Raw genomic sequence first — 57671 nt, 5'->3', positions numbered from 1 at the left:
ATGCAATTTGCGCAGATAAGCAAAACAGCAAAGGGATAAAATACCTGCCAGCCACGGGCCAGTTCCAATCAAAACCTCAGAGGTGGCTACCAGCATGCGGGTAAACCAGGGTAACTGCGCATCGAAGGATGCGTAGATTTTGGCAAACTCTGGCAGAACCATCGTCAGCATCAGCAGCGTCACCAGGGTGGCGATAACGCTGACAATCAGCGGATAGCGCAATGCTTTTTTCACCTTCGCCTTCAGTTCCGCTTGCTGCTCCTGCTGGGCTGCCAGTTGTAAACAACACTGATCCAGTTGTCCTGTGAGCTCACCAATGGAGATTATCTGCCGGTAGATATCCGGGAAGACGTCCGGATACGCATTGAGCATTTCCGATAAAGGTTTACCTTCGCGTACCCCTTTGGCGATATTGTGCAGGACGCACTGCCATGCTGGTTTCGGATGTTCACCGGCCAGCAGCGTAAGGCTGTTAACCAGCGGCAGCCCCGCCTGCAACAATGTAGCGAGCTGCCTGATTATCGATACCCGCTCCTGATTCTTCCAGAAACGCCGGTGCAGGCTCTGCTTCATGTGAATCTTTAGCGGCTGCAAACCAGCAGCGAAAAGCTGCTGGTAAATGCCCTCTTTACTGACCTCAATGCTGTCGCCATCCTGGATACTTCCCTGGCTATCGATAGCCTGCCAGTGATAGAGCTTCCACGTTTGATGAAGCACTGACAAATCACTCATGCACCGGTTCCCTCGCCGGTGACGCGATAGAGTTCCTCAAGCGAGGTAATACCTTGTTCCACCAGCAGCATCCCGGCTTCCTGTAAGGTGATCTGCCCCTGCTCGCGGGCGATTTTGATAAGTTCGTTCACGGTGGCTTCTGCAACCAGCGCCTGTTGTAAACGGGGCGTGATGTTCAGCGTTTCATAAATACCTGTCCGTCCGTAATAGCCTGAAAAACACTGATGACATCCGGCTGCCTGCCAGAGCGGTACTTGTCTTCCTTGTCCGTTTTCGCCATTCCCGACAAATGACATGTGCGCCTTACGGCAATGCGGACAGAGTTTTCGCACCAGCCGTTGGGCAATCACCAGCCGCAAACTGGCGGCAATGTGAAAGCCTTCGATGCCCATCTGACGCAGGCGGGTCAGGGTTTCGCAGGTAGAATTGGTGTGCAGCGTTGAAAGCACCAGGTGACCGGTTTGCGCTGCTTTTACCGCGATCTCAGCCGTTTCTTTATCACGGATCTCACCGACCATGATGACATCAGGATCCTGACGCAGTAACGCCCGTAAAACACTGGCAAAGCTGAGATCTGTTTTGCTGTTAATCTGCGTTTGATTAATACCGCTGACGGGAATTTCGATCGGATCTTCCACGCTGCAAATATTGCGTGAGATGGCATTCAGTTCACGCAAGCCGCTGTAGAGCGTCACGGTCTTGCCACTGCCGGTCGGGCCGGTGACCAGAATCAGCCCCTGCGGATGTTTCAGTGCCGCCTTGAAATATCCCAGATCTCTCAGGGTGAGTCCCAGCTGCGACATCGCCAGATCTTGCTGGGTCATGTGCAGAATACGCAGCACGATTTTCTCGCCATGCAGCGTCGGCAAAGAGGAAACGCGCATCGAGTAGCGCTGATTTTGCAGCACCACCGACAGCTGTCCGTCCTGTGGTAAACGACGTTCAGCGACGTTCAGTTGTCCCATGATTTTGAGCCTTGCACAGACGCTGGCCGCCATCGAAAATTCAGGGCCGGGGATCTCCTGCAACACGCCGTCAATGCGTACACGGACACGGAAGCAGTTTTCATAAGGTTCGAAATGAACATCCGATGCCCGGCGGGTAATCGCTTGTCTCAGGATCTGATTAAGAACATTAATCACCGGCGCGTCACTCTGGTCATTCAGTTCGTTGGCTTCTGGCCTTTTAGAATCCCCATTCCCTGCTTCTTGTGGTGATTCCGCGCCGTCTTTTTCCATCATTTGTTCCAGCCTTGCCTGCGGCCAGCGCTCCAGCTGAACTTTCAGTCCGCTGGCAAAACGCAAAACATTGCCTAACGTCTCGGCATCGGGTTCCGCCTCATGGCAGGCGACGCGCAAGGTTTGATCGTCGCGGTGCAGTATCACCGCTTTATAACGCTGACAAAGTGCATCAAGCGACGCCTCGCTTTGCAGGCGATCACTGTCAGGCGGGGAAACGGGACGCAGTGGCATATCGGTCATCATGGCGCTCCTGTGGTATCAAAGCGGAATACGCTTTCGCATGCTTCCACCATCGACGAACTCTCGGCATTGGTGCAGCTTCTGCTCCAGACAATACCGCCTGCCTGGATATCCGGGGCGGGAGTCATCACAACGCTCAGGCCTTTAAGCGCCTGCTGGCCTGTCAGTGAAATCACCCCCGCGTTCACCTGTATCTGGCTGACGTAACGGCTGGTGGCCGTCGCAGGGATCCCCTGCGTGCCTGCGTTGCAGCTCGTCAGCGCACCTGCATCTATCACGCACAGCTCGACGCCGGTTTTATAGGGCACCATGGTTTGCAGCATGTCAGTCAGGGCTGCTTTCTGGATGTAACTTTGGTAGGCGGGAATGCCGATGGCGCTCAGGATCGCAATAATTGCGATGACCACCATCAGTTCTATAAGGGTAAATCCTTGTTGCCGGTGCATGGCTTTCTCCGTTTTGTGTAACTGCATGGATGTTGCTCAGGCAGCAAACTAAACGGAGAGAAATTCTGATTCCAGCGTCATTTATGGCTTCTCCGCGATGCCTTCCAGGATAACTATGCAAGGGAAAAAGGCTGTCAAAACTTTTGCGCGGCGTCTCGCAATAATGATGCGGCGTTCAAAAAGAGGGTTGGCAGCGTGCAGGGGAGAATGAGAGGGTAATGCAGCAAGTACGAAATAGTCCGAAGAAGTCGTATTGCCCCGGAAAGGATATCCGGGGCAATAGCGCATCGGTTAATCAGTTGAAACGCATCGAAAGATCCATCGCGCGGACATGTTTGGTCAGTGCGCCAACAGAAATGTAATCCACGCCTGTTTCAGCGAATTCGCGCAGTGTTTTTTCGGTGACGTTGCCAGACACTTCCAGCAATGCGCGGCCAGCAGTCAGGGTGACGCCTTCGCGCATCATCGGCACGGTGAAGTTATCCAGCATGATGATGTCAGCACCGGCATCCAGCGCCTGCTGAAGTTCGTCGAGTGACTCGACCTCTACTTCAACCGGCACATCCGCGTGGATCCACAGCGCACGTTCGACGGCGGCTTTGATCGAGCCACAGGCAATAATATGGTTTTCTTTGATCAGAAACGCGTCGGCGAGGCCCAGACGGTGATTGCTACCGCCGCCGCACAGTACGGCATATTTCAGCGCAGTACGCAGGCCGGGCAAGGTTTTACGCGTATCCAGCAGTTGGGTTTTAGTGCCTGCAAGCAGTTTCACATAGTGGCTGACTTCGGTGGCTACGCCAGAGAGCGTCTGGACAAAATTGAGCGCAGTACGTTCGCCGGTCAGCAGCATGCGGGCAGATCCGGATAGCTCGCATAATGTCTGGTTTTCAGACAGGGTATCGCCGTCTTTGACATGCCATTTGACGGTAATTTTATCGCCTGCCAGCTGGGTGAACACTTCATCCAGCCAGCGCTGGCCACAAAAAACACCGGCTTCACGGGTGATAATTGTCGCGCTTGCACTCTTGTCTTGCGGCAACAATTGCGCAGTTAAGTCATTGTTGGCATTGGCTTCGCCGCCAAGGTCTTCACCTAAAGCCTGAGTCACAAGTAAGGGGATATCATTCTGAATACGTTCGAGTAACTGTGCGCGGCGACTTTCAGGGCTGTAGCTGCGGGTAGACATACAAATACTCCGAAATGGCGGATAAGAAGGACAAAAAAACATGCTACCCTGTTGCTGTGATAAGTACCACCCAAGCACATCATTGAGGTCATTGATGCACTTAGAACATGGCTGGATTGCCGGGGCCCGGCAGGTAGTTTCTCCCCATTCTGATCTCCGTCCTGAAGACGAAATCCCCTCGCTGTTAGTGATCCATAACATCAGTTTGCCGCCCGGAAAATTTGGTGGCCCTCATATTGACCAGCTGTTTACCGGCACGCTGAATCCGCAGGATGATCCTTATTTCGAAGGGATCCACCAGTTGCGCGTTGCCGCGCATTGCCTGATCCGGCGTGACGGCGAAATCGTCCAATATGTGCCTTTTGATAAACGTGCCTGGCATGCGGGCGTTTCAAGCTGGCAGGGGCGGGAGCGATGTAATGATTTTTCTATCGGTATTGAGATGGAGGGCACTGATTTCGAGCCTTTCACCGAGGCGCAATATCGCAGCCTCGCAAGCGTTACCGAGTTGTTAATTAAGCACTATCCGATTAGTCTGGATGCCATTACCGGACACAGTGACATCGCGCCAGGGCGTAAAACGGATCCTGGTCCTGAGTTTGACTGGGCATTTTATCGCAAGCTGTTAACACCCATCGCAGGGCAAAATGTCTCTGCTGACTCGTGAATGAACGCGGGTTCGGGATTCTGTTTTCTGCGAGTGATGTGTTGAGAGAGAGTGAGAATCGATGACGTTATTTACTTTATTGCTGGTGCTGGCTTGGGAACGGTTGTTCAAACTGGGTGAACACTGGCAGTTGGATCATCGGTTTGAGGTGATTTTCAACCGTGGACGGCAGACGTCTCTGGCGAAAACGCTGGCGATAACCGTGGTCTGGATGGCGGTCATTTGGGCGATTTTGCGTGCAGTGCAGGGCCTGTTCTTCGGTGTTCCTTCACTGGTGTTATGGGTGATTATCTGTCTGTTGTGCATTGGTGCTGGCGTTAAACGCAAACACTATCGCGCCTATCTCAAATCAGCCCGTCAGGGCAATATTGATGCCACGAAAGAAATGGCGGAAGAGCTGGCGTTGATTCACGGGCTGCCTGCGGACTGCAGTGAAGAGGCTCGTTTGCGGGAGCTGCAAAATGCGCTGCTGTGGATTAACTTCCGTTATTATCTGGGGCCGCTATTTTGGTTCGTGGTCTGCGGGCCTTACGGGCCTGTTGCACTGGGTGGGTATGCCGTATTACGTGGCTATCAGACCTGGCTGGCGCGCCACATGATGCCGCTTAAACGTGCTCAGTCCGGTGTCGATAGCCTGTTGCATATTCTGGACTGGATCCCGGTGCGGCTGGCGGGCGCGGCGTATGCCCTGCTCGGGCACGGTGAAAAAGCGTTGCCGGCGTGGTTCGCCTCGCTGGGAGATATTCATTCTTCGCAATATCACGTTCTGACCCGCCTGGCGCAGTTCTCACTGGCACGCGATCCCCATACGGATCCGGTTCAGACGCCGCGTGCAGCCGTCGGGCTGGCGCGAAAGGTCACTATGATTATTCTGGTCGTGGTTGCGCTGTTAACGATTTATGGTGCGTTGATTTAACGGCAAAAGTACCGCCTGTCTGCGCTATATAAAATCTGCATAAAAAAGCCCGGCACATTCACATGGCCGGGCTTTTTGCATGTTATTCAGGACTTAAAGGGTTGTTGCAGCGTCAGCGGGCGGTTATCTGCGGCGGGTTCACCGAAGTCCGGCAGTCCGTTCTCATCCCAGCGGAAGGTTTTGATACGGGTATGGCGGTTTGGATCGTACAACGGGTCACCTTCAATCTCAGTGTAATTGCGCGCGTGATAAACCAGCACATCCTCACCTTGCTCGTTGCGGGTGAAGCTGTTGTGGCCGGGCCCGAACTGTCTGTTGCCCGCGTGAGTGGTGAATACCGGACGGTCAGATTTACGCCACGCTTTAGCGTCCAGCAGATTGCTGTTGATATCCGCCGTCAGTAAACCGATGCAGTAATTTTCATCAGTGGCGCTGGCGGAATAGGTGATGAAAATCTTATCACCATGCTTAATCACTGCCGGGCCTTCGTTTACCCAAAAACCGATGATTTCCCAGTCCAGCTCAGGTTTGCTGAGCATGACGGGGGGCGATTTCAGTGTCCACGGGTTTTCCATTTCGGCCAGATACAGGTTGGAGTTGCCCTGAATAGCCGGATCTTTCTGCGCCCACAGGTAATAATTTTTCCCCTGGTGCTCAAAATGCGTGGCGTCAAGCGAGAAGCTGTCGAGAGGGGTCTGGATCCGGCCTTTCTCCTGCCAGACTCCGCTGAGCGGGTCAGCATCTTCGCAAACCAGCGCATACATACGGTGCTGGAATAATCCGTCCACAATCTCCTGCGAAGGCGCTGCGGCATAATAAATCACCCATTTCCCGTCGATGAAGTGCAGCTCCGGCGCCCAGATAAGTGCGCTCATCGGGCCGGTATCCGGTTTATGCCAGATGATTTTTGCAGGCGCATCAGCAAGGCCGGCCAGCGTTTCAGAACGACGGATTTCCAGCCGGTCATATTCCGGCACTGAGGCGATGAAGTAATAATTGCCATCGTTGTGCAGCCAGATATGCGGGTCGGCACGTTGCTCGATAAGAGGATTTGGATAATTACTCATGTTTAAGCTCCTTGCTGTGCAGCGGAACAGAACCTGCGTCCGGTGCATTTTTCGTGTCGTGATATTCATTCAGCTCGCGATAATTACGGCGGCGTATTTCAAGATCAGACTGAATGGTGCGCATCATCTCGCGGTCAACTTTCAGTAAACGCACTACGCCTGCAGTGATCAGATAGCCAATGCCTGGGATCACCGTGAACAGCAGCACGATACCGTTGATTGCGTGATCGCTTTGACGGGCAGCCCCTGCATCGTATCCATAACCAGAGAGCAGGAAGCCGACCATTGCCCCGGCCACGGCCAGGCCGCATTTCAGGAAGAACAGGTTACCGGAGAAGCTGATGCCGGTGATACGTTTGCCGGTTTTCCATTCGCCGTAGTCATCCACGTCTGCCATCAGTGACCAGTGCAGCGGGGAAGGGAGCTGGTGCATGATGTTCAGGATGAAGTAGGCCACCAAAATCAGCGTTGTCGCGTGCGGATCGAGGAAATAGAAGCCGCAGGAGAAAATGGTCAGAATGATGTTTGCCCAGAAGAATACTTTCAGTTTGCAGTATTTATCCGTCAGCGGTTTCGCCAGCGCGCTGCCAATCATCATGCCAACCACGCCGAGGCTGATAAACATACTGGCGAACGAGGTGGATTTCTCCATCACCCAGGTAACGTAATACATGGTCGCTGCCATACGGATAAAGCCCGGACACACGTTGCAGAAGGTGAGCAGCAGAATGCGCACCCACTGGTCGTTTTTCCAGATGTCTTTCAGGTCAGATTTGAGCGCATGTTTGGCAGGCACCGCCGGCTGGATACGTTCTTTCACAAAGCTGAAGCAGAACAGGAACATAAACAGCGCGATGATCGCCATGACACCCATCGACATCTGATAGCCCTTCGCTTTGTCTGCGCCACCGAACCAGTCGGCCATCGGCAGTAATGTTGAAGACAAAATCAGCGTGGCAATCCCTACCATAAAGAAGCGGTATGACTGGCAGGCAACGCGCTCATGAGGGTCGGCCGTGATCACACCGCCGAGCGAGCAGTAAGGGATGTTGATGGCCGTATAGGTCAGCGACATCAGGAAGTAGGTGACAAATGCATAGATTACTTTGCTGTTGTAGGACCAGTCTGGCGTGGTAAACATCAGCACGCTGAACAGGACATAAGGCACACATATCCATAACAGATAAGGACGGAACCGGCCCCAGCGGGTTGTGGTACGGTCGGCGATAGCCCCCATGATCGGGTCGGTGACGGCATCAATGACGCGTACCGAAAGCAGTAATATGCCCACCAAAGCCGGAGCCAGACCGAAGACGTCCGTATAAAAATAATTAAGAAACAGCATGATGGCGCCGCCAATCATGTTGCACCCTGCGTCCCCCATGCCGTACGCCACTTTCTCTCTAAATGACAGCGCGCCTTCCTTCATGGATGTAGTCTCCGGCTAGTAGTTAATAAGTGAGTTGTTAAGAAACTGTTTGATAGCCAAGAGTATTGGCGCGGGAGGGGCTGAGGAGTCAGGAGGTAAGAGTCGTGAAGATGGACGATTTGGTCATGCTGGGTAAAGTGTGACACAGATAACAAAGCGCCCCGGCCAGTGAAACCGGACCGGGGCGCGCGTGATTTTTTTGAAACCGGTGGTGTTTAAACGATTCGCTGTTTAAACCCCTCCGTCATGTCAGACAACCTTTCAGGGTCAGACTTTAACGGACTTACCGCTCTGCTGATTCTTGAACCAGTAACCGAGGCCGAGGATCACCAGCCACACAGGGATCAACCAGACGGAAATCGCCATGCCCGGCGTGATCGCCATGATCACCAGAATCCCGGCCATGAACAGCAGGCAGATGTAGTTACCCAGCGGATAAAGCAGCGCTTTGAACTTGGTTTCCACACCTTCACGGCGCATTGCCTGACGGAATTTAATGTGTGCAAGGCTGATCATGGCCCAGTTGATAACCAGTGCAGAAACCACCAGTGCCATCAGCAGACCAAATGCTTCGCCCGGCATCAGGTAGTTAATCAGTACGCAAAGTGCCGTAGTGGCCGCAGATACCATGATAGAAGCGACAGGTACGCCACGTTTATCGACGTTCAGCAGTGCTTTCGGTGCATTACCTTGCTGAGCCAGGCCGAACAGCATACGGCTGTTGCAATATACGCAGCTGTTGTAGACCGACAGCGCGGCGGTGAGGATGACCACGTTGAGGGCATTTGCCACCAGTGCATCGCCCAGATCATGGAAGATAAGGACGAACGGGCTGGTGTCGGGCCCGACGCGGGTCCACGGCATCAGGGAAAGCAGAACGGCCAGTGAGCCCACATAGAAAATCAGAATGCGGTAGATAACCTGATTGGTAGCTTTTGGAATGCTGACTTCAGGATTATCGGCTTCAGCAGCCGTGATACCGACCAGCTCCAGACCACCAAACGAGAACATGATGATCGCCATCATCATCACCAGCCCGGTCATGCCGTGCGGCAGGAATCCTCCTTGTTCCCAGAGGTTACGCACCGTGGCCTGCGGCCCTGCGGTATCGCTGAACAACAACCAGCCACCGAACAGGATCATCGCGACCACTGCGACCACTTTGATTATGGCAAACCAGAACTCCATCTCACCAAACACTTTCACGTTGGTCAGGTTGATGGCGTTGATCAGCACGAAGAAGACAGCCGCAGAAGCCCATGTCGGGATTTCCGGCCACCAGAATTGAATATATTTACCGACGGCGGTCAGTTCTGCCATCGCCACCAGCACGTACAGAACCCAGTAGTTCCAGCCTGAAGCGAAACCGGCAAAACCACCCCAGTATTTGTAGGCAAAATGGCTGAAAGAACCGGCGACCGGCTCTGCCACGACCATTTCACCCAACTGACGCATAATCAGAAAAGCGATAAAACCCGCGATAGCGTAGCCGAGAATAATCCCCGGTCCCGCCGACTGGATAACGGAGGCGCTGCCCAGAAACAGGCCCGTTCCGACTGCCCCACCTAACGCAATCAACTGAATGTGACGGTTTTTAAGGCCGCGCTTCAGCTCATCGCCATGTTGTTGATCAACCATTTACCTGTCCTCTGTCATTGGGGCAAAACCCATAGCATTCTGCGTGTTAGAAAGAATGTAAGGCGATAATTACACTTTTTGTATTTAATTATTTACGGCTGGATTGTGCCTAAAAAGCAGCATCATCTACCGTTCGGGCAAGAATAGTGTTATGCGAAAAAGTTTGCACCTGATTTATGCATCATCTGCATAACAAATAACCAAATTAACGCTAAATTTGCTCAGGATCGTAAAAATGTGATCTTAAAGGCAGAAAAAAAGAGAAATGATAAAAAGTTGTTAAATTGTGCGAGGTCGACGCATTTACTGGGTAGCCATATGGACACAAGGTGAATACTTTGTTACTTTACGGCCACGTTTTTTAAATTGGTATTACCAATTGACTCCGGCAACTTACAGAGTCGCTACTCGCAGAGAACCGCACATATATGGCTTACAGCAAAATTCGACAGCCTAAGTTATCCGATGTGATCGAGCAGCAACTTGAGTTCCTGATCCTCGAAGGCACTTTAAGACCCGGGGAAAAGCTTCCGCCAGAACGTGAACTGGCCAAACAGTTTGATGTTTCACGACCTTCTCTGCGAGAGGCAATCCAAAGCCTTGAAGGGAAGGGACTGCTCCTGCGCCGTCAGGGTGGTGGCACTTTCGTGCAAAGTAACCTGTGGCAAAGCGTGAGCGATCCGCTGGCCGAGTTACTGGCTGACCATCCTGAATCACAATTCGATCTCCTTGAAACACGCCATGCCCTTGAAGGGATTGCTGCCTATTATGCGGCGCTCAGAGGCACTGAGGATGATTTGGCGCGCATTCGCGATTGTCACGTGGGTATTCAGACCGCCCAGGACAGCGGGGATCTGGACGCAGAAGCTGATGCGGTTATGCAGTATCAGGTTGCTGTAACAGAAGCCGCGCATAATGTTGTTCTGCTGCATCTGGTTCGCTGTATGGGGCCGATGCTTGAGAAGAACGTTCGACAGAACTTTGAATTGCTGTACTCACGCCGGGAAATGCTGGCAACGGTAAGCAACCACCGCGCCAGTATTTTCGAGGCGATTGTTGCACGTGAACCAGAAATGGCACGCGCCGCATCTCACCGTCACCTGGCGTTCATTGAAGAAGTTTTGCTGGATCTCAGCAGGGAACACACCCGGCGGGATCGGTCATTACGACGGCTCCAGCAACGAAAAGATGAAAGTTAACCTTCGGGATTAATTTTTAGAGCCTTCCTTTGAGGGCTCACGGCAACTACATGACGGGCCTGTCTTCGTGCGTTTTGTTGAGAGCGAAGACTGTCACTAAGAGCGCAGGAAGACAGGCTCCAGATAAACCAACGTATTAGATACAGATAAGGAAAAGCACCATGTCAGAACGTGTAAATAATGACGTGGATCCGATCGAAACTCGCGACTGGCTACAAGCGATCGAATCGGTCATCCGTGAAGAGGGTGTTGAGCGTGCGCAGTTCCTGATTGATCAGGTTCTGAGTGAAGCACGTAAAGGCGGCGTGAGCGTCGCAGCTGGCGCGGCCAGCCGTAATTATGTCAACACCATCGCTGTTGAAGACGAACCTGAGTATCCGGGTAACCTGGAGCTGGAACGCAACATTCGTACCGCAATCCGCTGGAACGCGATCATGACCGTTCTGCGTGCGTCGAAGAAAGATCTGGATCTGGGCGGCCACATGTCATCCTTCCAGTCTTCTGCTGCTATTTATGAAGTGTGCTTCAACCACTTCTTCCGTGCTCGCAACGAGAATGACGGCGGCGATCTGGTGTACTTCCAGGGCCACATCTCTCCGGGCGTGTACGCGCGTGCTTTCCTTGAAGGCCGCCTGACCGAAGACCAGATGAACAATTTCCGTCAGGAAGTTCACGGTAAAGGTCTGTCATCTTACCCGCACCCTAAACTGATGCCTGAATTCTGGCAGTTCCCGACCGTTTCTATGGGTCTGGGTCCAATCGGTGCTATCTACCAGGCTAAATTCCTGAAATATCTTGATCACCGCGGTCTGAAAGACACCACGGCGCAGCGTGTTTACGCGTTCCTGGGCGACGGCGAAATGGATGAGCCAGAATCCAAAGGTGCGATCACTATCGCCACCCGTGAGAAACTGGACAACCTGTGCTTCATCATCAACTGTAACTTACAGCGTCTTGATGGCCCGGTAACCGGTAACGGCAAAATCATTAACGAACTGGAAGGCATCTTTGCAGGCGCCGGCTGGAACGTGATCAAAGTGATTTGGGGCAACCGTTGGGACGAACTGCTGCGTAAAGACACCAGCGGCAAACTGATCCAGCTGATGAACGAAACCGTGGACGGCGACTACCAGACCTTCAAGTCCCGCGACGGTAAATACGTTCGTGAACACTTCTTCGGCCGTTATCCGGAAACCGCTGCGCTGGTCAAAGACATGACCGACGACGAAATCTGGGCGCTGAACCGTGGTGGTCATGATCCGAAGAAAGTCTTCGCTGCACTGAACAAAGCTCAAAACACCAAAGGTCAGCCGACCGTTATCCTTGCGCATACCATCAAAGGTTATGGCATGGGCGAAGCGGCCGAAGGCAAGAACATTGCTCACCAGGTGAAGAAAATGAACATGGATGGCGTGCGCTATATCCGTGATCGTTTCAGCGTGCCAGTGACCGATGAAAATCTGGAAAAACTGCCGTACATCACTCTGGAAAAAGACTCTGCAGAATACAAATACCTGCATGAACGTCGTGCTGCGCTGAAAGGCTACCTGCCGACTCGTCTGCCAAACTTCACTCAGAAGCTGGAAATGCCGAAACTGGAAGACTTCTCACAACTGCTGGAAGAGCAGAAGAAAGAGATCTCTACCACTATCGCCTTCGTCCGTGCCCTAAACGTGATGCTGAAAAACGACTCCATTAAAGACCGTCTGGTACCGATCATCGCCGATGAAGCGCGTACTTTCGGTATGGAAGGTCTGTTCCGTCAGATTGGTATTTACAGCCCGAACGGTCAGCAATATACCCCGCAGGACCGTGAGCAGGTTGCTTACTATAAAGAAGACGAGAAAGGTCAGATCCTGCAGGAAGGGATCAACGAACTGGGCGCCGCATCTTCATGGCTGGCCGCAGCGACTTCCTACAGCACCAACGATCTGCCAATGATCCCGTTCTACATCTACTACTCCATGTTCGGTTTCCAGCGTATCGGCGACCTGTGCTGGGCAGCGGGTGACCAACAGGCTCGCGGCTTCCTGGTCGGCGGCACTTCCGGTCGTACCACCCTGAACGGTGAAGGCCTGCAGCACGAAGATGGTCACAGCCACATTCAGTCTCTGACTATCCCGAACTGTATTTCTTACGATCCGGCGTATGCCTACGAAGTGGCAGTCATCATGCATGACGGTCTGGTTCGTATGTACGGCGAAGCGCAGGAAAATATCTATTACTACATCACGACGCTGAACGAAAACTACCACATGCCAGCCATGCCGGAAGGCGCGGAAGAAGGCATCCGTAAAGGTATCTACAAGTTAGAAACCCTGGAAGGTAGCAAAGGTAAAGTACAGCTGATGAGCTCCGGTTCTATCCTGCGTCACGTACGTGAAGCGGCTCAGATCCTGTCCAAAGACTACGGCGTCGCTTCAGACGTTTACAGCGTGACCTCGTTCACTGAACTGGCCCGTGACGGTCAGGACTGCGAGCGCTGGAACATGCTGCATCCGACTGAAACTCCACGCGTACCTTACGTGGCTCAGGTGATGAACGATGCGCCGGTTGTTGCTTCAACCGACTACATGAAGCTGTTCGCAGAGCAGATCCGTAACTTCGTTCCTGCCAGCGATTTCCGCGTACTGGGCACCGACGGCTTCGGTCGTTCTGACAGCCGCGAAAACCTGCGTCACCACTTCGAAATTGATGCTTCCTACGTTGTGGTTGCTGCGCTGGGCGAACTGGCCAAACGTGGCGAGATCGATGTGAAAGTAGTGGCTGAAGCCATTACCAAGTTCGGCATCGATGCTGACAAAGTTAACCCGCGTCTGGCATAAGAGGTAAAGACAGATGGCTATTGAAATTAACGTACCGGATATCGGTGCAGATGCAGTGGAAGTCACCGAAATCATGGTGAAGGTGGGCGATACCGTTTCCGTTGAACAATCGCTGATCACCGTTGAAGGCGACAAAGCTTCTATGGAAGTGCCTTCTCCACAAGCTGGCGTGGTCAAAGAAATTAAAGTTGCGGTCGGCGATACCGTCGAAACCGGCAAACTGATTATGGTCTTTGAAGCCGCTGACGGTGCTGCTGATGCCGCACCGGCGAAACAGGAAGCCAAAGCAGAAGCGAATGTTCAAGAGAACGCTACTGCTACCGCTGCGCCTGCTTCCAGCGAAAGCAAAGAAGTGAACGTGCCTGATATCGGTGGCGACGAAGTTGAAGTCACTGAAATTATGGTCAAAGTGGGCGACAAAGTGGAAGCGGAACAATCGCTTATCACCGTGGAAGGCGATAAAGCCTCTATGGAAGTCCCTGCACCGTTCGCCGGTACTGTAAAAGAAATCAAAATCGCTGCGGGCGACAAAGTCAGCACCGGTTCTCTGATCATGGTCTTCGAAATCGCCGGTTCCGGTTCTGCCGCACCAGCGAAAGAAGAAGCTAAATCAGACGCGGCACCTGCCGCTGCCGCACAAACCGGCAGCAAAGAAGTGAACGTACCTGATATCGGCGGCGACGAAGTAGAAGTCACTGAAATCATGGTTAAAGTGGGTGATAAAGTCAGTGCTGAACAGTCACTGATCACCGTTGAAGGCGACAAAGCCTCAATGGAAGTCCCTGCGCCGTTCGCCGGTACCGTGAAAGAAATTAAAATCGCTGCGGGCGACAAAGTCAGCACCGGCTCTCTGATCATGGTCTTCGAAGTTGAAGGCGCTGCGCCTGCTCCGGCGGCGAAGAAAGAAGAAGCGGCTGCTGCTCCTGCGAAACAGGAACAGAAAGCGGCTGCCCCTGCGGCTAAAGCAGAGAGCAAAGGCGAATTCGCTGAGAACGATGCTTACGTTCACGCCACGCCGGTTATCCGTCGTCTGGCCCGTGAATTCGGCGTGAATCTGGCGAAAGTCAAAGGGACGGGCCGTAAGGGTCGTATCCTGCGTGAAGACGTGCAGACTTACGTGAAAGACGCAGTCAAACGTGCTGAAGCCGCGCCGGCAGCAGCAACGGGTGGCGGTCTGCCAGGCATGCTGCCTTGGCCGAAAGTGGACTTCAGCAAGTTCGGTGAGATTGAAGAAGTCGAACTGGGCCGTATCCAGAAAATCTCTGGTGCGAACCTGAGCCGTAACTGGGTGATGATCCCGCACGTTACGCACTTCGACAAAACCGATATCACTGAGCTGGAAGCGTTCCGTAAACAGCAAAATGATGAAGCGGCTAAACGTAAACTGGACGTGAAATTCACCCCAGTGGTCTTCATCATGAAAGCCGTTGCTGCTGCGCTTGAGCAGATGCCACGCTTCAACAGTTCACTGTCTGAAGATGGTCAGAAACTGACGCTGAAAAAATACATCAACATCGGTGTGGCGGTTGATACGCCAAACGGTCTGGTTGTTCCGGTCTTCAAAGACGTGAACAAGAAAGGCATCGCCGAGTTGTCCCGTGAGCTGATGGCTATCTCCAAGAAAGCCCGTGACGGTAAGCTGACTGCTGGCGAAATGCAGGGCGGTTGCTTCACCATCTCCAGCCTCGGTGGTATCGGGACGACCCACTTCGCGCCAATCGTCAATGCGCCGGAAGTGGCTATCCTCGGTGTGTCCAAGTCTGCTATCGAGCCAGTCTGGAACGGTAAAGAGTTCACTCCGCGCCTGATGATGCCAATGTCGCTCTCCTTCGACCACCGTGTGATTGACGGTGCCGATGGTGCGCGCTTCATTACCATCATCAACAACGTGTTGTCTGACATTCGCCGTCTGGTGATGTAAGCGAAAAAGCCGGCCAAACGGCCGGCTTTTTTCTGATAATCTCTTCATGCTGTTTGAGATTTTTCGGGGCTAAGCACAAATCGTATGCCGTTTGTTGTTTCAAATTTGTTAACAATTTTGTAAACTGCGGGCGGATAGAACGACCCGGTGGATGATGGGCGTTGCGACATAAAAATGACGTCAGACCCGCCGGACATAAATTAAGAGGTCATGATGAGTACTGAAATTAAAACTCAGGTCGTGGTACTTGGGGCGGGCCCTGCGGGCTATTCTGCTGCTTTCCGTTGCGCTGATTTAGGTCTTGAAACTGTTCTGGTTGAGCGTTACTCCACTCTCGGGGGCGTGTGCCTGAACGTAGGTTGTATCCCTTCTAAAGCTCTGCTGCATGTCGCGAAAGTGATCTCTGAAGCAAAAGCACTGGCCGAGCACGGCATCGTTTTCGGTGAGCCGAAAACTGACATCGACAAAGTGCGTGTCTGGAAAGAAAAAGTCATCAACCAGCTGACCGGTGGTCTGGCAGGGATGGCGAAAGGCCGTAAAGTCAAAGTCGTCAACGGCTTGGGCAAATTTACTGGCGCGAATACTCTGGTTGTTGAAGGCGAAAATGGTCCAACGACCATCACTTTCGACAATGCCATTATTGCGGCGGGTTCCCGTCCAATCAAACTGCCATTCATTCCACATGATGATCCACGCGTCTGGGATTCCACTGATGCACTGGAACTGAAAACCGTCCCTGAGCGTCTGCTCGTGATGGGCGGCGGTATCATCGGTCTGGAAATGGGCACCGTTTACCACGCGCTGGGTTCTCAGATTGACGTGGTAGAAATGTTCGATCAGGTGATCCCTGCGGCTGACAAAGACGTGGTGAAAGTCTTCACCAAGAAAATCAGCAAGCAATTCAACCTGATGCTGGAAACCAAAGTGACCGCGGTAGAAGCTAAAGAAGACGGCATCTATGTCACGATGGAAGGCAAAAAAGCCCCTGCTGAACCACAGCGTTACGACGCCGTGCTGGTGGCTATCGGCCGTGTTCCTAACGGTAAACTGCTGGAAGCAGGCGCTGCAGGCATTGAAGTTGACGACCGTGGTTTCATCCACGTCGACAAACAAATGCGCACCAACGTGCCACACATCTTTGCTATCGGCGACATCGTCGGTCAGCCAATGCTGGCGCATAAAGGTGTTCACGAAGGCCATGTGGCTGCCGAAGTGATTTCCGGCAAGAAACACTACTTCGATCCGAAAGTCATTCCATCCATTGCCTACACTGAGCCAGAAGTTGCCTGGGTTGGCCTGACTGAGAAAGAAGCGAAAGAAAAAGGCATCAGCTACGAAACTGCCACCTTCCCGTGGGCAGCTTCAGGCCGTGCTATCGCTTCCGATTGCGCAGATGGCATGACCAAACTGATCTTCGACAAAGAGACTCATCGTGTTATTGGTGGTGCGATTGTCGGTACCAACGGCGGCGAGCTGCTGGGCGAGATCGGTCTGGCGATAGAAATGGGTTGTGATGCGGAAGATATCGCGCTGACCATCCATGCTCACCCGACTCTGCACGAGTCCGTGGGTCTGGCAGCAGAAATCTACGAAGGCAGCATCACCGACCTTCCAAACCCGAAAGCCAAAAAGAAATAATATACCGTCATCCTTCAAGCTGCCTCTGCGTTGGCTACCGCCTTGATGCAACTTGAATGATTCAGGTATATCGGTTTTAGGGTTTGAAAAAGCGGCGCTGAAAAGTGCCGCTTTTTTTATATGCATTTTTATACAAATCGACCGTCCTTTTGGGCGGTTTTTTTGTGCCTTTTTTCTGCGTTCTCTGTCATTTATTCCCTTGTACCCACAGGGTTGATGTGATGATCTAGAGGGCGAATTGCGATGAACAGCCGATCCGTCTGTGCTCAACGATTCAGCAAAGATTTAATGTTGCTTTTATGTGAACGAATTAACAAGCGGGCAAAATCCTGCTATGCTGCCCCGGCGCAAAAGGGCACTGTGCTTAGGTTCAGGACGTGACGTTTCAGCGTTAAGAAACACGCTTACCCGCAGTGTCCCCGATTCATCAGACCGCTTGAATTCCCCTGTCCCTACAGGCATGACGCGATGCTGATGATGGAAGCCAGGCATAATAAATGACAATGAGAGCGAGGAGAAAGTCGTGCTAGAAGAATACCGTAAGCACGTAGCCGAGCGTGCTGCAGAGGGCATCGTCCCTAAGCCACTTGATGCTTCACAGATGGCAGCGTTGGTTGAGTCCCTGAAGAATCCGCCGCAAGGCGAAGAAGACACTCTGTTAGACCTGCTGATTAATCGTGTTCCACCGGGCGTCGACGAAGCCGCCTATGTTAAAGCCGGATTCCTGGCTGCCGTCGCCAAAGGCGAAACCACCTCTCCGTTGGTCACCCCTGAAAAAGCTATCGAACTGCTGGGCACCATGCAGGGTGGCTACAATATTCATCCGCTGATCGACGCACTGGATAGCGAGACGCTGGCTCCTATCGCGGCTAAAGCGCTGTCCCACACGCTGCTGATGTTTGATAACTTCTACGACGTGGAAGAAAAAGCGCACGCGGGCAATGAACACGCGAAAAAAATCCTGAAGTCGTGGGCCGATGCCGAATGGTATCTGTCACGCCCGCAACTGGCTGAAAAAATCACCGTCACTGTTTTTAAAGTGACCGGCGAAACTAACACCGATGATTTGTCACCGGCTCCGGATGCCTGGTCCCGTCCAGATATTCCTTTGCACGCGCTGGCAATGCTGAAAAACGAACGTGAAGGCATTCATCCGGATCAACCGGGCAGTGTCGGTCCGATCAAACAGATCGACGAACTGAACAAAAAAGGTTTCCCGCTGGCCTATGTGGGTGACGTGGTCGGTACCGGTTCTTCGCGTAAATCTGCCACCAACTCCGTGCTGTGGTTCATGGGCGATGACATTCCTCATGTGCCGAACAAACGCGGCGGCGGTGTGGTTCTCGGCGGTAAAATTGCGCCAATCTTCTTCAATACCATGGAAGATGCCGGTGCTTTACCGATCGAAGTGGACGTCTCCGATCTGAATATGGGTGATGTGATCGACATCTATCCGTACAAAGGCGAAGTGCGTAACCACGAAACCAACGACGTGATCGCCACTTTCGAATTGAAAACCGACGTGCTGCTCGATGAAGTGCGTGCCGGTGGCCGTATTCCACTGATCATCGGCCGTGGTTTAACCACCAAAGCCCGTGAATCACTGAAGCTGCCACAGAGCGAAGTGTTCCGCATTGCGAAGCCGGTTGCTGCAAGCAACAAAGGTTACTCGCTGGCACAGAAAATGGTGGGCCGCGCCTGTGGCGTTGCCGGTATTCGTCCGAACGAATATTGCGAACCGAAAATGACGTCTGTCGGTTCTCAGGACACCACCGGTCCGATGACCCGTGATGAGCTGAAAGACCTGGCGTGTCTGGGCTTCTCCGCTGACCTGGTGATGCAGTCATTCTGTCATACTGCGGCGTACCCTAAGCCGGTTGACGTGACCACGCACCACACGCTGCCTGATTTCATCATGAACCGAGGCGGTGTTTCACTGCGCCCTGGCGATGGCATCATTCACTCATGGCTGAACCGTATGCTGCTGCCGGACACGGTCGGCACCGGCGGTGATTCCCACACCCGTTTCCCGATCGGGATTTCCTTCCCGGCGGGTTCCGGTCTGGTGGCGTTTGCTGCGGCGACTGGCGTGATGCCTCTTGATATGCCGGAATCCGTTCTGGTGCGTTTCAAAGGCAAAATGCAACCGGGCATCACCCTGCGCGATCTGGTTCATGCGATCCCTTACTACGCGATCAAAGAAGGCCATCTGACCGTTGAGAAGAAAGGTAAGAAAAACCTCTTCTCTGGCCGCATTCTGGAAATCGAAGGCTTGCCGGAACTGAAAGTTGAACAGGCATTTGAACTGGCGGATGCGTCCGCAGAACGTTCAGCGGCCGGTTGTACGATCAAACTGGATCAGGCGCCGATCAAAGAATACCTCAGCTCCAACATCGTGCTGCTGAAGTGGATGATCTCTGAAGGTTACGGCGATCGTCGTACCATTGAGCGCCGCATCAAAGGCATGGAAGAGTGGCTGGCGAACCCGACGCTGCTCGAAGCCGATGCCGATGCGGAATACGCAGCGGTGATCGAAATCGATCTGGCGGACATCAAAGAGCCCATCCTTTGTGCACCGAACGATCCGGATGACGCACGTCTGCTGTCTTCCGTACAGAACAGCAAAATCGATGAAGTGTTTATCGGTTCCTGCATGACTAACATCGGTCACTTCCGTGCGGCGGGTAAACTGCTCGACAGCCATAAAGGCGCGTTGCCAACCCGTCTGTGGGTTGCGCCACCGACCAAAATGGATGCGGCGCAGCTGACCGAAGAGGGCTATTACAGCGTCTTTGGTAAGAGCGGTGCGCGTGTTGAAATTCCTGGCTGTTCACTGTGTATGGGTAACCAGGCGCGTGTGGCCGACGGCTCTACCGTGGTGTCTACCTCTACCCGTAACTTCCCGAACCGTCTGGGTAACGGTGCCAACGTGTATCTGGCATCCGCAGAACTGGCGGCGATTGCTTCCCTGCTTGGCCGTCTGCCAACGCCGGAAGAGTATCTGGGTTACATGGCTGAAGTCGATAAGACCGCGGTGGACACTTACCGTTATCTGAATTTCGACAAGCTGAGTGAATACACCGATAAAGCTGACGGCGTGATCTTCCAGACCGCAGTCTAAATCGTCATTATTCACTGTGGTCATTGAAAGGTGACTTATGCTGATCGTTTAAGGATCGGCTGACCGATCCCACAGCGAGTGTAAAAAAGGTTCATGGCTTCCATGGACCTTTTTTTATGCAGCTATCTCAGGCGCAGGCATGGCCGTATTTAACCAGCGTACCTATCCTTCAAAAAAACAATACCGGTCAACTTAAGTGACCGGTATTCGGCATATTTTTATTATTCAAGTAACTTATATGTATTGAGTAAGTGTTTCATTTGACTGTTTATTTTTAATTGGTTGCGAGTTGTTAACTATTGCTTAAATACTCTTTAAGTAGAGTTGAAGGGTTTTGTGGTTTAAATTTTCGACCCTTGCGGAATATAACTGCCTTTTGCAATTTACTTCGCTTCCTCTAATAACACATGTAAAGTGAAATAGATAATGCGTGTTTCCAGGTTTGTTTGCATATTACAAATAGGTATTCAGTTTTCTTATTCTTCCTTATGTGTTTATGCCTTTTCTTTTAATGCCACCGCTGAAACGAAAGCACCTGTGGTCACTGAGAAAATATCGAATGGAAAATTATCCTCTGACAGTCCCCAGACAGCGCTTTCAGCCTCCACCTCCACGCCAGATAACGATAATAATACCTCGCTGGCAGGGCTGGCAGTTCAATCGGGTGCGCTGCTTTCCGGTGATTCTTCCAGCGATGCACTGAAAGGGATGGTGGCAACCGGTACGACGGGCAAGGCAGCGCAAAGCGTTGAGTCCTGGCTGAACCAGTTCGGTACTGCGCGCGTACAAGTGTCGGTAGATAATGATTTTTCTCTCGAAGATGCAAACTTAGATGTTCTGCTGCCGATATATGACGACAAAACCAACCTGCTATTCACCCAACTTGGCGCGCGCCGCGCGGATGACCGCAATATTATTAATACGGGCATGGGTTATCGCCATTTTCAACAGAATTGGATGTGGGGGGCGAATACCTTCTATGACCGTCAGTTGTCGCAAAATCATCACCAGCGCGTGGGCATAGGAGGGGAATTAGGCTGGGATTATTTAAAGATATCAGCGAATGGTTATATGCGACTCACTGACTGGATGGCATCAGAACGTTATCAGGATTATGACGAGCGCGCGGCCAACGGATTCGATATTCGTACGGAAGGTTATTTACCTTCATGGCCACAACTCGGCGCAAGCGTCGTATTTGAGCAGTATTATGGTGATAACGTCGATTTATTTAATGATGAAGATAACCGTCAGAAAGATCCCTATGCGGTCACTGTCGGTCTGAACTACACGCCTTTTACGCTTATAACAGCGGGGATCAGCCAGAAAATGGGCAAAGGCGATACTCAGGATACGCAGTTTAACCTGAGCTTCAGTTATGCACCGGGCGTCAGCCTCGATAAACAGCTGGATGCATCGCAGGTAGCAGTGAAACGCTCACTGCTTGGCAGCCGCATGGATCTGGTTAACCGCAACAACACCATCGTGCTGGATTATCGCAAGCAAGATCTGATTTCGCTGGGTTTACCGGCCAAAATTGAAGGTGCAGAAAGCGCCACCTTCCCAATTTCTGTCGTCGTTAACAGCAAATACGGGCTGGATCGCATTGACTGGCAGGCGGATGAACTCCTGCAGCACGGCGGTAAAATCGTGCAAGATAAACACTCGGGCCAATACTCGATTACCCTGCCAAATTATCAATATGGCGCGGTCAATAATCATTACATCGTCAGAGGCAAGGCCTTCGATTCCAGAGGCAACGGCTCAAACAGCAGTGAAATGGATGTCTTCGTGGCAGGCTATGATGCTGCGACCTGGCAGTCTTCTACCACGGTCAGCCCTGACACCTTATTCGCTGACGGCATCAGCACCTCAACGGTGACGTTACACATTACCGGTGCAGATCAGTTGCCGGTGACCACGATAGCCCCTCAACTTTCGGCCACCCTGAAGCTCACGCCATCCGGTAGCACTGACGTGACATCCGTTGCGCCAATGAAAAACGCTACTGTCTCCGCCTTCAATGAATCCGCACCGGGCGTTTATACCGCCACCTTTACCAGCGGCAACGTCGCCGGAACTGCCGATATCACGCCGGTAGCCAGCGGCAAGACTGCCCTGCAAACAGCGCGTATCCTGCTGCAAAATGCAGATACCCGGGCAAGGCTGACTACGCTGAGTGCATCAAAAAATCACATCATGGCCAACGGCAATGATGCGGTCACCCTGACGGCTGAAGCATTGACGGCAGATGGCCTGCCATACCAAGGCGTAACGGTGTCATGGACGGCAGATAATGCCGCTCTCGGATTATCAGCGGCGCAAAGCGTGACTGATGAAAAAGGCATGGCGTCCGTCACGGTCACCAGTCTGAGCGTAGCGAACGCGATGGTGACCGCAACGGTGGAAGGCGGCAGTTCGCTGCAAAGTGAGCTGCTCAACTTTGACGCGGATGCCTCCACCGCACAGGTGATGAGCCTGAACCTGGATAAAGTGCAGGCGACGGCAAATAATGCCGATAAAGTCACTTTGGTTGCAAATGTCGTTAACGCCCAAAACCAACCTCTGAAAGGCGCAGCCGTTGACTGGAAAGTGGAGCAGGGCATCGCAACGCTGAGTGCACCGCAAGTGTCGACAGACGAACTGGGCAATGCACAAATTACCCTGGCTTCGACGGTGGCGGGTGACGTGAAAGTCTCCGCCCGCGCCGGAACAACAGATGCCAAAATGACGGGTGTCATTTCGTTTGCTGCTGACAGTGCCAGTATGAATATTACTGACCTGAAACAGGATAAAACGCAGGCAGTGGCCAATGGTACTGACGCAGTCATCTATACCGTGACAGTCACCGATGCGAACGGCAATAAAGTGCCAAATGCACCTGTGAGCTGGAAAAGCGATCAATCCACAGCCCGGCTTTCTGAAAGCACCGTCAGCACTGATGCACAGGGGCAGGCGCAGATACGTGTTTCCACCCTCAAGGCAGGCGACGTGATTATCTCCGCGCAACTGCCGGGCGGTACGGCCAGTGCCGCGCCCGCGGCATCGTTTATTGGCGATGTGAATACGGCGCAGTTTACCCCGATGTCCACCGATAAGGCGCAGGCACTGGCGAATGGCACAGATGTCATCACCCTGAATACGACGTTAACAGATGTCAACGGTAACCCGTTGATGGATGCTGATGTCAACTGGGTAGCGACGCCGACCAGTGGCTCATTATCTTCCAGCAGCACTAAAACGAATGCGCAGGGTGTGAGTTCCATCCGGTTAACGTCCTCAGATGTCGCAGATTACACCGTGAAGGCGTCGTTTAATGCGGCCAGCGTGACGTCGCAGGCTCTGTCGTTTACTGCCGATGTGACAAGCGCGGCGATAGATACGCTGGTGGCAGATAAAACCGCGTCAGTGGTCGCGGGTAAAGACACGGTTAATCTGTCGGCAACCGTGCTGGACGCTAACCGCCACGCAGTACCGGGCGTTACGGTTAACTGGAGCAGTGATAACGGTAACGGCAGCTTCACGCCGGTATCTGCGGTGACTGACAGCAAGGGTGTGGCGACAGCGAAGTTCAGCAGTACAAAAGCGCAGACAACGGTGATCACGGCGACTGCCGGTATCAGCAGCAAAACACAGTCTGTTGACCTGATTGCCGATGTCAGCACCGCGACGTTGGGCAGCGTGACATCTGATAAATCGCAGGCGACGGCGAACGGCACCGAGGCGGTGACCTGGAGCACGAGCGTGAAAGATGCCAATCAGAACATCATTTCCGCAATGGTGGTGAACTGGAAAAGCGACAATGCCAATATTACTTTGGCAGGTAGCACCAGCCAAACCACTGCGGGCGGCGTTGCAACGATCACGGCGACGTCGGTGAAAGTCGCGGATGCCGTAATAACAGCCAGTTTGACTTCGCCGGCAGGAAGCGCCAGCGCGGGTAAAGTGAGTTACGTAGCAGACAGTAGTACCGCGCAGGTCACCACGGTGACAGCAGATAAAACGCAGGCTTTGGCAGACGGGACTGACGCAATTACATTGAGCGCAACAGTGACGGATGCCCACGGTAATGTCCTGTCCAACACGGCGGTAAACTGGAGTAATGCCCCTGCCATCGGCACGCTTTCGGCGGGAAGTACCACCACCAATGCTCAGGGTATTGCGACAGTAACTCTGCACTCTGCTTCAAGCGGCAGCACGGTCGTCACGGGTAATGTTAACGGCGCAGGTGTGGATTCGCCGTCGCTGACCTTTGCGGCGGATGCCAGCACGGCCACTGTTTACAGTCTCGATGCCAGCAAGAGCACGGGCGTGGTGGCAGGTGTGGACACTGTCACTATGACGGCTGTCGTGCATGATAAAAACGGTAACGTCGTACCTGGCGCAACAGTTAACTGGAGTAGCGACAACACCAGCGGCAAATTCACGCCGGTTTCCGCTGTAACCGACAGTAACGGTGTGGCGACGGCGCAGTTTAGCGAAACTCGCGCACAGACCACCGTGATTACGGCAACCGCGGCGGGCGGCAGTAAAACGCAGTCCATTGATGTCGTGGCCAATGCGGGCACCGCGTCACTGACCCGCGTGGTGGCGAGCAAATCGCAGGCACTGGCGAACGGCACTGACGTGATCACCTGGACGGCAACGGTAACCGATGCCAACCAGAACCCGGTGAAGGGGACGACGGTGCAGTGGAGTAGCAGCAACGCTAACATCACGTTGTCAGGCAACAGCAGTCAGACCGGTACCGATGGACTTGCGACGATCACCGCAACGTCCGTGAAGGCAACTGATGCCGTCATGACGGCCACTCTGACTTCACCGGCAGGCAGCCTCAGCGCCAGCAGCGTGAGTTATGTGGCTGATATCAGCACGGCGCAGATGAGTGCAGTGAGCAGCGATAAAACTCAGGCGCTGGCGAATGGCACGGACATCATCACCTTAAGCACCACGTTAACGGATGCTAAAGGAAATCCGCTGGCGAATACTGACATTAACTGGAGCAGTACGCCGGCAGGTGGCACGCTTTCGGCCAGCAGCACGAAGACCAACACGCTGGGCGTGGCGACAGTCACACTGTCATCAGCCGACGTCATCGCCTTCAAGGTCACGGCCTCGGTGGGTGGTGCAACTGAAACCTCTGCCTCATTGTCATTCATTGCCGATACGGTAACCGCGAAACTCGCGACGCTGGTGGCGGACAAAACCGCCTCAGTGGTGGCGGGTAAAGACACTGTGAATCTGAGCGCCACCGTGCAGGATGCCAGTAATCATCCGGTTCAGGGTGTCACCGTCTCCTGGAGCAGTGATAATGCCAGCGGCACATTTACCCCGGTTTCAGGCGTAACGGATGCCGCAGGTGTGGCGACGGCGGCATTTACAGAAACTCATGCGCAGGCCACCGTCGTGACGGCCAGTATTACCGGCAGCAGCCTGACCCAATCGCTTGATGTCATTGCCGATAGCAGTACGGCGACGTTCAGCTCAGTGGTGTCCAATAAATCACAAGCGCTGGCCTCAGGGACGGATACTGTGACCTGGACTGCGACGGTGCAAGACGCTAACCAGAACCCGATTAACGATCTGGCAGTGAACTGGAGCAGTGATAACGCCAACGTCACGCCTGTCAGCGCGACGACCAAAACCAATGCCAGCGGTGTCACAACGGTAACCGCAACGTCACTCAAAACGGCGGATGTCATCATCACGGCGGGGCTGACTACGCCTGCGGTGAGTAAAAGCGCCAGCAAATTCAGCTATATCGCGGATGTCAGCACGGCGCAGATGAGTACAGTGGCAACGGATAAAACGCAGGTACTGGCGAACGGCAGTGATATCGCCACACTGACAACCACGGTCACGGATGCTAACGGTAACCTGTTATCGGGTGCAGATATTAGCTGGAGTGTGAATCCTTCAACGGGAACGTTATCAGCGGCAACGACGAAAACGGACGCGCAAGGTATTGTCACAGTGACGTTGAACTCTCTGATCCTGGGCAATTCGACGGTGACGGCATCGGTTAACAGTAAAACGGCCACATCCCCGACAATCGCGTTTGTTGCGGATAGCACCACGGCGATTGTCACCACACTGACTGGCGATAAAACAGCGGGGGTTATTGCGGGCATCGATACCGTGACATTGCAATCCACGGTCCTTGACGCGACAAATCATCCGGTGCCAAATCTCACCGTGACCTGGAGCAGTGACAATACGGCGGGTATCCTGACACCGGTCCAGGCAGTGACGGATGTCAATGGTGAGGCAAGTGCAACGCTGACTTCAACACTGGCGCAGAATACCGTTGTGACCGCGAGTGCGGGCAGCAGCCAGAAAACTCTGGCAGTGGATATCATTGCCGATGCCAGCACTGCTCAGGTGACTATTGCTGCTGATAAAACGCAGGCACCGGCCAATGGCACAGACGCCATAACCTGGACTGCGACCGTTAAAGATGCCAATAGCAACCCGGTGAATGCGGTCAGTGTTGACTGGAGCGGCAATAATGCGAATGTCACGCTGGCGAACAGCAACACGCAGACCACGGTAGCAGGCACAACGACAGTGACCGGTACGTCGGTCAAAGCGGGCACTGAAATTGTGACGGCGACGCTGACTCAGCAACAACGTACGGCAAGTGCGGCAGAAGTCAGCTTTGTTGCAGACCTCAGTACTGCTGAAATCACAACGCTGACGCTGGACCGGCCGTTGGTTTCCACGAACGGTATTGATGAGACAACATTTACCGCCACGGTAAAAGATGCGCTGGGAAATCTAGTCACCAATGAAACGGTTAACTGGTCAACCACCCGTAATACATTGGCGAAAAGTACCAGTGTGACCAATGCATCAGGTGTCACCAAAATGACGATTTCGGGTACCGATGACGGAGAGGCGACGGTCACCGCAAGTTATGGGCAAAGTTCGAAATCAGCCATCACGAAATTTGCTGGTTCGGTCACCGGTGACTGGGTGATCAGTGGGACTTCCGGCAAATATCAAACACAGAAATTTGTCGAATATGGTTACCTGGGCTTTATCGCAGTGACGCCGACCACCGGGCCAACGTCTCTTGTTTGGGATGGTGCTGTCAATACCAATTCGCCGCTGACAACATCAATGACGGATCAACAAGGAAACGATGTGATCGTTAACTTTGGGGGGATGCGAGGGTCGGACTGTTCGACCCGAACATTCAATACGGCGATGGTATGCCAAGGTGGGGCAAGTGTTCGGGCGATACTGAACTATTCATCAGCGGAAAATCCAGGTCTGGCCCCTGGTGTGTATAAAGGGGTTATCCATTTTGCCGGTCAGCTTTGGGGCGTCAGTAAGCCTTCATTCTCCTTTGACATTAATGTGGTTCTGACCGTGAATTAACATGACAAGAGATTCATAAACTGGAAAGGCGGAAGAAATTCCGCCTTTTTTATTGCTATCATGCGGCAGGTTTTGGTGGCGTTTGATGATTTTTAAGGACTAGACAATGGACTACGACTTTTTGCGCGATATCACCGGTGAGGTCAAAGTGCGTTTTTCAATGGGCCACGAAGTGATCGGCCACTGGCTGAATGAGGAAGTGAAGGGTGATTTATCGGTGCTGGATAAAGTGGAAGCCGCGCTGAGTGAACTCAAAGGCAGCGAGCGTGAAACGCAAATGGTCGGTCACGAATACACGCTGTTGTTAGCTGACGATGAAGTGATGGTGCGTACCAATCAGCTGGATTTCGATGGCGATGAAATCGAAGAAGGCATGAGTTATTACGATGAAGAGAGCCTGGCGTTTTGCGGCGTTGAGGACTTTCTGCAAGTCCTCGCCAAGTACCGCTCTTTTATCACGACCTATCGCTGAGTTTATTTCCCCCGCGAGGCGGTCCAGCACAGCAGCGAACCGCCGACCACCATCAGCACGCCCGGCCAGAAACTCGCGCCCGGCAGTGTATGCAGCCACAATCCGGCAATCAGAATTGAAGACAGCGGCGTGAAGTACGACAGCGCGGCGACCAGCGTCGCATTGCCTTTTTTCATCGCGATATCCCAGCATTGATAAGAAATGGCGGTCACCGCGCCCATCGCCAGCAGTTCGAGAATGGCCGGTAACGTCAGGCTGATGCGATTCGATGAATAGGTGAAATACAGCACCCAAAGCACGGCACCGGTGGCGAGTAAAAACAACGGAAGCACGCCTTTGCCCTTGCACAATACCCGCACCAGATTGGAATACAGCGCCCATGAAACGGCGGCACCGAGCGCCAGACTGTAGGCCACCGGATTGCCGCGCACGTTACGCATCAGCTGATGAACGTCCAGCCCGTGGCCGCCGCTGATTGCCCACAGTACGCCGGCAAACGCCAGAATAACGCCCGGCCAGATCCACCAGCGCACGCGAAGTTTCAGCAGTGGCACGGCAAACAACAGTGTCAGGCTCGGCCACAAATAGTTGATCAGTCCCAGTTCCAGCGTTTGCTGACGGCTATGCGCCAGACCAATCGCCAGCGAAAATGCCACCATATAAAAGATAAATAACAGACCGCAGATGATCAGATAAGCCGCGGATTCCCCTCGCAGCGACGGCTTTCCACCCACCATCCAGACCATGATCCCGCTGACCGTATAAATAGACGCGGCAGCACCAAAAGGGCCGAGGGATTCAGACAGGCTGCGGGTGAGCGCCACGCTCATGCTCCACAATAAAATGGCGAGAACGCCGAACAGCGTTGCGAAACGATCCATATGAAAGGTAAGCCTCTGGAAAAGGAGGCTTTTAAGATAAGCGATTGTTCCGGTTATTTACACCGGAACAATCCGCTTGAGGGGCGCTGATTGACTGACATCATCAGAAGTAGAAACCGACTTCCAGACCCAGAGTAGACGTCGTGGTCGCAGGCTGATAATAGCCAACGTTGCGTCCGTTCAGATCACCCTGTTTCTCGTCTGACTTGCCATACTTCTGGTGCACATAGCTGGCTTTGACGAACACATCTTTGTTGATGTTCCAGGTCAGGCTGGTGAACGGCGAGAGTTTAGACTTCGGCTCCAGCCAGACATCGCCCTGATTGCTGTGCGTCCAGGTTTTGATCGGGTACAGCGCTCCGCCTTCCAGGCTCAGACGTGAATCGGCGGTCATCTGCCAGTTCGCGCCTACAGAGGCCTTAGCGTACGGCTGCAACGACACTTCCAGCGCCGTGTAATCCCGCGTGCGGTTTTCCGAAGCGATGTAAACATCGTCGGAGCGGATATTACGCAACCACACCTGGCCGCCGAGCGCCCCTTTCATATCGAAAGAAACGCTGTCTGATGCGCGGTAACGGTAACCGCGCGTCAGGTCGGCGCTGTAGCCGGTGTAATAGGTTTTCCCTTTCAGCGTACCGTTTGGCACGTTGGCCTGATCGTCAAGGGTGCTGCCTTTATAATTGACGATCCCGAACATCACACTCATGTCCCAGGCTTTTAATAAGCCGCTTGGGGCGTCGAGATAATTATTAGATCCGAAATTTACGCGCAGGCGCGGGCCATGTTCAGCAACATATTTACCGTCCATATTATCGACGGATTCGTCCCACTTATAATATTCAGCACCATAACTCACATAGTGCCGCATCCCTTCAGTATTGCTGCCTAACAAACTTTCCCCGGCCCGGGAAACCCCGGAAACCAATAAAGAACTCGCGACCAGCAGGCTGGATACGGTCTTTAATTTACTCATTGTCATTTTTTATTTCTGCTTGCAGGTGGATGGAGCTGGTTGCTTAGTAAGCAATACGGCGATGCTAAAGGTCGGAAGGGCAGAGATAAAGAGATTTATCTGTTTTTCAGAAAATAGCGATCTTTTGATCGGTGTTAACTAAAATTAATGGATGTATATAAATATAATTTGAGTTACAGGCTGTGCATTATTTTAATAATTTGGCTTACCGGACAGATCGTTTAACGATCAATTTGACTTAAAATAGATTTTAATAGGCGTTTTTATATTAATTTGTCTTAAGGAGTGTAGCCGGTTTTTATACCGGCATGGTTATTTTACTTAAGTAATGCTAATCGAGTTTTAAAGGGAAGCGCCGCCGCAAATAATTAATTGCTGGCCGGTAATCGCTGCGGCGGAGGGCGAAAGTAAGTAAATGACTAAATCGGCCACTTCCTGCGGCTGAATATAGCGACCTATCGGCGGCAATCTGGGCGGCGAGCTCTGGCGCTGCGGATTGTCCAGCATCGGGGTTTGCGTCGCGCCGGGGGCCACCACGTTGACGGTGATACCACGCGGTGCCAGCTCCGCCGCCCAGCTGCGCGCCATACCGATCATGGCGGATTTGGTCGCCACATACTGACTGCGTCCGGCGACGCCCGATGACGTCCTGCTGCCGAGCAACACGATGCGCCCGCCGTCCGGCATCTTTTCCACCAGCCGGTCGGCCAGCACTTCTGCCACGCCGATGTGCAGTTTCCATAACGCCTCGCTGGCCTGCGGATCCAGCTGCCCGAGCGGTGCCGCTTTCATCATGCCTGCGGCGTGGATCACGGCATCCACCTGAGGCAGTGTTTCCAGCACTGTTGTCAGTTTTTCCGTGTCGGTGATATCGAGCGGCACTGCGCGAAAGTGAGGGTGTTGAAAGCTCACTTCGCGGCGCGCCAGACCGGTCACCTTCCAGCCCTGCGCCAGCAATGTCAGGCACACCGTTTCACCAATGCCCGAGCTGCAACCTGTCACCAGCGCGTGTTTAAGCGGTGTATTGCTCATGGCTTACTCCTTTAACGCTGATGCCGGGACTTTGAACACCGCTTTACGCACCACGGCAGGATGTGTGGTGCAACACAATGCGCGATGCGGCTCGCCTGGCGCGAACGTCACAAAGTCACCGCTGCGCAGCAAAATCTCATTGTGCAGCGCGGGATTGTCGGGAATAAACAAGTCGGGTTTGCGCTCCGTGGCGGGCTGTCCGATGGCGCTCCGGGTATCGAAGCCGATGATCTCTTCGCCCTCCAGCACCACCTGAATATCCAGCCAGTCGTGATGAAATTCAGTATGCCGGTCCGCCGCAGGCGAGGTGTTGGCATTGCCGATATGGCAAAACCAGGTTGCGCCCTCCGGCTGAAAGCGTCCATCTTCCCGCGCGCAAAGCGCTTCCAGCGAACACTCCGGCAGCGTAAGAATGCTGAGCAGCACATCAGGCAAAGTTGCCAGTGACAGCGCACGTAAATGACCTGCAATCATGATCTTCTCCTTATAAAAAAGCCCGCGCAGGGCGGGCCGGACCGGCGTCAGCCTTTTACCCAGGACTCTTCGACGCAGACGTATTTGATCGCCTGCCGGTAGTAGGTAAACGCGATATGCAGTTCGCCGTTCAGCCCCTGTTTGATGCTGGGATAGGAGAACTCGCGGTTGAGTTTTTGCTGCGAATTGTTGGTCATGCAGTAGCCGTCGCCGGTTTCCAGATTGCGCAGGTAAGGCCATGAACGGCCACCGTCTTCGGAAATGGCCAGCGTCATCGGCGCGCGTGGTGCGCCCCAGAAGGCCGTGCGTGCGCCGGTTTCGGCGGTCGCTTCCACGCGCACATCGTCGTCTTCATCTTCGATTTCGTCATACAGCGAGGCCCGGCGTTCGCTGGCATCGGCGGCACTCAGATGATTGAACACCAGCGCCAGATGCCCGTTGGCGAGCGTTGTCACCTGAATTGACGAGTTGTTGTTAGGCAACGCGGTCGGCTGCGGTGCAGTCCAGCTGTTACCGCCATCCACGGAACGGCTCTGGTAGATGAAATCCGCCCAGCGGCTGCGATACAACGCCAGCAGGCTGCCGTCGTGCAGCGGCGTGATATTCATGTGCACGCAGCCGGTGCTTTCCGGTACCGCCACGTCACGCCAGGTTTTCCCCTTATCGCTGGAAATTTTAACGGCGCTGTCGTCATTGTTGCCGACCCATTTTTCACCCGGCTGTGTGCGGCAGTAAAACACCGGCAGCAGCCAGTCGCCATTGGCCAGCACAGTCACAGGCTGGCGGATAAAGGTGCCGGGTTCCCCGAGCAGTGTGCCGATCTCTCCCCAGCTTTTGCCCAGATCCTGAGACTGGCGAAAACGCACAATCGCGGTGTCCTGATTGCCGGATTTCTGCGCGGTGTACATCAGCCACAGCACATTATCCGGGTCGAGGAACAGCACCGGATTTTGCTCCGAACGGCTGGCATCTTCTGAAAGTTTCACCGGCTGGCTCCAGACCTGCGCGCCTTTTTCCAGCCGCGACAGGTAAATGGAAATATCGGCAATGCCTTCCTGGGTTCCGGCAAACCAGGTGCACAGCAGGCTGCCGTCGGGCAAAGGCAGCAGATTGGCGGCGTGATTTTGCGGGCAATCCGACGGCAGCATGGCGTCACGGCGCGCGGCGTCATGTTCAGCGGTGTGCACTTTACCGCTGCGTTCGACGGTTAGCGTTTCAGTGGTCATCTTTAAGCTCCAGACTTTTGAATAAGGTGTGCATTTTTACTCTTTACTGCACGCTGGGGGATCAGTCGGTCAATCACCATAATGATGGCCGGTGTCACCAGCGCAATATACATATTGTTGATACCAAACGGATCGCCGAGCAGATACCAGACGGAAGTCACCACGCAGGCACCGATCAGGCCGGCGTTGGCACCGCGCGCACTTTTAAAGAACGGCAGGTAGAACGCCATCACCGCCACCACGGAAATCGACAGGCGGATGGCGCGGGTGAAGAACGACAGTTTCAGCACTTCCGGCACCAGCAGCACGAAAATCAGCGGCAGGAAACCAATCAGCAGCGACAGCCAGCGGGTCATTTTGAACTCGCGTTCAGGCGTCGGGTTGCGGTACGGCACATAGAAATCTTTCACAATCAGCGAGGCAATCGCCAGCGCAACGGTACTGACGCTGACGAAAATCGACGCCACCAGCGAGGTGGTCACCAGACCGGCGATCCACGGATTCATGTCCTGAATGAAGATCGGCAGGGCGTACAGGCTGTCGATATCGGGATGCAGGAATTTCGCGGCCACGCCGATCATGCCAATGGCCAGCGCAATCGGCACACAGAAGAAGAAGGCGACCCAGGTGGCGCGTTTGGCGGATTCCGCGCTTTTGGTGGAGGAAATTGCCTGGATCACGAACTGCGTACAGAAGATAGAACCGATGGTGCCGATCAGCCACGCGAAGATAGTGCTGGCGCCTATGCTGCCGTCCCAGGTCCAGTAGAAATCAGGCATCTCTTTTACCATGGGCATCACGCCGCCGGTCATGTGCAGGGCGATGCCTAAAATCACCAGCACGCCGATGTACTTGATGGCGCTGTGCAGCATCGTGACCCACGCCATACCTTTCAGGCCGCCGAACGCGAAGTAAAAGGTGCTGACGACGGCGGTGATAAACGCCGCGACCGGCAGATTGACTTTCAGCACGGTGGAAATGGCCGCCGCGCCGCTGACGTAGTTACCGACGTTCACCAGCAGCAGGGCGTAAATCATGATGATCGAAATAATGTTCTTGGTGGTGTTGCCGTACTTCTCGGCAATCGCCCCGGAAATGGTGATTTTCCCGGTGTTATAAATGCGTTTTACCAGCAGTAAGCCGAAGATCGGGAAGCCGATGGCCGCGCCCAGAATTGACCATGAGGCGGCAAAACCGCCTTCGAACGCCGCCTGAGCGGTACCGATGGTGGATTTTGCACCGATGTATTCCGACATCAGCAGCACACCGACGATGAAGGCGGGCATCGCACGCGAGCCTTCCATAAAGTCACCGCTGTTTTTACTGCGTAACCGGTAGGTCAGCCAGGTGGTAAACAGGATGTAGACCAGAACAATGCTGATAATTATTAACGTATCTGATGAGCTAAATTCTTTCATTTTTTCCTCACACAGCGCGTAGGGGACCCTGCCTGCGCACTTTCATGTGCAGGTGTCGGTGGTTTCAGAAGGTAAGGCGCGTTTAATCGCGCAAAGTAAAGGTCTTGATAACGGTCAGGATCTTTTGTGTATCGTCCTGCGTGAATTCGACCGGATACCGGCTTTCACCCACGTTAAAACCGAGCAGATTCACGGCTTTTTTAACCACAGCCGGTGAAAATGCAATGCTGTAAAGATCGGTTCGGATCTGATTGATCTCCGCCTGCACGGCTTCGGCGGCGGCGGCATTATTCTCCCGGAGGTGGCGGTAAACGGCATTCACCTGTGCGGGGATAATATTGGCGATACCGGAGATACACCCGGCGCTGCCTTCGGTGAAACCTTTGTAAATCAGCGAATCCGGCCCGGTCAGAACATCGAAATCTGCAAACTGACGGCTGACCTCATGGAAGCCATGCAGGCTTTCCCACGAACCGGCGCTGTCCTTAATGCCTTTGATGTTGGGATGATCGGCCAGCACGCGCACCACCTCCGGCGTCAGGGTATTTCCGGTGCGGGCGGGAATGTTGTAGAGATAGACCGGTACGGTCAGCGCATCGGCCACCGCGCGAAAATGCGTAATCAGTTCCTGCGGGCGCAACGCTGCAAACCACGGCGTAATCACCGAGACGGCGCGCACGCCGAGTTTTTCAATCTGTTTGCCAAGCCTGATGGTGTCGCGGGTCGAGATCTCGCCGATATGCGACATCACGCCTGTGTCATTCCCTGCGGCCTCAAGACAGACCTCGGTCACCTGAATTTTTTCCTGCCCGCTGAGCATAAAAAATTCGCCGTTGGTGCCGTTGCAGAAAATATTATTCCCCGCCTGTTTCTGGCGTTTTACCTGCTGGCGCAATGCGTCGCTATCGAGTTTTCCGTCTGCGGAAAAAGGCGTCACAATCGCGGTATACACTCCGGTAATGTTATTCATCTTATTCTCTTCACGTCGTTGTCATCGGATACGAAATAAGGGCTTACCTGATACTGCGGTAAATTTCTTCTATTTGATTTTTCTCTACCGGCATGGGTACATTTTTAATTAAACGTTGTACCTCTGTTGCCCCCTGCGACAAATAAGGAATGTCATCAGGTGTGATATTCAGCTGACTTAATGTGACCGGTAAATCCAGGCGATGCACCAGCGCGTCAAAATATTCCACCAGCGCATAGGATTTTTCTTCTTCACTTAATGTCAGGTCAGCCTCCGGAATTAAGTCGTAAGTCCGGGCGAATTTACTGACCGCTGAAGGCCGGACAAACGCCATGCACGGCGCGAGCAGAATGGCATTCGCCACGCCGTGAGGAATGTGATATTTCCCGCCGAGCGGATAGGACATGGCATGCACCAGATGCGTACCGGCATGGGCAATGGATGCACCGCCGTAATAAGACGCCCACAGCATGTTCAGCCGCGCTTCCAGATTGCCAGGCTCAGCGACGGCGGTTTCGATGTTGGCGAACAGCTTCTTCATGCCGACCAGCGCAAAGTTGTCACTGACCGGGTTGGCGATCACTGACGTGAAGCATTCGAACAGGTGGCACAGCGCGTCGATTCCGGTGGAAGCCGCAATGCGTGCGGGCATGCTGGTGGTCAGTTCCGGCACCAGCGCCACGTAATCGGGCAGCATCACTGGCGTAATAATGCCGACTTTGGTTTCTTTTTCCGGGATGGCGAGAATCGCATTGGGCGTGGCTTCTGACCCGGTGCCTGCGGTGGTCGGGATCAGCAAAGACGTGGTGCGACGCTGCGGTTTCTCACCTGCCAGCAGGCTTTCCAGCGTGACGTTTTCATCACCCGCACACAGCATCGACAGCAGTTTGGCGACATCCAGCACGCTGCCGCCGCCCACGCCAATCACCAGATCTGCCGAAGGCTGATTTAACGCATTCAGAATGGCAGAGACGTCATGCTGGCTCGGCTCCGGCGGCACGTTATCAATCACGCTCACCTGACAGCCCGCCTTATCCAGCTGGGTTATCAGGGATTGCACCGGCGGCAGGCCAATAATGTTCTTGTCGCTGACCAGTAATACCTGATGCTTTCCGGCCAGCAGGTAGCCGATGTCCTGCAATGACTGATAACCGCTAATGACTGTACTGTTGATATTCATGTCTGATCCCTGCCGTCTGAGTCTTCAATAAAGAGTGAGTTCAATCATCAAAGGTCGATACTCCTCACATCGTCAGGAGAATTTATAGGCGAAATTGAAGTTGAATAATTTGAAGTTGCTCACATATAATCAATCATGATTGAATATAATCATAACCAGCAAGATTAATCCGACCCTCTTCTTCACGGAGCCACGATGGCTGAAACAGCAACAACCGCAGACCGGCCGACGCCGCCACAACTTCTGGTGATCGCCGATGACTTTACCGGCGCGAATGACACCGGCGTGGCGTTGATCCGGCAGGGGCTGGCGGCCAGCGTGCAGTTTGACGAACACCGCGGCGTGCAGGGCAGCCGCGAAGGGCGTGCGGTAATTTACAGCACCGACAGCCGGGCGCTGAGTGCGGCAGAAGCGGCAGGCAAAGTCACACGTGCCCTCCGGGCCGGGGCCGCCGCTTTCTCCGGTGAGTATCAGGTGTTTAAGAAAATCGATTCCACGCTGCGCGGCAACATTGGTGCTGAAACAGAAGCGGCGCTGATCGCACTGAATTGCCCGCTGGCGATTGTCGCGCCGGCGGTGCCTGAACTCGGGCGGGTGGTCACCGGCGGGCAGTGCTACGTCAACGGCCATCTGCTGACCGAAACCGAATTCGCCACCGACCCGAAAACGCCGCTGAATACTGCCAGCGTGGCGGAACGGCTGGCGGAACAAACCTCGCTGCGTGTGCACCATGTCGGGCTTGACGCGCTCAGAGGCGGCGATGTGCAGACAGAGATTTTTGCGCTGGTGGCATCGGGTGTACGCATTCTGGTGGCCGACAGCGAAACCTCTGAGGATCTGGCGCGTATCGTGCAGGCCGCGCAACGCCTGCCGTTCCGCCCGCTGATGGTCGGCGCGTCGGGGCTTATTCATGCGCTGACAGACGCCAGCCAGCGCGGGAGCGGCGACGCGCCGCTCAGCTCCGCCTTTGAAAAATTGCCGCTGCTGGCGGTGGTCGGTTCAATGAGTGACATCGCCGCACAGCAGATCGCTTTTCTGAGGCAACACCGGGCGGTGACGCTGGTGGATATCGATGTGTTGGATCTGTTTTCGCCCGGCTCACCGGCACGGCAACTGACGCTCGCCGCGCAGATAAGCGGGGCGCTCGGGCAGAGCAAACACTGCGTGATCCGCACGTCGCAGGGCGCAGCGCAGCGGCATCAGATTGCGCAATTCTGCAAACTTCAGCACATCAGCCGTGCGCAGATGGGCGAGCGCATCGCCGCTTTCCTCGGGCAACTGACTGATGAGGTTTTACGACAACCGGGAAAACTGCCGGGCGGGCTGTATTTGTCCGGCGGGGATATTGCGCTGGCCGTCGCCCGCGCGCTCGGTGCAACAGGGTTTGAGATTAAAGGACAGATTGCAGGCTGCGTTCCCTGGGGATATCTGCTCGAAAGCCAGTTTCAGCGGCTGCCGGTGATGACCAAAGCGGGCGGATTCGGCACTGAAAACACGCTACTTGACGTTTTACGCTTTATTGAGGAGAAGGTGAGTGACTAAAATTATCGCAGTAACCATGGGTGATCCTGCCGGTATCGGCCCCGAAATTATCATTAAAGCGTTGGCGGAAGGTGAGCTTTCCGGCACCCAGGCGGTGGTGGTCGGCTGTGCGGCAACACTGCGGCGGATCCTTGCGCTGGGCGTCACGCCAGCGGCGGAGCTGCGCATTATTGATAACGTCTCACAGGCGCATTTCGCGCCGGGCGTGATCAACGTGCTTGATGAACCTCTGGCCAATCCTGAAGCGCTTATCCCCGGAAAAGTGCAGAAAGAGGCGGGTGATCTGGCCTATCGCTGCGTAAAACGCGCGACCGAACTGGCGATGGCCGGAGAGGTTCACGCCATCGCCACCGCGCCGCTGAATAAAGAAGCGCTGCATTCTGCCGGGCATATTTATCCGGGACACACCGAACTGCTGGCAAAACTCACCCACAGCCGCGACTACGCGATGGTGCTTTACACCGATAAACTCAAGGTGATCCACGTCAGCACACACATTGCGCTGCGCAAATTCCTCGACACGCTCAGTCACGAGCGGGTCGAAACGGTGATCCAGATGGCAGACACTTTCCTGCGCCGCGTCGGATATGACAATCCGCGTATCGCCGTGGCCGGGGTGAATCCGCATGCCGGTGAAAACGGGCTGTTTGGCGATGAAGAAATTAAGATTGTCGGGCCGTCGGTTGAGAAGATGAAAGCCAAAGGGATTAACGTCACCGGCCCGTGCCCGCCGGACACCGTGTTCCTGCAAACCTACGAAGGGATGTACGATATGGTGGTGGCGATGTATCACGATCAGGGCCATATTCCGCTGAAACTGATGGGATTCTATGACGGCGTTAACATCACCGCCGGTCTGCCGTTCATCCGCACGTCGGCTGACCACGGCACCGCGTTTGATATTGCGTGGACAGGAAAAGCCAAGTCTGAGAGCATGGCGATCTCTATTCAGCTGGCCGTACAACTGGCGTAATACTACGTCAGCGGCGCAGGATAAAAAGGAATCACGTTGACCGGACAAAGCCGCCTCGATCAGATTATGGATTATCTGAAAAGCCATAATCTGGTCACCGTAGAACAACTGGTCGCCGCCATTGCGGCTTCCCCGGCGACCATTCGCCGCGACCTGATAAAACTCGATGAACAGGGCGTGATCAGCCGCAGTCATGGCGGGGTGACGCTCAACCGGTTTATCCCCAGCCAGCCGACCACCAATGAAAAGCTTCAGCGCAGTTTGCAGGAAAAGCAGGCGATTGCAGAAATGGCCGCCGCGATGGTGAAACCGGGTGACGCCGTGGTGCTGGACGCCGGCACCACCATGCTCGAACTGGCGCGTAACCTGACGCATCTGCCGCTGAGGGTGATCACCGCCGATCTGCGCATCGCGCTGTTTTTATCCGAGTTTAAGCAAATAGAAGTGACCATTATTGGCGGGCGGATCGACGACAGCAGTCAGTCTTGCGTTGGCGAACATGGCCGTCGTTTGCTGCGCAGTGTCTATCCTGACATTGCGTTTATCAGCTGCAACTCGTGGAGTCTGGATAAAGGCATTACCACGCCGACGGAAGAAAAGGCCGGGCTGAAACAGGATCTGGCCGCGAATGCGCGGCGGCGGGTCTTGCTGGCTGACAGCAGCAAATACGGCGCGTACTCGCTGTTTTGCGTCACGCCGCTTGCGGAAATGACCGACATCATCAGCGATAAAGGACTGCCCCCGGAGATCCGCCAGTCATTAGGCGATCAGCCGTTTCACCTGACGCTGGCCTGAAACCGGCAGGCTTAAGTAAAAATAAAAAAGGCCGGGCATCCGCAGATGTCCGGCCTTTCTCATTTATGCGCGGTTACGCCGGCGAAAAGTTACGGCCGTAATAGATTTCCTGCATCTCTTTGTATAACAAATCGGTGATCTCTTTGCGCTCCTGCGCGCTCAGCTCTTCCGGTTTGGCATTAAACAGATAATGCTTGAGATCGAATTCCTTCAGCAACATCTTGGTATGGAAGATGTTTTCCTGATACACGTTGACGTCCATCATGTCGTACAGCGCTTTCATATCCTGCGACATAAAGTTCTGAATCGAGTTGATGGAATGGTCGATGTAATGTTTCACGCCGTTCACGTCGCGGGTAAAACCGCGAACGCGATAATCGATGGTGACGATGTCAGATTCGAGCTGGTGGATCAGATAATTCAGCGCTTTCAGCGGTGAAATCACGCCACAGGTCGACACTTCGATATCAGCGCGGAACGTACACAGACCGCCTTCAGGATGGCTTTCCGGATAGGTGTGCACACAGATGTGGCTTTTATCCAGATGCGCGACCACGGAATTCGGCAGCGGGCCGGGATGTTCGGTGGTATCAACATCGCTCGGATCTATCGGCTCTTCGCTTACTAAGATCGTAACGCTCGCACCCTGTGGTTCGTAATCCTGTCGCGCGACGTTGAGGATATTGGCACCGATAATCGAGCAGGTTTCGGTGAGAATTTCCGTCAGGCGGTTGGCGTTATATTCTTTGTCAATGTAGGCAATGTAGCCATCACGATCGTCTGCGGTTTTAGCGTAGCAGATATCGTAGATACAAAAACTCAGGCTTTTGGTCAGGTTGTTGAAGCCATGCAGTTTCAGCTTTTGCAATTTAGTTCACCCCCTTATGGATGCAGTATCAGCGCGCGGCTGACAGGGCATTCAGTAAATATTGCGGCAGGGCAAAGCTGCCGTGATGGATCGCCGGATTGTAATAACGACAGGTGAGGCCAGCGGCGTCAAAACGCGCCTGCAAGGTCTGGTTATCAATCTGGCGATATTCCGGGCTGTTGGTCGCCCAGGCAAAGGTCATGATGCCGCCGTAATAGGTCGGGATCGCAGCCTGGTAGAAACTGACATCACTGAAGTAGTGGCTCAGTTTGGTGTGGCTGTTGACCGCTTCATCCTGCTGGAGGAAGCAGACGCCATTTTGTGCCACGAAAATGCCACCCGGTTTGAGACAACGGGCACAGCCTTCGTAGAACGCCGACGTAAACAGGCTTTCTCCGGGACCGATCGGATCGGTGCAATCGGAGATGATCACATCAAAGGTGTCGGTGGTCTGATTCACGAAGTTTACACCGTCGTCGATCACCAGATTGAAACGGGGATCGTCATACGCCCCGGCGCTGTGGTTGGGCAGATACTGGCGGCAAAACTCCACCACGCCTGCATCAATCTCGACCATAGTGATCGCCTCAACGCCCTGGTGGCGGCACACTTCACGCAGCATTCCGCCGTCGCCACCGCCGATGATCAGCACTTTTTTGGCATGACCGTGCGACAGTAAAGGCACATGGGTCAGCATTTCGTGATAGATAAACTCATCGCGCTCAGTGGTTTGCACCACGCCGTCGAGCGCCATTACGCGACCGAGCGCGGCATTTTCGAAAATCACCAGATCCTGATGATCGGTTTTCTCACGGTATATCTCTTTATCGACGCTGAAATACTGACCAAAATGGGCGTGCAGCGTCTCATACCATATTTCTTTGGATGACGGGTTCCTGGACATCTGATACTTCTCCTGAGCCTTCGCAGCCATAAAAATGGGCGCACATGATAGCTAACTCTGACTTTGCATGCACGGTTGCATTTCAGGCAATGATTGTGAATCCAGTGTAGTTCAGCCAGGAAAAGCGGGGAGGAAAGGGAGGAAAAAGTACAGGCTCCGGCATCAGTATGACGGAGCACCATGGCAGGTCATCAGTTGGTGTAAGCCAGCAGGCTCAGCGAATCACGCGCCAGAGATTTACATTTGGTCGGTTTTGGCACCGCAATACCGCTCAGATCGCGGTAGCTGTCTTCACCCATCGCCTGCATATTGAAGCTGTTGTAATTGCTCAGATCCCAGCGGTTTTGCTGGGCAAAAAACACGATTGCCCGTTTGATCTGAGTATTCGGCAATTGTTCATAGCCGCAGTTATTTTTAAGAAACACGAAAACGGCGGTCAGATCCGCCAGATCTTCGGCTTCTGATTCACTTAACGCCTGGCTGGCGGAGGAGAAGCCGAGCAGTGACAGCAACAGCAAACACAGTGTTGTTCTTTTCATGGGCGTGTTCTTGTTCTTTTAAAGGGAAAGAAAATGAGAAAGACTCGGCTCAAACAGCAATAAAATGACGTTACCATATTAGCACAAAGGGTCACGAAGTTTCTTTAGCCCGGCCCGCCGCTTGACCTTCCCCCAGGGGCAGGGTTTAGGGTAACAGGCTATAATGCCGCCCGATGCGTTTGCGCCTGGCAAATTCCAATCATAAGGACTGAACATGAACCGTCGCGATTTCGTAAAGTGGACGACCCTGATGGGCGCAGCCAGCGCGTTTCCCGGCTGGAGCCGTTATGCGCTGGCCGAGAGCCGCCCGCCATTGCCGATCCCCGCGTTACTGGAGCCGGATGTTCGTGGCAGCATTTCGCTGACACTGCAACGGGGTCAGAGTCAGTTCTTGCCGGGCATCAGCACTGACACCTGGGGCGTGAACGGCAATCTGCTTGGCCCGGCGCTGCGCATTCGCCGGGGGACGCCGGTCAGCGTCACCGTCAATAACCGACTGGACGTCGCCAGCACCGTTCACTGGCACGGGCTGGACATTGCCGGTGACGTTGATGGCGGCCCGCAGGCGCTTATCCCGCCAGGGCAAAATCGCAAAGTGACTTTACAGCTCGATCAGCCCGCCGCGACCTGCTGGTTCCACCCGCATCCGCACCAGACCAGCGGGTATCAGGTGGCAATGGGGCTGGCCGGTCTGGTGCTGATTGAAGATGAAGCCAGCGATCTGTTGCAGATCCCGAAACGCTGGGGCGTGGATGACATCCCGGTCATTTTGCAGGACAAACGCCTGAATGACGCAGGGAAAATCGATTATGAGATGGATGTGATGACCGCCGCCGTGGGCTGGTTCGGACAACACATGCTTACCAACGGCGCGGTCTATCCGCAGCACGGCATTTCCCGCGGCTGGGTGCGTTTTCGTTTACTCAATGGCTGTAATGCGCGCTCGCTGCACATCGCCACCAGTGATGGCCGCCCGATGTATGTCATCGCCAGCGACGGCGGTTTTCTGCCGGAACCGGTGAAAGTCAACGATTTACCGCTGCTGATGGGCGAGCGTTTTGAAGTGCTGATTGATTGCAGCGACAGCAAAGCTTTTGATCTGGTCACGCTGCCGGTCAGACAGATGGGCATGACGCTGGCGCCGTTCGACAAGCCGCTGCCTGTGCTGCGCATTCAGCCGACGCTGACCCAAAGCGGCAGTACACTGCCGGACACACTGGTGCCGCTGCCGGCGCTGGTTTCCGTCGATAACCTGCCGACCCGCTGGCTGCAACTGATGATGGATCCGCAACTGGATCAGCAGGGTATGGCCGCGCTGATGGCGAAGTATGGACACAACGCTATGGCCGGCATGAGCATGGATCACGGCGATGGCGAGATGGCCGCCATGCCAGGCATGTCTGATAGCGGTCACGATGCCCACGGCGGGATGGCGGGCATGGACATGAGCAAAGCTTCCGGCCAATACGATTTCATGCAGGGCAATAAAATCAATGGCAAATCCTATGACATGAATGTGCCTGCATTCGATGTGAAGCAGGGCCAGTACGAGAAATGGACCCTCTCGGGCGAAGGCGACATGATGCTGCATCCGTTCCATATCCACGGCACCCAGTTCCGTATTCTTTCTGAAAACGGTCAGCCGGTGGCGCCGCATCGTCAGGGCTGGAAAGATATCGTGCGCGTTGAAGGCGCGCGCAGCGAAGTGCTGGTGCGCTTTAATCATCTGGCGGATAAGCAACATGCATACATGGCGCACTGCCATCTGCTGGAACACGAAGACACCGGCATGATGCTCGGATTTACCGTTTCTGCATAAAATCCTACCCGTACCCGCCCGGCGCGTGACCCGTCGCCGGGTTCTTTGATATAATCCTTTCCGCTTCAAGGTCGCCGTTTTGTTGAAAAACGGCGATAAATATCCTCAAATCAGGTGGTTAGTCTTTATATGAAACATCGCGTAGACGTCATGATTTCCGAGCAGGAAGTCAAAACCCGAATTGCCGAGTTGGGCCGTGAAATCACCGAACACTACCGCGACAGCGGCAGCGAAATGGTGCTGGTTGGACTGCTGCGCGGTTCCTTCATGTTTATGGCTGACCTGTGCCGCACTGTCGATGTGCCGCACGAAGTCGACTTCATGACCGCTTCCAGCTACGGCAACGGCATGTCCACCACCCGCGACGTGAAGATTCTTAAAGATCTCGACGAAGACATTCGCGGTAAAGACGTTCTGATCGTCGAAGACATCATCGATTCCGGTAACACGCTGAGCAAAGTGCGCGAACTCCTGCAACTGCGCGGCCCGAAATCCCTCGCCATCTGTACGCTGCTGGATAAACCAGAACGCCGCGAAGTGGACGTGAAAGTGGAGTACGTGGGTTTCGCCATCCCCGACGAATTCGTTGTCGGCTACGGCATCGACTACGCCCAGCGCTACCGCCATCTGCCGTATGTGGGCAAAGTTGTGATGCTCGACGAGTAGTGTCTGGCAATCCGTTTTAGCCCTTTGGGCGCGGGCAGTAATTCATTCGAATAAAAACGGCCTTCAGTTTGAAGGCCGTTTTTTTATCCAGAACAGGTGACAAACACGTTGGGTTTGAACGGTACTTTCTGAATGGATTCAAGGGGATTGGCTGATTCGTGCTTTTATATCAATCCGGTTGTGATTATTTACGTGCTGCATGACTGGCTTTATCAATGACCGGTGTGCCGGGTTCTAAAACAAGTCAGACGTTCTCAAGCTCTAATTTTTCGGCCAGCCGGTGCAGGGCGCAGACGGACATCACTTCCTCTGCTGCCTGTGAAAATGCCGACCAGTTGGCGGCTATAAACCCCGCAACCACCTCTGCTTCCTCTTTATTCAATTCCATCAACTTTCCTTAACACCTTAAAATCTCAGCGCATTATATTATTAACGAATGATATTAATTTGTTTTGTGTCATTTAAACGGAGATTTCTGTTGTAAAGAACGTTATGGATAGTCATACACAATCCTTACATTGAGTGCCCACATCCTGTCCACGCCTGAGCATCGTTACAGGGCTTAGAGCGGCTTACGCAAGATGTAAATCATTGATTTATGTTGATAAATTTGTAAGTGCAGGAAATTTTGGATGTTGCAGGGCATGCCGCCTAAAAACCGACGTAGCGCAGGAAATTCTTTGTTTTACCTGCGCCCCCCATCATCGTCCTTTGGGGGAAGGCAAAAAAAAGCCACCTGCGGTTGCGGGTGGCTTTGGTCAGTCCGTTAATTCAGATTGTTATCAGAAAGCGTAACGCACCTTAACGGCAATGCTTTGGCTGAAGAAGCTGGAGCGTTGCTCTGAATCGTACTGAACGGTGCCGTCCAGTTGGTCAGTGAACTTTGCGGTCACGCCTACGCCCGCCATCCCAATCCACGGGCTCTGCTCCATGCTCTGGTAGGTGATCGGGGTATCAGGGCTGCCGGTAAAGGAGATCCGGTTGGCGCTACGGTCATTGATGGTGTCATACCCCACACCCGCCGTCGCATGCACATTCACAAAGTTAGACACCTGGAAACCCAGCTTGGCTTTGGTGGAAACAATCATCGCTTCAAGCGTCTGCCCATCCACATCCAGACCCAGATCGCTGGCATTTTTCTCGGTGTAGCCTTTGTCCTTGATACTGTAGTAGTCGCCACGCACTATCGGCGTCAGGGTCAAATCGTCCGTCAGATTGAAGATGCTCTGTAAACCGAGGCCTGCCTGCAGATTACGGCTGTCATAGCTGGAACGCGCCACGCCGCCAAAAGCGAGGTCAGAGGACGACGGGTTAATGATGTTCAGGTAACGATTACCCTCAACGCTGTCTCGCCCGTAGCCCGCTTTCCAGGTCAGGGATGTGGCGGGAGTGAAGTCAAAGCTGCCATAAAGCAGGGTATTCCAGCTTTCGATCTGCGCATCATGGCGGAAATCGTCTGAAGTATCCTTCACATCGGTGCGGCTGGTGCCCACTGCCACACCCACGCGAGCCTGTTGTAATACCGGCACATCGGCGCCAATGGCGATACCGCGAGTATCAGATTTATAACCATCCAACCCGTCACGTTGTTCCTGGTTATCCCATCGACCTACCGGCCTGATCCATAAATACTTCTCGGGATTAAACTCTTCGTATTGACCAGACTCCCGCACCGAATCCTGGCGAGAGTCCACAATATTGCCAAAGGCACGCGCATTATTTAACTCGGCATAAGGCAGCATACCGTTCATCAACGGCCCTAACTGCACGACGTTACGGTAAACCTGTTGTGCGTTCGAGGAGGAAGTGATGGCGCAGACCGTCGCCCCTAACGCGCCAGAGCAATAGCTGGACTCATTACCGTTGCCGCCGGTGTCCGGGTTTGCGCCGGGAAGAGTACCCGGACTGGTGCCTTCACCAGCGGAAGTTGTTTTGGCTATAATCTGGTCGATGGCGCCACCGATACGGGAGGCCGTCGGTGAAGCGGTTTGCGTGGTGACCGCCGTTTGTACGCTGGTAAGTCCTGTATCCACGATGCGTAATGAGTAACTTGTGGGTGTCAACTCCTGTACAAACTGGAAGCGCAGAGAGTCATCAATCACCGATGTCGGGGTACCGATAAGGCTTGAGGAGGTGACCACATCACTCAACAAATCGCCATTGCTAAAGTCCTGGCTACCATTGGTCACCACAATGGTATTACCCGCCAGCGATGCCGTTCCGGCAACCTGCAATTGCCCATAATTAGTGGCATTCTCAGCCTGCAATGCCAGGAAGGCATTTGAAGACTGGCTATAGTTGGCCACGCGTGAAGGGGAATTATTATTGAGCAAATCAAACAGGCCACTGTTGCTCATATTCGTTGCCGGAGCATCAACCCTGCCAATAATAATGCCTTCATTATTTATACCATTAGTGACGGTGCTGGTTTCACTGACACGAATCGCATCCCCTTCGATCGAACCAATAACACCGCGGTTAAGCAGTAAATTGGTTCCGCTGGTATCGTCAAGGGTAATCCCTCCGCGCCCGGCAGCAATAATTCCATCATTGATAATGCGTGAAACTTGCGCGTTATCCTGCAAAGAAATGCCGCTATCAGCCGCTTCAATTATCCCTGCGTTATCAATGGTACCGGTTGAATCACGGCTAAAGTTAATACCATCGTCAGTCTCAGAATAGATCACACCTGATGAGCTGTTTACCACCGCGACATCTTCAGCCGTCGTTGTGGCCGTATCAACGAAGATACCGGAACTGCTTGGACCGCTTGCTGTGATGCTTCCGCTGTTGTTGATTGCGATGTTCCGACTCTCTCCTGTGACCCAGATACCATGGGATTGAGCACCGGTCGTGGTAATAACGCCATTGTTATTTATGGTGTTATTGCCAATGTTTGCATCTAAGAGGATCCCTGAACTGACGTTCCCCGTTGTGCTTAACTGTCCATTGTTGGTAATGGTGCTATCAAAAACACCCGACAAATGGACGGCGTTGGAATTACTGCCCGAAGTGCCTATGGAGGCGTCGTTTATTAAAGTGAACGCACTGAGGGTCTCTAAAGCCACACCATCACTGGTGATGGCGTCTGTAGTAATGTTGCCCTGGTTTTGAAGGCGGCTGGATGAGGTATTGAAATAAAAGGCAGGCGTATCCTGTTCAGTAAGAGTAATTTGCGTACGGGGAATAATCGTCGCAGTGATACCACTTGCATCAGTAAAGGATTGCTGGGTATTTATTATTCCATCACAGGTTATGCTTACGTCATTCCCCACCGCGGGAGTACAGGCTGCCAGAGCATTCACAGGATTAAATAACCCATAGCTGCCAGCGATCCCACTAAAGAGAAAAAGCTTCATTTTAGTTTTCAACTATTTATCCTTCCCCAGAAAAATTAATCATTAAATATAACGAGCAAAAATGCTTTATAACCGCCCTATCAGTAATGCTCACCAGATAATATAGTAGGCGAGTAAACGGTAATCGCCAGCCAAAAGCCCTGTTGATTATTTCTCGGATGGGATAACGATATTCCAGAGAGGTCGTCGTTGATTTTACCGACGCAGACCATGCACCCGCCCCGGTTCAGGCCAGCATCGACGTTGAAGACTGCCCGCCCGTTATTCTGCCGCAAATCGTGCCGACGCGGCAACATCACGGCTTTTAGTTGCATCAAGCTAGGCGCGCACCGTTAACGTCAAAGATAACGGCAATTAACTCCTCTTTTGCGGTTACCGCCATTTCCGCAATCCAAATGTCAACCCTCTCAAGTTCAACATGATCGCAATCTGTAGATGTGGCTAATTTGGCAATTAACGCGATCCTCTCTAACAATGCAGCTGTTTGTAATCCTTCCATCCCCACCCCATTCAACTGTGTGTTTATACAATGTGGTGGATTTTTTTAGATATGATTTCCATATATTTCTTAATGTTATGCATGGCAATTATCTGCCACCTAAATGCTTCACCTGCTAAATAGACAATCTTTGCCTTGCGGTAGAAGTCCATATTGTTCAAGTGGCTTTTGAGGTGTATGTTTTTCCCACAAAACATAAGGAGTTGTTAATAATGGCTATACCAGCATATTTATGGTTGAAGGATGACGGCGGAGCAGATATCAAAGGTTCTGTTGATGTCCGGGGACGTGAGGGGAGCATTGAGATAGTAGGTTTGACACATGACGTTTCAATACCCAATGACAACAATACAGGAAAGCCGACAGGCACCAGGATTCATGCGCCGTTTACTTTCGATAAAGAAATCGATTCATCGACTCCCTACATCTATAAAGCAATATGTACCGGACAAACGCTCAAATCAGCTGAAATAAAATACTACCGTATTAACGATGCTGGGCAGGAAGTCGAATATTTCAATACCTTTTTAGAGAACGTAAAAGTTATTGGAATCATTCCAATGATGCACGATATTAAATCTGCGTATGGCGAAAAGAGGAGTCATATCGAATATGTAGAATTGAGATATGAAAAAATCACATGGAAATACCTGGATGGAAACACTCAGTATTCTGATAGCTGGGATGAACGCACTACTGCATAGGGAGATGTAAAAATGGTTTGGACATATAAACAGAGTACCGGTGAAATGTTTCATGACGGTGTATTAGTTGGACAAGGTTATTCGGGTGCATTGACCAACAAAAACAATCCAGATCGCCAACATGTTAGAGGAATGGGGCCTCTTCCACGTGGGACTTACCGAATTGGTTCCACAACGGCATCTAAAGGCCCTATGACGATAGAACTTCACCAGACATATGGCGATTCTTTTGGTAGGAGCCTATTTCGTATTCATGGCGAAAGAACGCATGGTCCGGCAGGTTTCGCATCTGAGGGTTGCATCATCCTGCCGCCAACAGTACGTCATCAAATTCGAGGGTCGTCTGAATCTCTTGAGGTAGTGAGATGAGAGTTTTTGCCGCACTTTTATTTTTTCCTTTGATGGCTTTTGCTGCGGCCTCTCCGCAAAAATTACGCAGTGAAATCCAAAAATATGGCGAAACTGAATTCTCTGAAAAAGTATCATCAGATGATTGGAAAACCGCACTTAAGAATATTGCCAACGGTCAAAATGATTGGATATCTTTGGCACCAGATTTAGCATCAGTGATCAATCAGCAACAGGCAGAACAGCTTTCCGAAGCACTTTATTATGCTATTGCCCCAAATGCTAAAGAGACATTGAATACTCTCGCCATACTCGATAAGCACAAATATAAGCATCAGCAGGGAAGCGTTCTATCCTGTGTTTCACCGTTAAATAAGCCTAAAGAAGAAATGATGCGTATTTATAATGACACACGTCTGGCATTGCTTGATGTTCCTGGCGTTGAATCCGCAACCTGCCTATGGTCACTGGAAGGTTGGATGGAACAGGTTAAACAGGAAGATGCCTCAAAAACCAATAAGTAGTTTATGGCAGAAGAACATGCCTTAAATCGTGTCCTTTACTGAGGAATGATTAAGATTATGGTGGGATGAGGCGGGTTAAGTTTTTTAGTTAAGCTCCGGCCAATTCTCAACCATTGCGAAATGTAATTCTGTATCATTGTGACGGTAATGTAATTTTTGCCGACGCCTGGAATGAAAGGGTGACAGCTTAAATGGCTCTAAATTGTAGTTTTGTGCTGAATGGCATGGAAACTTCCATTTTGAGCTGTGCTGGTGTAGGCAATTTCCCTGCCTTCTCAGGCCAGTTAGTTGGTCGAAATAACCCAACATTAACTAACATTGCTGATCTGGGACCACTTCCTACAGGGCGTTATTTTATTGTCAGCCGCGTTTCTGGGGGGCGCTTAGGCGGCTTAAGAAATGCTGTCCTTAAATATGGTTACGGCACTGACAGAGATACATGGTTTGGGCTCTATCGCAATGACGGAAAGATAAACGATGAAACTTTTATTGAAGGCGTTAAACGTGGAAGTTTCCGGCTTCATCCAATCGGACCAAAGGGACTCAGTGAGGGCTGTATTACTATGACATCACAATCTGATTTTGATTATCTTCGGACTGCATTGCTGGGTACCTCCATGATCGGTGTTCCGGGGTCATCGCTAAAAGCGCATGGAACGATCAGAGTGACGCTCGGATGAAGTGGGTTAAGTATTTTTTTGCCGCATTGGGCTACCTTGTGGCGTTCTGCATACTGATGACCATCTTTACCCAAGTGATTGACAGCTATGCTACAGGTGAACAGATAGAAAGTTTCGCTCAATTTTGGGGAGTACATGACATAGAGGGAATGCTAGACCTTTATGTCGATGCCTCACTCATTGTCTCAGGCTTAATATCTATTCTGGTAATCCTGTTGTGTCGCATTTATATCCGGCGCCATTTAAGATCATCAGACTGAAATACTCAGCAATTGGAATACAACGCCCACCAGTTCGAAACAGGCAGCGTACTTCATCTGATTGAGCCGGATATTAATCAGGAGCTGTACGGCCTGCCGGAATACCTCAGCGCCCTGAACTCAGCCTGGCTGAACGCCGCGACGCTATTCCGCCGTAAGTATTACCAGAACGGCGCGCACGCCGGGTATATCCTCTATATGACCGATGCGGCTCAAAGTAGCTCGGACATCGATCAGATGCGTAAAGCGATGCGGGACACGAAAGGTCTGGGCAACTTCCGCAACCTGTTCATGTACGCGCCGGACGGGATCAAGATTTTGCCGCTGAGTGAAGTCGCTACGAAAGACGACTTCTTTAACATCAAGAAGGCCAGCTGGAACGATTTGCTATGCGCGCATCGCTTACCGCCGAAGGTGATGGGGATTGTCCCGGAGAACAGCGGCGGGTTTGGGGATTCGGTTAAGGCCTCGCAGGTATTTGTGCGGAATGAGCTGACGCCGTTGCAGGAACGGCTCAAGGAGCTAAATGCGTGGTTTGGGGAGGAGGTGATTAGGTTTACTTCTTATGAATTGACGCCGGAGTAAAACGGCAAAGCCCTATGACACGGGGCTTTGTATATCCTTCATCGCTTCGCTTTATTTTCTGCTCATATTACGTAGTAAGGTACAGAGCAATCTGGAAGTACATTAAGAGATAGCGCGTGTTAAATTGCAAGCAACATAATGTAGCAGTATTGGTTCATTAAACATCTAACCCGCACTTGTTCAAAGTGCAATATGATTTTCAATTACCATCAAAGACCTTAATCACTCCTTTTTGATGCCCGTAAAAATGGTTCAATTCTCTTTTTTCTTTCTAATTCTATTTCTTTCATTTCATTAATTAGTATTGGCAGATTCTTCATAAATTCACTTGATTTATCTTTACATATTTTACGCCCATGTATTTTCCTGATGAATGACATTGTATCTGAGCGATCAATGTTTTCAATCTTCTCTTTTTTAACTTTGGCTTTAAGGTATTCCCAAAATTCTAAGCTATTGTATTTCCCCTCAACAACCCCTATCTCTGTATCTAATTTATAAAAGTCAGGTATTGTTACTTCGCTGAATTCAAAATACTCAGGGAAATAGCTAAAGTCATCTTTCAACAACTTTTCAAGTAACTTTATTTTTTTTATTATTGGTATTTCCTCTGACATTGCCAATTCGCAAACAGGTAACAAGTCCAACATCAGCATGATAGCAGCTTGCTCTATATCAAATTCGATTAACTTACCATGGGCAACCACATTTCTAATGATGGGAAACTTAAATGAATAATATTCAAAATAAATGAAGTGTTCTATTTTTAATTGTATTATCCGTAACTTCTCATTAATAGATGAAATGTCTAGTCTAGATTCATCTATTCCAACCTCTAAGCAAATGTCATGGAATATCCCCTCAATTTGCATTGGAAGCATATTAACCACTGAGATAAAGTCTTTGTTCTGATAATGCCTGATGATGGTTGAAATTACTGCTTTTCTGTTAGCTATTATGTGATTCTGTTCAATGATTTTTTCTATTTTACTGATTTCATTTTGAAACCCATCAACGTCACCAGAAATATATTCCTTTGCGAAAGCATAAAACTCTTCTTTGTTTGTTTTATATAGGTTTTTTATTTGAATATAAGATTCAGGAGGAAAATCCAAAAATTTATTAGACATTTCTGTCATGTCACGCACATCATATGGATCTGTAGACGGATTGAAGATGAGACCGCGTGAGTATTGATATGGCATCCTTCCAATAAACCAACTTAGCATATTACTGGATGGAAAAGGATGATTGGTACAATTTTGCAATGCATAACGTTCAATGTCTTCAGACATGAACTTTAATATCTCATTCTTGGCGGAGTTGTTCTTATTTCTGTAATATTCTAGTAGGTTACGCTCATATCTTTCCTCTCCGTTTAACCAACCGTTGGTTTTTTTCTTATCTTCTAATTTTTTTAGTTCGGAATCAATGTACTTTAACTGGACTCTAATTTTATTTATATCATCCTGCGAATGATAAAAGTATTCCAATACTTTATCTATTGGTTCTTTATTTAGCCTAAGATAGTAATCAGCAATATACTTGTAAAATTCGTTCTCGTTTTCACTTACATCAAAATTACCTGTTTCACTTGTAAATTTATTTCTAACCTCATTAAATTCACATTCGCATAAGTTAATATCAAGTATATGCGAAACAAATTTTTTACCAATTTGAACCAGAGACATCCTGCATTTATTTAACCCGTTGAAAGCCTCGAAATCCAATTCTATTATCTGACCAATTGTAATATTTGAAAATGTTGCTTTTTTGTTGTTCATGCTTACCTACATAACAGTGATTTGTAGAGTGATAGTGAAAATTCCGGTGCGTCTTAATTTCATTTTACCTGCCGCAGCCACACTCAGAAAATAGCTCCAATGTGCATTCCTTTCAAGAGGGGTATGGAAAACCACAATGAAGAAGTGTTGCACATCAGCGCGAGCAAAATGTGCGATTTTCCATGCTACACCTCGGCGCGCGCAATGTTACCCGCCTGCCCGTTTCTGACTTGGTTCACTGTTTTTAATGCATGTGTCAGAGCGACGCTAAGCCCAGCTAGAGCGGCATTCTCATGTCTTTTGATCCTTTCTGGATCATGCAAAATCATGCAGGTGATGCATGCGGAGGAGTACCGTTATCGGTAATGGAATTTTTTGGGCTTAATTTCTTCTTCTTTTAAATTAAATTGCAAAAGGCCAATTATGATCTCACTAGTAATTTAACTTGCAATTTCATCAGTATTTGAATTGTAGATAATAAATTGGATGTGATGAACACATCCAATTTTTATTAGAATGTTACATTTTTTGTAAAATCTGGAAGTAGTGTTGGGAAATCATCCCTATACATATCCATATCGCTCTGGAATCTCTGGATCGCGTCAGTAATATCTTTTCGGTGAGATAGCCGACCTTCTGTAGCCGGATCTAACACACTAGAACGTGTAAGGATTCTAGTTATTACAGTTTTCCATAGTTCTATCGCCTCTAAGCGAGAAATTGAATCTTTAAATGAAACAATGTATTTGTTTGGGATGGCTCTTCCCATGATTATTTCAATAATACTAGATGTTGCATTTATTATTAAAAGTGAAACTCCTGGTCTGCTCAAAAATAACTGTTTTACTTTGTCAACTTCTGGTAGTTCACCATGCCGATACAAGTCAGCATAGTGTTTTTTAATCTGACTAATAGCCTCGTTGAGAGTATATACAAAAACAATATGCCCTTTTGTTATTGAGTCGTCGAATGCCTTTTTATATAAGATGTCATCATCCCAAATGTCCTTTTTATTGTGATAAGCGTTTGTTGGATGAAAATGAAAAGCAATTAGAATTTGAGCTACAGTATCTGTCGGTAAAAGCATTCTTTTTTGAGTTGGTGTAAGAGTTTTACGTAGCCCACCAGTGTATAAAACATCTTTGCTGCTAACAAAACTTTCACGAAGTCTGCGCTGAATAGCATCACTTGATCTGAAGTCAGAACGTAACACTTTATTTTGCGAGTTATTCGCAAGGGTGATTTTTTGGATTTGATCCTCATCCTCAACCTTAATGAATCTAATGCCGATTTTTAAATTATCGCTAACATCACGATCAGTATTCGAGATGCTGCCAGTAGTCTGTGCACCGTTTACAATTGAGATGCCTGTTATTGTATTTAGATTTCCTAACGTGGAACCATCGCAAACAGGGGTGTATCTAAAATCATGTACTAATGCAGTGATACCATTATTGTATACGAAGAAGTCCCCAGCATTTTCAACGGCACTGCGTTGAATCTCTTTGTTTATCGATAAATCTCTACCATTACTTCCCATATATGAACGCACATTAGCGCTAAATAATTTATCTTCGCCGTAGCTATCGTACAACTGTTTAAGGAAACTACCCTTTATAGATGTTACAAATGAAACCCAAGAGCCAGGTTTCGATTCAACAAAACCAGCTAAATCTTCTGTGTTAATTTGGTCTGAAATAAGGATAGGGCTATGCTGTGCATTATATAATTCATCAAGAGTCTCTAAACCAACTTGCTTTGAATCGACCCTAATACTCTGATCTTTATATAGATGATTTAGCTTGTCTATAACGGAGCGACCAATCGCATGGAGAGGTCTCCCGCACTCATCAGTTTCAGGGCAATTGTGTAAAAACCAAATGTTAATTCTATCTATTTCGCTCTTTTCTAAAGCATCCCTAGCATCTTCAACCTGGCGTCTTATGCGTAGAGGCACCTTTTCAATATCTGCCGAAAATAATGCAGTTTCTGCATATGATGACTCTTGTGCTTTAGTTGGCTTTGCACCCAACGGCCGAAAAAGAGGGGATTGGAAAGATTGTATTAAATAAATTCTCCTCCCCTCACGATCAACAAGTAATACATCAATATTTTCATCATCTCCGCCCTCTGTGATTATATCAGGAGCTAAGAGATTTATATCATCAAATTCTCCATGCAATTCTAAGGCGTAGAGGGCGGAATTTAGATTACCATGTACCTTAAGATCTTCTCTTTGTTGTAGTGCTACCCAATAAGGGCTGTCATTGAGCTGTGTATATTTCATTTGACCACCAATTTTATTTGAAAATACATGAATATTTTATGAGAACTTAGATTACTTCAAAGAAACTTTGGCATAATTGCTCTAACTTTAACTAATTATTTAATTCTTGGAAATTTTTTTAATGATGTAAGTTGCATTTTAAATGTATGTGTTTGTTAAATATGATTTTTTTCTATAAATCAAAGGGGATAATATGAGTTTTTTTCGCACATGTAACTCTTTATCCAAACTTCTGTGGTATTTGTGTAGTCTGCATCACGAAAGTTATCGAAGTTGGACGCTATAAAGTAGGTTCCAGCCTGGCAATCACTCCCATTTGAGGTGGCTTTCTTTCTTTCAAACCCACAGTTAGTGACAGGACTCGAACGTCAGTTCGCGCTGGATTTACTTAGTAGATAAATATCATTATTCAAAGTGTTTAGTCATTAACTCCTGAATTATATAATCAGAATGCTTTAGGATGTTTCAACACCTATGTATGGACTTGTATAAATCTTTCATCAAGTGATAACAATGAAATATCCATGTAGTTTAATTGTCACGTATAGGACTCATACATTAACTGAGCTACGGTATTTTTAAGTATTCCTTCACTGTTAACCAGATATTCAGATTCCTGATGTGAAGGCTTGCAATATTGGATCTCACTCAAAAAAATACGTAATAACTGTAAGTTAACTAAAGAGCAACCGCTATTTTCTCTTGGGTTTATTAGTTGTAGGAAGTCTTGGTATGAAATATTTTTATGAACACTATGACCATGAAAAGCAATATCAGGCTTTGCAAAGGAAATGTTCCCATTCTCAGCCATTAACGATAGGATGTATGTTCTAACACACCAAGCAATGCGCTTGTTTGCAACAAGCCAATTTCTTATTGTAGACTGCTCTTTGAGAATAATACTCCCCATTAAGAATGCTAAGCGCCTATCTTTATTGTAATTGTCTTTGTATTTGAAGCTTGAACAAATATCATTAAACAACTCTTCATTAACTAATGCTATCCCTTCTTGTTTTATATGTAACGCAAATAGTTCACCATCATGCATCATCTTACGTAGATGTGATTTTGAATATATTGCTAAGTTAACTTTATTAACATTAATCATTTGATGATTTTCTCGAACAACGATGCCGAGTAAATCAACGTCAGAATAACTATCATTGTCTCCTCTTGCATGAGATCCTATTACAGCAAGGCATTCCAGTTTATTATCTTTAATAATTTTATTCATAATCTGGTAACGCTTATCTTATTTATTAATGATGGTATCGCAACGGCATACCAGAATAAACCGATTAACATGTTAGTTAGCAATACATATTGTTTGAATAAGCTATCGTGGTTGGATATGTGTTTTGTGTAGCCTGCAAGGAATGTTATATCGAAGCTTTTTATCAATGATGAAAAGAAAAAATAAATACTCTCTGTATGCACATGTGCAATTTTGACTCCTTCTGTATCCGTTGCGTAGTTCACCCATCCTTTGTCCATAATAAAGTATAAAACAGAATATGCCATAAGTATGGCGAAACCGATTGCAAGAACTCTTTGAATACTACCACCCCAATTATTCATAAAGCCAAAGAGCTTCACAATTATTTTTTCAATATGATATGTATGCTGGCGTGCTTTCAAAAATTTAACTTTAAAACTACTAGTTAAAATGTACCATAATTCTTTGCTCTCTGTAGTTTTACATTCAACCTTTTTTTCTTCAATATTCGAGCTTAATGTTGCTATTCTTTTGAGGTTGTAATATTTTTTTTCATTTATTTTTTTTAAGCATAAATTTTTCAATGACGAGTAGTAAAAGTCATCATTTGAACAGGACTGGGTGGACGCCAATATATTTCTTGATAGTTTGACTATGCTTTTCGCTAACCGATATTCTTCTTCTGGTAGATTAAGATTTTTATAACCCTCAGGCTTTTCATTGAATGCTTCGTATGTTTTTTTGAAGAAACTAATTGCATTTATTTCAGTGTCTTCAAATTTAGTTGAGCTTCCAGATATTGAGAGATTATAGAATTTGCAATTTTCATCAAAAATACATCTATAAAATCTAGATTGAGAAAATGAGCATGAGTTGAATTTACAATTTACGAAATTTACATCATTGAATCTACTAAATGAAAAATAACAAAGATGGAATTCGCAGTTTTTTATAGTTATTTTTTTTCCAAGATTGTTTCCGGAGAAATCACAGGAATCAAATTTCACCTCCTGTATAAATAGACTTTTATCAGGTGAAGCG

43 protein-coding genes and 1 pseudogene (1 of these 44 running past the window's edge) are annotated in these 57671 nt (G+C 51.0%); 19 read left to right on the top strand and 25 right to left on the bottom strand.

Annotated features, from left to right (window positions below):
• The 4 genes from hofC to nadC form a co-directional block, all read right to left on the bottom strand.
• Nucleotides 1-732: the 5' portion of a protein transport protein HofC gene (hofC, locus tag J1779_RS08510; RefSeq protein ID WP_217203559.1), read on the bottom strand. It extends 489 nt beyond the left edge of the window; 732 of the gene's 1221 nt are visible here — the first part of the coding sequence; the start codon lies at nucleotides 730-732; the stop codon falls past the left edge of the window.
• A complete protein-coding gene (gspE, locus tag J1779_RS08505) occupies nucleotides 729-2213 on the bottom strand; it encodes a type II secretion system protein GspE (protein ID WP_217203585.1) in 1485 nt (494 codons plus the stop codon). Before gspE ends, hofC begins: the two co-directional genes overlap by 4 nt.
• Nucleotides 2213-2659, bottom strand: coding sequence for a prepilin peptidase-dependent pilin (gene ppdD, locus J1779_RS08500; RefSeq protein ID WP_122094589.1), 447 nt, complete (start codon nucleotides 2657-2659; stop codon nucleotides 2213-2215). The genes gspE and ppdD overlap by 1 nt, the downstream gene beginning before the upstream one ends.
• 295 nt (nucleotides 2660-2954) lie before the next feature.
• A complete protein-coding gene (gene nadC / locus J1779_RS08495; protein WP_136375833.1) occupies nucleotides 2955-3848 on the bottom strand; it encodes a carboxylating nicotinate-nucleotide diphosphorylase in 894 nt (297 codons plus the stop codon).
• A 94-nt stretch (nucleotides 3849-3942) separates the two neighbouring features.
• On the opposite strand from nadC, the gene ampD reads away from it, so the two are divergent.
• Together ampD and ampE are read left to right on the top strand one after the other, a co-directional pair.
• On the top strand, nucleotides 3943-4515 hold the full coding sequence (ampD, locus tag J1779_RS08490; RefSeq protein ID WP_217203558.1) for a 1,6-anhydro-N-acetylmuramyl-L-alanine amidase AmpD: 573 nt from the start codon (nucleotides 3943-3945) through the stop codon (nucleotides 4513-4515).
• Nucleotides 4516-4576: 61 nt separating this feature from the next.
• Entirely contained in the window at nucleotides 4577-5431 is an 855-nt protein-coding gene (ampE, locus tag J1779_RS08485) for a beta-lactamase regulator AmpE (protein ID WP_217203557.1), read from the top strand.
• A gap of 86 nt (nucleotides 5432-5517) precedes the next feature.
• Here ampE and J1779_RS08480 read toward each other — a convergent pair whose 3' ends face one another.
• The 3 genes from J1779_RS08480 to aroP all read right to left on the bottom strand — a co-directional run bounded on the left by J1779_RS08480 (nucleotide 5518) and on the right by aroP (nucleotide 9565).
• The gene (locus tag J1779_RS08480) at nucleotides 5518-6498 is read right to left on the bottom strand and encodes a glycoside hydrolase family 43 protein (protein WP_136375835.1); all 981 of its coding nucleotides are present in this window, start codon (nucleotides 6496-6498) and stop codon (nucleotides 5518-5520) included.
• Nucleotides 6491-7927 carry an MFS transporter gene (locus J1779_RS08475; protein WP_217203556.1) on the bottom strand — a complete coding sequence of 479 codons (1437 nt, stop codon included), beginning with the start codon at nucleotides 7925-7927 and terminating at the stop codon, nucleotides 6491-6493. The genes J1779_RS08480 and J1779_RS08475 overlap by 8 nt, the downstream gene beginning before the upstream one ends.
• 267 nt (nucleotides 7928-8194) lie before the next feature.
• Entirely contained in the window at nucleotides 8195-9565 is a 1371-nt protein-coding gene (gene aroP, locus J1779_RS08470; RefSeq protein WP_056777025.1) for an aromatic amino acid transporter AroP, read from the bottom strand.
• Nucleotides 9566-9993: 428 nt separating this feature from the next.
• On the opposite strand from aroP, the gene pdhR reads away from it, so the two are divergent.
• The 7 genes from pdhR (at nucleotide 9994) to yacL (ending at nucleotide 28124) form a co-directional block, all read left to right on the top strand.
• Nucleotides 9994-10764 (top strand): pyruvate dehydrogenase complex transcriptional repressor PdhR, encoded by a 771-nt coding sequence (gene pdhR / locus J1779_RS08465; protein WP_056777026.1) that lies wholly within the window; start codon nucleotides 9994-9996, stop codon nucleotides 10762-10764.
• 161 nt (nucleotides 10765-10925) lie between these two features.
• A complete protein-coding gene (aceE, locus tag J1779_RS08460; protein ID WP_056777029.1) occupies nucleotides 10926-13589 on the top strand; it encodes a pyruvate dehydrogenase (acetyl-transferring), homodimeric type in 2664 nt (887 codons plus the stop codon).
• A gap of 13 nt (nucleotides 13590-13602) precedes the next feature.
• Nucleotides 13603-15510 (top strand): pyruvate dehydrogenase complex dihydrolipoyllysine-residue acetyltransferase, encoded by a 1908-nt coding sequence (aceF, locus tag J1779_RS08455; protein WP_217203555.1) that lies wholly within the window; start codon nucleotides 13603-13605, stop codon nucleotides 15508-15510.
• Nucleotides 15511-15723: 213 nt separating this feature from the next.
• Complete coding sequence (gene lpdA / locus J1779_RS08450; protein ID WP_056777038.1) at nucleotides 15724-17148, top strand: dihydrolipoyl dehydrogenase; 1425 nt, start codon at nucleotides 15724-15726, stop codon at nucleotides 17146-17148.
• A gap of 523 nt (nucleotides 17149-17671) precedes the next feature.
• Nucleotides 17672-20269 carry a bifunctional aconitate hydratase 2/2-methylisocitrate dehydratase gene (acnB, locus tag J1779_RS08445; protein WP_217203554.1) on the top strand — a complete coding sequence of 866 codons (2598 nt, stop codon included), beginning with the start codon at nucleotides 17672-17674 and terminating at the stop codon, nucleotides 20267-20269.
• Nucleotides 20270-20806: 537 nt separating this feature from the next.
• A complete protein-coding gene (locus J1779_RS08440) occupies nucleotides 20807-27652 on the top strand; it encodes an Ig-like domain-containing protein (RefSeq protein ID WP_217203553.1) in 6846 nt (2281 codons plus the stop codon).
• 106 nt (nucleotides 27653-27758) lie between these two features.
• Nucleotides 27759-28124 (top strand): protein YacL, encoded by a 366-nt coding sequence (gene yacL / locus J1779_RS08435; RefSeq protein ID WP_056777056.1) that lies wholly within the window; start codon nucleotides 27759-27761, stop codon nucleotides 28122-28124.
• Nucleotides 28125-28126: 2 nt separating this feature from the next.
• Here the strand turns inward: yacL and yddG are convergent, their stop codons facing one another.
• The 8 genes from yddG to J1779_RS08395 form a co-directional block, all read right to left on the bottom strand.
• Entirely contained in the window at nucleotides 28127-29005 is an 879-nt protein-coding gene (yddG, locus tag J1779_RS08430; protein ID WP_056777058.1) for an aromatic amino acid DMT transporter YddG, read from the bottom strand.
• Nucleotides 29006-29108: 103 nt separating this feature from the next.
• Nucleotides 29109-29978, bottom strand: a complete 870-nt coding sequence (locus tag J1779_RS08425) for a hypothetical protein (RefSeq protein WP_238485105.1) — start codon at nucleotides 29976-29978, stop codon at nucleotides 29109-29111.
• A gap of 342 nt (nucleotides 29979-30320) precedes the next feature.
• A complete protein-coding gene (locus J1779_RS08420) occupies nucleotides 30321-31010 on the bottom strand; it encodes an SDR family NAD(P)-dependent oxidoreductase (protein ID WP_217203552.1) in 690 nt (229 codons plus the stop codon).
• Nucleotides 31011-31013: 3 nt separating this feature from the next.
• A complete protein-coding gene (locus tag J1779_RS08415; protein WP_217203551.1) occupies nucleotides 31014-31484 on the bottom strand; it encodes a NanQ anomerase/TabA/YiaL family protein in 471 nt (156 codons plus the stop codon).
• A 47-nt stretch (nucleotides 31485-31531) separates the two neighbouring features.
• Nucleotides 31532-32710 carry a sialidase family protein gene (locus J1779_RS08410; protein WP_217203550.1) on the bottom strand — a complete coding sequence of 393 codons (1179 nt, stop codon included), beginning with the start codon at nucleotides 32708-32710 and terminating at the stop codon, nucleotides 31532-31534.
• Nucleotides 32711-32712: 2 nt separating this feature from the next.
• Nucleotides 32713-34128 carry a sodium:solute symporter family protein gene (locus J1779_RS08405; RefSeq protein ID WP_122094139.1) on the bottom strand — a complete coding sequence of 472 codons (1416 nt, stop codon included), beginning with the start codon at nucleotides 34126-34128 and terminating at the stop codon, nucleotides 32713-32715.
• A gap of 82 nt (nucleotides 34129-34210) precedes the next feature.
• The gene (locus J1779_RS08400) at nucleotides 34211-35098 is read right to left on the bottom strand and encodes a dihydrodipicolinate synthase family protein (protein WP_217203549.1); all 888 of its coding nucleotides are present in this window, start codon (nucleotides 35096-35098) and stop codon (nucleotides 34211-34213) included.
• 43 nt (nucleotides 35099-35141) lie between these two features.
• On the bottom strand, nucleotides 35142-36278 hold the full coding sequence (locus tag J1779_RS08395) for an iron-containing alcohol dehydrogenase (RefSeq protein ID WP_217203548.1): 1137 nt from the start codon (nucleotides 36276-36278) through the stop codon (nucleotides 35142-35144).
• Nucleotides 36279-36473: 195 nt separating this feature from the next.
• On the opposite strand from J1779_RS08395, the gene dtnK reads away from it, so the two are divergent.
• Genes dtnK through J1779_RS08380 form a run of 3 tightly spaced genes read left to right on the top strand, consistent with a single transcriptional unit; the run spans nucleotide 36474 to nucleotide 39588 of the window.
• A complete protein-coding gene (gene dtnK / locus J1779_RS08390) occupies nucleotides 36474-37820 on the top strand; it encodes a D-threonate kinase (protein ID WP_217203547.1) in 1347 nt (448 codons plus the stop codon).
• Nucleotides 37813-38793, top strand: a complete 981-nt coding sequence (locus J1779_RS08385) for a D-threonate 4-phosphate dehydrogenase (protein WP_122094131.1) — start codon at nucleotides 37813-37815, stop codon at nucleotides 38791-38793. The genes dtnK and J1779_RS08385 overlap by 8 nt, the downstream gene beginning before the upstream one ends.
• 36 nt (nucleotides 38794-38829) lie before the next feature.
• Complete coding sequence (locus J1779_RS08380) at nucleotides 38830-39588, top strand: DeoR/GlpR family DNA-binding transcription regulator (protein ID WP_136376822.1); 759 nt, start codon at nucleotides 38830-38832, stop codon at nucleotides 39586-39588.
• Between the two features lie 73 nt (nucleotides 39589-39661).
• Here J1779_RS08380 and speD read toward each other — a convergent pair whose 3' ends face one another.
• From speD to J1779_RS08365, 3 genes are all read right to left on the bottom strand, one after another.
• Nucleotides 39662-40456, bottom strand: a complete 795-nt coding sequence (gene speD, locus J1779_RS08375) for an adenosylmethionine decarboxylase (protein ID WP_056777103.1) — start codon at nucleotides 40454-40456, stop codon at nucleotides 39662-39664.
• A 28-nt stretch (nucleotides 40457-40484) separates the two neighbouring features.
• Nucleotides 40485-41360 (bottom strand): polyamine aminopropyltransferase, encoded by an 876-nt coding sequence (gene speE, locus J1779_RS08370; RefSeq protein WP_122094129.1) that lies wholly within the window; start codon nucleotides 41358-41360, stop codon nucleotides 40485-40487.
• Nucleotides 41361-41551: 191 nt separating this feature from the next.
• Nucleotides 41552-41899 (bottom strand): YacC family pilotin-like protein, encoded by a 348-nt coding sequence (locus J1779_RS08365; protein WP_056777109.1) that lies wholly within the window; start codon nucleotides 41897-41899, stop codon nucleotides 41552-41554.
• Between the two features lie 214 nt (nucleotides 41900-42113).
• On the opposite strand from J1779_RS08365, the gene cueO reads away from it, so the two are divergent.
• Complete coding sequence (cueO, locus tag J1779_RS08360) at nucleotides 42114-43718, top strand: multicopper oxidase CueO (RefSeq protein ID WP_217203546.1); 1605 nt, start codon at nucleotides 42114-42116, stop codon at nucleotides 43716-43718.
• 129 nt (nucleotides 43719-43847) lie between these two features.
• Entirely contained in the window at nucleotides 43848-44384 is a 537-nt protein-coding gene (hpt, locus tag J1779_RS08355; protein ID WP_056777114.1) for a hypoxanthine phosphoribosyltransferase, read from the top strand.
• Nucleotides 44385-44628: 244 nt separating this feature from the next.
• Here hpt and J1779_RS08350 read toward each other — a convergent pair whose 3' ends face one another.
• The 3 genes from J1779_RS08350 to J1779_RS08340 all read right to left on the bottom strand — a co-directional run bounded on the left by J1779_RS08350 (nucleotide 44629) and on the right by J1779_RS08340 (nucleotide 48242).
• Nucleotides 44629-44772: a hypothetical protein gene (locus tag J1779_RS08350; RefSeq protein ID WP_162997792.1), complete on the bottom strand. Its 144-nt coding sequence runs from the start codon at nucleotides 44770-44772 to the stop codon at nucleotides 44629-44631.
• Between the two features lie 394 nt (nucleotides 44773-45166).
• The gene (locus J1779_RS08345) at nucleotides 45167-47092 is read right to left on the bottom strand and encodes an autotransporter family protein (protein ID WP_217203545.1); all 1926 of its coding nucleotides are present in this window, start codon (nucleotides 47090-47092) and stop codon (nucleotides 45167-45169) included.
• A gap of 964 nt (nucleotides 47093-48056) precedes the next feature.
• Complete coding sequence (locus J1779_RS08340; protein WP_217203544.1) at nucleotides 48057-48242, bottom strand: hypothetical protein; 186 nt, start codon at nucleotides 48240-48242, stop codon at nucleotides 48057-48059.
• Between the two features lie 212 nt (nucleotides 48243-48454).
• Here J1779_RS08340 and J1779_RS08335 point away from each other — a divergent pair, with 212 nt between their 5' ends.
• The 5 genes and pseudogenes from J1779_RS08335 to J1779_RS08315 all read left to right on the top strand — a co-directional run.
• Nucleotides 48455-48946 (top strand): Hcp family type VI secretion system effector, encoded by a 492-nt coding sequence (locus J1779_RS08335; RefSeq protein WP_056774700.1) that lies wholly within the window; start codon nucleotides 48455-48457, stop codon nucleotides 48944-48946.
• 12 nt (nucleotides 48947-48958) lie between these two features.
• A complete protein-coding gene (locus tag J1779_RS08330; RefSeq protein WP_072158087.1) occupies nucleotides 48959-49315 on the top strand; it encodes a tlde1 domain-containing protein in 357 nt (118 codons plus the stop codon).
• The gene (locus J1779_RS08325) at nucleotides 49312-49818 is read left to right on the top strand and encodes a hypothetical protein (RefSeq protein WP_056774703.1); all 507 of its coding nucleotides are present in this window, start codon (nucleotides 49312-49314) and stop codon (nucleotides 49816-49818) included. The genes J1779_RS08330 and J1779_RS08325 overlap by 4 nt, the downstream gene beginning before the upstream one ends.
• Nucleotides 49819-50042: 224 nt before the next feature.
• Nucleotides 50043-50498: a DUF2778 domain-containing protein gene (locus J1779_RS08320; RefSeq protein WP_238485104.1), complete on the top strand. Its 456-nt coding sequence runs from the start codon at nucleotides 50043-50045 to the stop codon at nucleotides 50496-50498.
• Nucleotides 50499-50782: 284 nt separating this feature from the next.
• Nucleotides 50783-51343, top strand: a pseudogene (locus tag J1779_RS08315) (phage portal protein); the annotation flags it as partial.
• Nucleotides 51344-51561: 218 nt separating this feature from the next.
• On the opposite strand, the gene J1779_RS08310 reads toward J1779_RS08315, so the two are convergent.
• From J1779_RS08310 to J1779_RS08295, 4 genes are all read right to left on the bottom strand, one after another.
• Nucleotides 51562-53127 carry a hypothetical protein gene (locus J1779_RS08310; RefSeq protein ID WP_217203542.1) on the bottom strand — a complete coding sequence of 522 codons (1566 nt, stop codon included), beginning with the start codon at nucleotides 53125-53127 and terminating at the stop codon, nucleotides 51562-51564.
• Between the two features lie 511 nt (nucleotides 53128-53638).
• Nucleotides 53639-55414 carry an AIPR family protein gene (locus J1779_RS08305; RefSeq protein WP_217203541.1) on the bottom strand — a complete coding sequence of 592 codons (1776 nt, stop codon included), beginning with the start codon at nucleotides 55412-55414 and terminating at the stop codon, nucleotides 53639-53641.
• Nucleotides 55415-55952: 538 nt separating this feature from the next.
• Nucleotides 55953-56648 carry a nucleotidyltransferase domain-containing protein gene (locus tag J1779_RS08300; protein WP_217203540.1) on the bottom strand — a complete coding sequence of 232 codons (696 nt, stop codon included), beginning with the start codon at nucleotides 56646-56648 and terminating at the stop codon, nucleotides 55953-55955.
• A partial coding sequence (locus J1779_RS08295) for a pentapeptide repeat-containing protein (RefSeq protein WP_217203539.1) occupies nucleotides 56645-57671 on the bottom strand: 1027 nt, incomplete at its 5' end. The genes J1779_RS08295 and J1779_RS08300, both read right to left, overlap by 4 nt.

Source organism: Rahnella rivi, from assembly GCF_019049655.1.
GTDB lineage: Bacteria > Pseudomonadota > Gammaproteobacteria > Enterobacterales > Enterobacteriaceae > Rahnella > Rahnella rivi.
Note: the sequence above shows the minus strand (reverse complement) of the source record. Positions and strands in the feature narration are given on the sequence as shown.

Excerpts from the sequence above, each read along its gene's own strand:
- gspE (WP_217203585.1), bottom strand. The coding sequence starts at position 2,213 with ATGACCGATATGCCACTGCGTCCCGTTTCCCCGCCTGACAGTGATCGC.
- ppdD (WP_122094589.1), bottom strand. The coding sequence starts at position 2,659 with ATGCACCGGCAACAAGGATTTACCCTTATAGAACTGATGGTGGTCATC.
- nadC (WP_136375833.1), bottom strand. The coding sequence starts at position 3,848 with ATGTCTACCCGCAGCTACAGCCCTGAAAGTCGCCGCGCACAGTTACTC.
- ampD (WP_217203558.1), top strand. The coding sequence starts at position 3,943 with ATGCACTTAGAACATGGCTGGATTGCCGGGGCCCGGCAGGTAGTTTCT.
- ampE (WP_217203557.1), top strand. The coding sequence starts at position 4,577 with ATGACGTTATTTACTTTATTGCTGGTGCTGGCTTGGGAACGGTTGTTC.
- J1779_RS08480 (WP_136375835.1), bottom strand. The coding sequence starts at position 6,498 with ATGAGTAATTATCCAAATCCTCTTATCGAGCAACGTGCCGACCCGCAT.
- J1779_RS08475 (WP_217203556.1), bottom strand. The coding sequence starts at position 7,927 with ATGAAGGAAGGCGCGCTGTCATTTAGAGAGAAAGTGGCGTACGGCATG.
- aroP (WP_056777025.1), bottom strand. The coding sequence starts at position 9,565 with ATGGTTGATCAACAACATGGCGATGAGCTGAAGCGCGGCCTTAAAAAC.
- pdhR (WP_056777026.1), top strand. The coding sequence starts at position 9,994 with ATGGCTTACAGCAAAATTCGACAGCCTAAGTTATCCGATGTGATCGAG.
- aceE (WP_056777029.1), top strand. The coding sequence starts at position 10,926 with ATGTCAGAACGTGTAAATAATGACGTGGATCCGATCGAAACTCGCGAC.
- aceF (WP_217203555.1), top strand. The coding sequence starts at position 13,603 with ATGGCTATTGAAATTAACGTACCGGATATCGGTGCAGATGCAGTGGAA.
- lpdA (WP_056777038.1), top strand. The coding sequence starts at position 15,724 with ATGAGTACTGAAATTAAAACTCAGGTCGTGGTACTTGGGGCGGGCCCT.
- yacL (WP_056777056.1), top strand. The coding sequence starts at position 27,759 with ATGGACTACGACTTTTTGCGCGATATCACCGGTGAGGTCAAAGTGCGT.
- yddG (WP_056777058.1), bottom strand. The coding sequence starts at position 29,005 with ATGGATCGTTTCGCAACGCTGTTCGGCGTTCTCGCCATTTTATTGTGG.
- J1779_RS08425 (WP_238485105.1), bottom strand. The coding sequence starts at position 29,978 with ATGAGTAAATTAAAGACCGTATCCAGCCTGCTGGTCGCGAGTTCTTTA.
- J1779_RS08420 (WP_217203552.1), bottom strand. The coding sequence starts at position 31,010 with ATGAGCAATACACCGCTTAAACACGCGCTGGTGACAGGTTGCAGCTCG.
- J1779_RS08415 (WP_217203551.1), bottom strand. The coding sequence starts at position 31,484 with ATGATTGCAGGTCATTTACGTGCGCTGTCACTGGCAACTTTGCCTGAT.
- J1779_RS08410 (WP_217203550.1), bottom strand. The coding sequence starts at position 32,710 with ATGACCACTGAAACGCTAACCGTCGAACGCAGCGGTAAAGTGCACACC.
- J1779_RS08405 (WP_122094139.1), bottom strand. The coding sequence starts at position 34,128 with ATGAAAGAATTTAGCTCATCAGATACGTTAATAATTATCAGCATTGTT.
- J1779_RS08400 (WP_217203549.1), bottom strand. The coding sequence starts at position 35,098 with ATGAATAACATTACCGGAGTGTATACCGCGATTGTGACGCCTTTTTCC.
- J1779_RS08395 (WP_217203548.1), bottom strand. The coding sequence starts at position 36,278 with ATGAATATCAACAGTACAGTCATTAGCGGTTATCAGTCATTGCAGGAC.
- dtnK (WP_217203547.1), top strand. The coding sequence starts at position 36,474 with ATGGCTGAAACAGCAACAACCGCAGACCGGCCGACGCCGCCACAACTT.
- speE (WP_122094129.1), bottom strand. The coding sequence starts at position 41,360 with ATGTCCAGGAACCCGTCATCCAAAGAAATATGGTATGAGACGCTGCAC.
- J1779_RS08365 (WP_056777109.1), bottom strand. The coding sequence starts at position 41,899 with ATGAAAAGAACAACACTGTGTTTGCTGTTGCTGTCACTGCTCGGCTTC.
- cueO (WP_217203546.1), top strand. The coding sequence starts at position 42,114 with ATGAACCGTCGCGATTTCGTAAAGTGGACGACCCTGATGGGCGCAGCC.
- hpt (WP_056777114.1), top strand. The coding sequence starts at position 43,848 with ATGAAACATCGCGTAGACGTCATGATTTCCGAGCAGGAAGTCAAAACC.
- J1779_RS08350 (WP_162997792.1), bottom strand. The coding sequence starts at position 44,772 with ATGGAATTGAATAAAGAGGAAGCAGAGGTGGTTGCGGGGTTTATAGCC.
- J1779_RS08340 (WP_217203544.1), bottom strand. The coding sequence starts at position 48,242 with ATGGAAGGATTACAAACAGCTGCATTGTTAGAGAGGATCGCGTTAATT.
- J1779_RS08335 (WP_056774700.1), top strand. The coding sequence starts at position 48,455 with ATGGCTATACCAGCATATTTATGGTTGAAGGATGACGGCGGAGCAGAT.
- J1779_RS08330 (WP_072158087.1), top strand. The coding sequence starts at position 48,959 with ATGGTTTGGACATATAAACAGAGTACCGGTGAAATGTTTCATGACGGT.
- J1779_RS08325 (WP_056774703.1), top strand. The coding sequence starts at position 49,312 with ATGAGAGTTTTTGCCGCACTTTTATTTTTTCCTTTGATGGCTTTTGCT.
- J1779_RS08320 (WP_238485104.1), top strand. The coding sequence starts at position 50,043 with ATGGAAACTTCCATTTTGAGCTGTGCTGGTGTAGGCAATTTCCCTGCC.
- J1779_RS08310 (WP_217203542.1), bottom strand. The coding sequence starts at position 53,127 with ATGAACAACAAAAAAGCAACATTTTCAAATATTACAATTGGTCAGATA.
- J1779_RS08305 (WP_217203541.1), bottom strand. The coding sequence starts at position 55,414 with ATGAAATATACACAGCTCAATGACAGCCCTTATTGGGTAGCACTACAA.
- J1779_RS08300 (WP_217203540.1), bottom strand. The coding sequence starts at position 56,648 with ATGAATAAAATTATTAAAGATAATAAACTGGAATGCCTTGCTGTAATA.